General features: G+C 61.5%; 53 protein-coding genes and 1 tRNA gene (1 of these 54 cut by a window edge). 21 read left to right on the top strand and 33 right to left on the bottom strand.

The features are described 5' to 3' along the window. Positions 1 to 300: the 3' portion of a bifunctional methylenetetrahydrofolate dehydrogenase/methenyltetrahydrofolate cyclohydrolase FolD gene (gene folD / locus AC07T0_RS13575; protein WP_495001658.1), read on the top strand. The gene continues 579 nt to the left of window position 1, outside the view; only the last 300 of its 879 coding nucleotides appear in the window; its start codon lies off the left edge, out of view; it ends in the stop codon at positions 298 to 300. A gap of 186 nt (positions 301 to 486) precedes the next feature. On the opposite strand, the gene AC07T0_RS13570 is transcribed toward folD (AC07T0_RS13575), so the two are convergent. The 5 genes from AC07T0_RS13570 to glnT all read right to left on the bottom strand — a co-directional run bounded on the left by AC07T0_RS13570 (position 487) and on the right by glnT (position 6464). Continuing rightward, complete coding sequence (locus AC07T0_RS13570) at positions 487 to 1812, bottom strand: ammonium transporter (RefSeq protein ID WP_495001657.1); 1326 nt, start codon at positions 1810 to 1812, stop codon at positions 487 to 489. A gap of 289 nt (positions 1813 to 2101) precedes the next feature. Next, a complete protein-coding gene (locus tag AC07T0_RS13565; protein ID WP_495001656.1) occupies positions 2102 to 3436 on the bottom strand; it encodes an FMN-binding glutamate synthase family protein in 1335 nt (444 codons plus the stop codon). A gap of 20 nt (positions 3437 to 3456) precedes the next feature. Further along, positions 3457 to 4140 carry a protein glxC gene (locus AC07T0_RS13560; protein WP_495001655.1) on the bottom strand — a complete coding sequence of 228 codons (684 nt, stop codon included), beginning with the start codon at positions 4138 to 4140 and terminating at the stop codon, positions 3457 to 3459. An 11-nt stretch (positions 4141 to 4151) separates the two neighbouring features. After that, positions 4152 to 5057 (bottom strand): class II glutamine amidotransferase, encoded by a 906-nt coding sequence (locus tag AC07T0_RS13555; protein WP_495001654.1) that lies wholly within the window; start codon positions 5055 to 5057, stop codon positions 4152 to 4154. 72 nt (positions 5058 to 5129) lie between these two features. Further along, a complete protein-coding gene (gene glnT, locus AC07T0_RS13550) occupies positions 5130 to 6464 on the bottom strand; it encodes a type III glutamate--ammonia ligase (RefSeq protein ID WP_495001653.1) in 1335 nt (444 codons plus the stop codon). Positions 6465 to 6748: 284 nt separating this feature from the next. Between glnT and AC07T0_RS13545 the strand changes: the two genes are divergently transcribed. The 7 genes from AC07T0_RS13545 (at position 6749) to AC07T0_RS13515 (ending at position 14676) form a co-directional block, all read left to right on the top strand. Beyond that, on the top strand, positions 6749 to 7354 hold the full coding sequence (locus AC07T0_RS13545) for a helix-turn-helix domain-containing protein (protein WP_103495377.1): 606 nt from the start codon (positions 6749 to 6751) through the stop codon (positions 7352 to 7354). Positions 7355 to 7895: 541 nt separating this feature from the next. Then, positions 7896 to 8762 (top strand): formyltetrahydrofolate deformylase, encoded by an 867-nt coding sequence (gene purU, locus AC07T0_RS13540; RefSeq protein ID WP_495001652.1) that lies wholly within the window; start codon positions 7896 to 7898, stop codon positions 8760 to 8762. Then, on the top strand, positions 8759 to 9664 hold the full coding sequence (folD, locus tag AC07T0_RS13535) for a bifunctional methylenetetrahydrofolate dehydrogenase/methenyltetrahydrofolate cyclohydrolase FolD (protein ID WP_495001651.1): 906 nt from the start codon (positions 8759 to 8761) through the stop codon (positions 9662 to 9664). Before purU ends, folD (AC07T0_RS13535) begins: the two co-directional genes overlap by 4 nt. Next, on the top strand, positions 9646 to 10887 hold the full coding sequence (locus AC07T0_RS13530; RefSeq protein ID WP_495001650.1) for an FAD-dependent oxidoreductase: 1242 nt from the start codon (positions 9646 to 9648) through the stop codon (positions 10885 to 10887). Before folD (AC07T0_RS13535) ends, AC07T0_RS13530 begins: the two co-directional genes overlap by 19 nt. 13 nt (positions 10888 to 10900) lie before the next feature. After that, positions 10901 to 11206: a sarcosine oxidase subunit delta gene (locus AC07T0_RS13525; RefSeq protein ID WP_495001649.1), complete on the top strand. Its 306-nt coding sequence runs from the start codon at positions 10901 to 10903 to the stop codon at positions 11204 to 11206. Then, on the top strand, positions 11203 to 14106 hold the full coding sequence (locus tag AC07T0_RS13520) for a 2Fe-2S iron-sulfur cluster-binding protein (RefSeq protein ID WP_495001648.1): 2904 nt from the start codon (positions 11203 to 11205) through the stop codon (positions 14104 to 14106). The genes AC07T0_RS13525 and AC07T0_RS13520 overlap by 4 nt, the downstream gene beginning before the upstream one ends. A gap of 3 nt (positions 14107 to 14109) precedes the next feature. After that, positions 14110 to 14676 (top strand): sarcosine oxidase subunit gamma, encoded by a 567-nt coding sequence (locus AC07T0_RS13515; protein WP_495001647.1) that lies wholly within the window; start codon positions 14110 to 14112, stop codon positions 14674 to 14676. 64 nt (positions 14677 to 14740) lie between these two features. Here AC07T0_RS13515 and AC07T0_RS13510 read toward each other — a convergent pair whose 3' ends face one another. Further along, a complete protein-coding gene (locus AC07T0_RS13510) occupies positions 14741 to 16654 on the bottom strand; it encodes a sensor domain-containing diguanylate cyclase (protein WP_495001646.1) in 1914 nt (637 codons plus the stop codon). Positions 16655 to 16876: 222 nt separating this feature from the next. Between AC07T0_RS13510 and AC07T0_RS13505 the strand changes: the two genes are divergently transcribed. Then, positions 16877 to 17419, top strand: a complete 543-nt coding sequence (locus AC07T0_RS13505) for a DinB family protein (RefSeq protein ID WP_495001645.1) — start codon at positions 16877 to 16879, stop codon at positions 17417 to 17419. Positions 17420 to 17430: 11 nt separating this feature from the next. Here AC07T0_RS13505 and AC07T0_RS13500 read toward each other — a convergent pair whose 3' ends face one another. The 5 genes from AC07T0_RS13500 to gabT all read right to left on the bottom strand — a co-directional run bounded on the left by AC07T0_RS13500 (position 17431) and on the right by gabT (position 21299). Further along, positions 17431 to 17952 carry a hypothetical protein gene (locus AC07T0_RS13500; protein WP_495001786.1) on the bottom strand — a complete coding sequence of 174 codons (522 nt, stop codon included), beginning with the start codon at positions 17950 to 17952 and terminating at the stop codon, positions 17431 to 17433. Between the two features lie 177 nt (positions 17953 to 18129). Beyond that, positions 18130 to 18609, bottom strand: coding sequence for an anti-virulence regulator CigR family protein (locus AC07T0_RS13495; RefSeq protein ID WP_495001785.1), 480 nt, complete (start codon positions 18607 to 18609; stop codon positions 18130 to 18132). Between the two features lie 111 nt (positions 18610 to 18720). After that, the gene (locus tag AC07T0_RS13490) at positions 18721 to 19209 is read right to left on the bottom strand and encodes an Lrp/AsnC family transcriptional regulator (protein ID WP_100943735.1); all 489 of its coding nucleotides are present in this window, start codon (positions 19207 to 19209) and stop codon (positions 18721 to 18723) included. A gap of 45 nt (positions 19210 to 19254) precedes the next feature. Further along, on the bottom strand, positions 19255 to 19911 hold the full coding sequence (locus tag AC07T0_RS13485; RefSeq protein WP_495001644.1) for an HAD family hydrolase: 657 nt from the start codon (positions 19909 to 19911) through the stop codon (positions 19255 to 19257). A 95-nt stretch (positions 19912 to 20006) separates the two neighbouring features. Then, positions 20007 to 21299, bottom strand: a complete 1293-nt coding sequence (gabT, locus tag AC07T0_RS13480; protein ID WP_495001643.1) for a 4-aminobutyrate--2-oxoglutarate transaminase — start codon at positions 21297 to 21299, stop codon at positions 20007 to 20009. 273 nt (positions 21300 to 21572) lie between these two features. Here gabT and AC07T0_RS13475 point away from each other — a divergent pair, with 273 nt between their 5' ends. Both AC07T0_RS13475 and AC07T0_RS13470 read left to right on the top strand, forming a co-directional pair. Beyond that, positions 21573 to 22499 (top strand): 2-hydroxyacid dehydrogenase, encoded by a 927-nt coding sequence (locus AC07T0_RS13475; protein WP_495001642.1) that lies wholly within the window; start codon positions 21573 to 21575, stop codon positions 22497 to 22499. 191 nt (positions 22500 to 22690) lie between these two features. Then, positions 22691 to 24178, top strand: a complete 1488-nt coding sequence (locus AC07T0_RS13470; RefSeq protein ID WP_495001641.1) for an aldehyde dehydrogenase family protein — start codon at positions 22691 to 22693, stop codon at positions 24176 to 24178. A gap of 57 nt (positions 24179 to 24235) precedes the next feature. Here the strand turns inward: AC07T0_RS13470 and AC07T0_RS13465 are convergent, their stop codons facing one another. The 12 genes from AC07T0_RS13465 to AC07T0_RS13410 form a co-directional block, all read right to left on the bottom strand. Next, on the bottom strand, positions 24236 to 25315 hold the full coding sequence (locus tag AC07T0_RS13465) for a tartrate dehydrogenase (RefSeq protein ID WP_495001640.1): 1080 nt from the start codon (positions 25313 to 25315) through the stop codon (positions 24236 to 24238). Positions 25316 to 25356: 41 nt separating this feature from the next. Next, complete coding sequence (locus AC07T0_RS13460) at positions 25357 to 26814, bottom strand: NAD-dependent succinate-semialdehyde dehydrogenase (RefSeq protein ID WP_495001639.1); 1458 nt, start codon at positions 26812 to 26814, stop codon at positions 25357 to 25359. A gap of 214 nt (positions 26815 to 27028) precedes the next feature. Beyond that, entirely contained in the window at positions 27029 to 28213 is a 1185-nt protein-coding gene (gene argE, locus AC07T0_RS13455) for an acetylornithine deacetylase (RefSeq protein WP_495001638.1), read from the bottom strand. Further along, positions 28210 to 29364, bottom strand: coding sequence for an NAD(P)/FAD-dependent oxidoreductase (locus AC07T0_RS13450; RefSeq protein WP_495001637.1), 1155 nt, complete (start codon positions 29362 to 29364; stop codon positions 28210 to 28212). The genes argE and AC07T0_RS13450 overlap by 4 nt, the downstream gene beginning before the upstream one ends. Further along, positions 29361 to 30737, bottom strand: coding sequence for an FAD/NAD(P)-dependent oxidoreductase (locus AC07T0_RS13445; RefSeq protein ID WP_495001636.1), 1377 nt, complete (start codon positions 30735 to 30737; stop codon positions 29361 to 29363). Before AC07T0_RS13445 ends, AC07T0_RS13450 begins: the two co-directional genes overlap by 4 nt. Further along, the gene (locus AC07T0_RS13440) at positions 30719 to 31027 is read right to left on the bottom strand and encodes a (2Fe-2S)-binding protein (protein ID WP_495001635.1); all 309 of its coding nucleotides are present in this window, start codon (positions 31025 to 31027) and stop codon (positions 30719 to 30721) included. The genes AC07T0_RS13445 and AC07T0_RS13440 overlap by 19 nt, the downstream gene beginning before the upstream one ends. Next, on the bottom strand, positions 31024 to 32865 hold the full coding sequence (locus AC07T0_RS13435; protein WP_495001634.1) for an ABC transporter ATP-binding protein: 1842 nt from the start codon (positions 32863 to 32865) through the stop codon (positions 31024 to 31026). Before AC07T0_RS13435 ends, AC07T0_RS13440 begins: the two co-directional genes overlap by 4 nt. 1 nt (position 32866) lies before the next feature. Next, positions 32867 to 33742, bottom strand: coding sequence for an ABC transporter permease (locus AC07T0_RS13430; RefSeq protein WP_495001633.1), 876 nt, complete (start codon positions 33740 to 33742; stop codon positions 32867 to 32869). After that, a complete protein-coding gene (locus AC07T0_RS13425) occupies positions 33739 to 34695 on the bottom strand; it encodes an ABC transporter permease (RefSeq protein ID WP_495001632.1) in 957 nt (318 codons plus the stop codon). Before AC07T0_RS13425 ends, AC07T0_RS13430 begins: the two co-directional genes overlap by 4 nt. A gap of 49 nt (positions 34696 to 34744) precedes the next feature. Beyond that, positions 34745 to 36382, bottom strand: coding sequence for an ABC transporter substrate-binding protein (locus AC07T0_RS13420; RefSeq protein WP_495001631.1), 1638 nt, complete (start codon positions 36380 to 36382; stop codon positions 34745 to 34747). A gap of 92 nt (positions 36383 to 36474) precedes the next feature. Further along, on the bottom strand, positions 36475 to 37749 hold the full coding sequence (locus AC07T0_RS13415) for an NAD(P)/FAD-dependent oxidoreductase (protein ID WP_495001630.1): 1275 nt from the start codon (positions 37747 to 37749) through the stop codon (positions 36475 to 36477). A 53-nt stretch (positions 37750 to 37802) separates the two neighbouring features. Beyond that, positions 37803 to 38471 (bottom strand): haloacid dehalogenase type II, encoded by a 669-nt coding sequence (locus AC07T0_RS13410; RefSeq protein ID WP_495001629.1) that lies wholly within the window; start codon positions 38469 to 38471, stop codon positions 37803 to 37805. A gap of 620 nt (positions 38472 to 39091) precedes the next feature. Between AC07T0_RS13410 and AC07T0_RS13405 the strand changes: the two genes are divergently transcribed. Together AC07T0_RS13405 and AC07T0_RS13400 are read left to right on the top strand one after the other, a co-directional pair. After that, positions 39092 to 39949, top strand: a complete 858-nt coding sequence (locus tag AC07T0_RS13405; RefSeq protein WP_495001628.1) for a GNAT family N-acetyltransferase — start codon at positions 39092 to 39094, stop codon at positions 39947 to 39949. A 68-nt stretch (positions 39950 to 40017) separates the two neighbouring features. Next, positions 40018 to 40731, top strand: coding sequence for a cupin domain-containing protein (locus AC07T0_RS13400; RefSeq protein WP_495001627.1), 714 nt, complete (start codon positions 40018 to 40020; stop codon positions 40729 to 40731). Positions 40732 to 40773: 42 nt separating this feature from the next. Here AC07T0_RS13400 and AC07T0_RS13395 read toward each other — a convergent pair whose 3' ends face one another. The 4 genes from AC07T0_RS13395 to AC07T0_RS13380 form a co-directional block, all read right to left on the bottom strand. After that, positions 40774 to 41604, bottom strand: coding sequence for a quaternary amine ABC transporter ATP-binding protein (locus AC07T0_RS13395; protein ID WP_495001626.1), 831 nt, complete (start codon positions 41602 to 41604; stop codon positions 40774 to 40776). Then, a complete protein-coding gene (locus tag AC07T0_RS13390) occupies positions 41601 to 42452 on the bottom strand; it encodes an ABC transporter permease (protein WP_495001625.1) in 852 nt (283 codons plus the stop codon). Before AC07T0_RS13390 ends, AC07T0_RS13395 begins: the two co-directional genes overlap by 4 nt. A 155-nt stretch (positions 42453 to 42607) precedes the next feature. Then, the gene (locus tag AC07T0_RS13385; RefSeq protein WP_495001624.1) at positions 42608 to 43576 is read right to left on the bottom strand and encodes an ABC transporter substrate-binding protein; all 969 of its coding nucleotides are present in this window, start codon (positions 43574 to 43576) and stop codon (positions 42608 to 42610) included. 87 nt (positions 43577 to 43663) lie between these two features. Further along, positions 43664 to 44476 (bottom strand): phytanoyl-CoA dioxygenase family protein, encoded by an 813-nt coding sequence (locus AC07T0_RS13380; RefSeq protein WP_495001623.1) that lies wholly within the window; start codon positions 44474 to 44476, stop codon positions 43664 to 43666. Between the two features lie 109 nt (positions 44477 to 44585). Between AC07T0_RS13380 and AC07T0_RS13375 the strand changes: the two genes are divergently transcribed. Then, positions 44586 to 45500 carry a LysR family transcriptional regulator gene (locus tag AC07T0_RS13375; protein WP_495001622.1) on the top strand — a complete coding sequence of 305 codons (915 nt, stop codon included), beginning with the start codon at positions 44586 to 44588 and terminating at the stop codon, positions 45498 to 45500. A 60-nt stretch (positions 45501 to 45560) separates the two neighbouring features. Here the strand turns inward: AC07T0_RS13375 and AC07T0_RS13370 are convergent, their stop codons facing one another. Genes AC07T0_RS13370 through AC07T0_RS13355 form a run of 4 tightly spaced genes read right to left on the bottom strand, consistent with a single transcriptional unit; the run spans position 45561 to position 48684 of the window. Then, positions 45561 to 46208, bottom strand: coding sequence for an amino acid ABC transporter permease (locus tag AC07T0_RS13370; RefSeq protein WP_495001621.1), 648 nt, complete (start codon positions 46206 to 46208; stop codon positions 45561 to 45563). 1 nt (position 46209) lies between these two features. Then, on the bottom strand, positions 46210 to 46890 hold the full coding sequence (locus tag AC07T0_RS13365) for an amino acid ABC transporter permease (protein WP_495001620.1): 681 nt from the start codon (positions 46888 to 46890) through the stop codon (positions 46210 to 46212). A gap of 3 nt (positions 46891 to 46893) precedes the next feature. Further along, positions 46894 to 47670, bottom strand: coding sequence for an amino acid ABC transporter ATP-binding protein (locus AC07T0_RS13360; RefSeq protein WP_495001619.1), 777 nt, complete (start codon positions 47668 to 47670; stop codon positions 46894 to 46896). Between the two features lie 48 nt (positions 47671 to 47718). Beyond that, positions 47719 to 48684 carry an ABC transporter substrate-binding protein gene (locus tag AC07T0_RS13355; protein ID WP_495001618.1) on the bottom strand — a complete coding sequence of 322 codons (966 nt, stop codon included), beginning with the start codon at positions 48682 to 48684 and terminating at the stop codon, positions 47719 to 47721. A gap of 443 nt (positions 48685 to 49127) precedes the next feature. Between AC07T0_RS13355 and AC07T0_RS13350 the strand changes: the two genes are divergently transcribed. Genes AC07T0_RS13350 through AC07T0_RS13340 form a run of 3 tightly spaced genes read left to right on the top strand, consistent with a single transcriptional unit; the run spans position 49128 to position 52174 of the window. Further along, positions 49128 to 50546, top strand: coding sequence for an aminotransferase-like domain-containing protein (locus AC07T0_RS13350; protein WP_495001617.1), 1419 nt, complete (start codon positions 49128 to 49130; stop codon positions 50544 to 50546). A gap of 4 nt (positions 50547 to 50550) precedes the next feature. Next, the gene (locus AC07T0_RS13345) at positions 50551 to 51795 is read left to right on the top strand and encodes an NAD(P)/FAD-dependent oxidoreductase (RefSeq protein ID WP_495001616.1); all 1245 of its coding nucleotides are present in this window, start codon (positions 50551 to 50553) and stop codon (positions 51793 to 51795) included. A 28-nt stretch (positions 51796 to 51823) separates the two neighbouring features. Beyond that, a complete protein-coding gene (locus tag AC07T0_RS13340; RefSeq protein WP_495001615.1) occupies positions 51824 to 52174 on the top strand; it encodes a RidA family protein in 351 nt (116 codons plus the stop codon). Between the two features lie 126 nt (positions 52175 to 52300). Here the strand turns inward: AC07T0_RS13340 and AC07T0_RS13335 are convergent, their stop codons facing one another. Beyond that, a complete protein-coding gene (locus AC07T0_RS13335; protein ID WP_495001784.1) occupies positions 52301 to 52408 on the bottom strand; it encodes a hypothetical protein in 108 nt (35 codons plus the stop codon). A gap of 113 nt (positions 52409 to 52521) precedes the next feature. On the opposite strand from AC07T0_RS13335, the gene AC07T0_RS13330 reads away from it, so the two are divergent. The 3 genes from AC07T0_RS13330 to AC07T0_RS13320 are packed head-to-tail and all read left to right on the top strand — an operon-like array spanning position 52522 to position 55602. Continuing rightward, positions 52522 to 53343 (top strand): transporter substrate-binding domain-containing protein, encoded by an 822-nt coding sequence (locus tag AC07T0_RS13330; protein ID WP_495001614.1) that lies wholly within the window; start codon positions 52522 to 52524, stop codon positions 53341 to 53343. Then, positions 53340 to 54185 carry an amino acid ABC transporter permease gene (locus AC07T0_RS13325; protein WP_495001613.1) on the top strand — a complete coding sequence of 282 codons (846 nt, stop codon included), beginning with the start codon at positions 53340 to 53342 and terminating at the stop codon, positions 54183 to 54185. Before AC07T0_RS13330 ends, AC07T0_RS13325 begins: the two co-directional genes overlap by 4 nt. 34 nt (positions 54186 to 54219) lie before the next feature. Further along, entirely contained in the window at positions 54220 to 55602 is a 1383-nt protein-coding gene (locus tag AC07T0_RS13320; RefSeq protein WP_495001612.1) for an LLM class flavin-dependent oxidoreductase, read from the top strand. Between the two features lie 187 nt (positions 55603 to 55789). On the opposite strand, the gene AC07T0_RS13315 is transcribed toward AC07T0_RS13320, so the two are convergent. After that, positions 55790 to 55876, bottom strand: a tRNA-Leu gene (locus AC07T0_RS13315). Between the two features lie 525 nt (positions 55877 to 56401). Here AC07T0_RS13315 and AC07T0_RS13310 point away from each other — a divergent pair. Next, on the top strand, positions 56402 to 57181 hold the full coding sequence (locus AC07T0_RS13310) for a lactonase family protein (protein WP_495001611.1): 780 nt from the start codon (positions 56402 to 56404) through the stop codon (positions 57179 to 57181). Positions 57182 to 57241 lie beyond the last annotated feature (60 nt).

Below are 57241 nucleotides of genomic sequence, written 5' to 3'. Positions count from 1 at the left end.
CACTCGCGCAGCGTCGATGCGCCGGCCTTGTGCCGGTTGGCGGATATCGTGGTCGCCGCCGTGGGGCGCCCGCAGTTGATCGATGCCAGTTGGCTCAAGCCGGGGGCGGTGGTGATCGACGTGGGGATCAATCGGATTGAAACCGAGACCGGCACCCGCCTGGTGGGGGATGTCGACTATGCCAGCGCCCGGATGGTGGCCAGCGCCATCACCCCGGTGCCGGGCGGAGTCGGGCCGATGACCATTGCCTATCTTTTGAAAAACACCGTGATCGCCACGCAGTTGCAGCGATCCCGGTAAGCGCTTGCTGTTGTGCTGTCCTCGCAGACGCCATCGCCAGCAAGCCGGCTCCCACAGGATTTGTGTCGTACGCAAATCGGTAGTCGACACTGATCCCCTGTAGGAGCCGGCTTGCTGGCGATGCGATGTCAGCCGTTACACCGTTTCACGGGCAGCCAGCCATCGACCGGCACAGCGGATCCAGGCTCAATGGTTGTAAGCCCGCTCATTGTGCTCGGCCAGGTCCAGCCCCATCTCCTCCACCGACTCATCGGCACGCAAGCCGATCAACGCCTTGATCACCTTGAGAATCACCCAGCTGACGACAAAGCAGTAGACCGTGGTCAGCGCCACGCCCTTGATCTGCGCCAGGACCTGCCCGCCGAGGGTCACGCCTTCCACCAGGCCGCCCATCGACGGTACGCAGAACACCCCGGTCAACACCGCGCCGATCATCCCGCCGATACCATGCAGGCCAAACACATCGAGGCTGTCGTCATAACCGAAGCGCCTTTTCAACACGGTCACGCTCAGATAGCAGAACACCCCGCACAGCAGACCAATGGCCAGGGCACCACCGACGCCGACATAAGCACAGGCCGGGGTGATCCCAACCAACCCGGCCAAGGCACCGCTGGCCAGACCCAGCGCACTGGGTTTACCAACCTTGAACCACTCGGTGAACATCCAGCCGAGAATGCCGGCGCAGGCGCCCAGCTGGGTATTGAGCATAACGATCCCCGAGAGCCCGTTGAGACCGCCGCCGGAGCCGATATTGAAACCGAACCAGCCAACCCAGAGCATCGCCGCGCCGGCCATGGTCAAGCTCAGGTTGTGTGCCGGCATCGGCTCGTTCTGGTAACCCTTGCGCTTGCCGAGGATCAGGCACGCGGCCAGGGCGGCGACGCCGGCGTTGATATGCACTGCGGTGCCGCCGGCAAAGTCGAGCACGCCCCAGTTGTGCATCAAGGCTCCGGAACCGCCCCAGACCATATGCGCGACCGGCGCGTAGACCAGGGTGAACCAGACCGCCATGAACAACAGCGCCGCCGAGAACTTCATGCGTTCGGCGAAGGCCCCGGCAATCAGCGCCGGAGTGATGATGGCGAAGGTCATCTGGAAGGTCACGAACACCCCTTCCGGAATATCGCCCACCAGGCTGTCGGGCTTCATCCCGGCCAGAAAGGCCCGGCTCAGGCCGCCGACGAAACTGTTGAAGGTCACCTGGCCGTCGACCATGCCGCTGGTGTCGACCACCATGCTGTAGCCATAGATCACCCACAACACACCGACCAGACCGGCCACGCCGAAGCATTGGGTGAACAGCGAGAGCATGTTTTTCGCCCGGACCAGGCCGCCGTAGAACAGCGCCAGGCCCGGCAGGCACATGAACAGCACCAGCACCGCCGCGGTGATCATCCAGGCAGTGCTGCCGGTATTGAGGGTCGGGGCGTCGGCTGCTTGCGCCACGGGTGCCAAGACACCGAGGGCGAGCAGCAGTAACAGGGACTTGCCAGGTAGACGATTGACCATTGTTGAATCTCCTGCAAAGGGAATGGAAAGTGTCTGGCAGCGAGCAATGTGAGAGTGGGCGGGCCTTGAGGCCTCTTCGAATGTTGAACGAACACACACCGCCCTATCCGCGGGCGTCTGGCCGAACGTGGTCCTTGTAGGCGCCAGCTTGCTGGCGATAGCGGCCTTTCAGGCGATGCAAGGCTGACTGGCCTCATCGCCAGCAAGCGGGTTCCTACAGGTTTTTGCGGCGTGTTCAAGATCCCAACAGGACAATCCCGGCGTGTTCGAGTCGCCCTGTCGGAACAACTCAGTACCCCGAACCCGGAATCCACGAGGTACCGGCCAACGGCACCCGGGCCATGGCCGCCGATTCCACGGTCAAGGCCACCAGGTCCTCCGGATCGAGGTTATGCAGGTGCGACTTGCCACAGGCCCGCGCCATGGTCTGGGCCTCCAGCACCAACACCCGCAGGTAGTTGGCCAGGCGCCGCCCGCCCTCCACCGGATCAAGGCGTTTGGACAGCTCCGGGTCCTGGGTGGTGATCCCCGCCGGGTCGCGGCCGTTCTGCCAGTCGTCGTAGAAGCCGGCCGCCGAGCCGATCTTCTTCAACTCCTCATCCAGCCGCGGGTGGTTGTCGCCCAGGGCAATCAACGCCGCCGTGCCGATCGCCACCGCATCGGCGCCCAGCGCCATGGCCTTGGCCACATCGGCACCGTTGCGAATCCCGCCCGAGACGATCAACTGCACCTTGCGATGCATGCCCATCTCCTGCAACGCCTGGACCGCCTGGGGAATCGCCGGCAGGATGGGAATCCCCACGTGTTCGATAAACACTTCCTGGGTCGCCGCCGTGCCGCCCTGCATACCGTCGAGGACGATCACATCGGCGCCGGCCTTGACCGCCAGCTTGACGTCGTAATACGGCCGGCTGGCGCCGATCTTCACGTAAATCGGTTTTTCCCAATCGGTGATTTCGCGCAGCTCGGCAATCTTGATCGCCAGGTCGTCCGGGCCGGTCCAGTCCGGGTGCCGGCAGGCACTGCGCTGGTCGACGCCGATCGGCAGCGTGCGCATGCCGGCCACACGCTCGGTGACTTTCATCCCCAGCAGCATGCCACCACCACCCGGCTTGGCGCCCTGGCCAAGGACGATCTCGATGGCGTCAGCCTTGCGCAGGTCGTCCGGGTTCATGCCATAACGCGACGGCAGGTATTGATAGACCAGGTGCTGCGATTGCCCGCGTTCTTCCGGGGTCATGCCGCCGTCGCCGGTGGTGGTGCTGGTACCGGCAATGGTCGCGCCACGGCCAAGGGCCTCCTTGGCATTGGCCGACAGCGCGCCGAAGCTCATGCCGGCGATGGTCACCGGAATCTTCAGGTGGATCGGCTTCTTGGCGAAGCGGTTGCCGAGAATCACGTCGGTCCCGCATTTCTCCCGATAGCCTTCCAGCGGGTAGCGCGACACGCTGGCACCGAGCAGCAGCAAGTCATCGAAGTGCGGCAGCTTGCGCTTGGTGCCGCCACCCCGGATGTCATAGATGCCGGTTTCGGCGGCACGCTGGATTTCCTGGATGGTCAGGCGGTCGAAGGTGGCGGACTCACGCAGCACCGGAGGGGCTTTTGGGTTAACAGGGTCGCTCATGGCAGTTCTCCTCGCGTGGATCAGTACGCGGACGCGTTATCGACTTTGAAGTTGTACAGCTGACGGGCCGAGCCATAGCGTTTGAAGCTTGCGGGCGACTCATCGAAACCGGCGCGATTGAGCAGTTCCTGCAGCTCCTCCAGGTGCTCGGCGCGCATCTCTTTCTCGACGCAGTCCGAACCCAGCGACTGCACGCTACCTTTGACGTAGATGCGGGTTTCGTAGAGCGAATCGCCCAGGGCATCACCGGCATCGCCGCACACCACCAGGCGCCCGGCCTGGCCCATGAAGCAGCTCATATGGCCGATACTGCCGCCGACCACAATGTCGATGCCCTTCATCGAGATCCCGCAGCGGGCCCCGGCATCGCCCTCGATCACCAGCAAGCCGCCATGGGCGGTGGCACCCGCCGCCTGGGAGGCGCTGCCCTTGATCCGGACCATGCCGGACATCATGTTCTCGGCAACCCCGACACCGGCATTGCCATGCACGGTGATGCTCGCCTTCTGGTTCATGCCGGCGCAGTAGTAACCGGCATGGCCCTGGATATCGATGGACACGGCCTGGCTCACACCCACCGCGAGGTTGTGCTTGCCGTTGGAATGGGTCACTACCCATTCGCGGTCTTCTACCTGATGGACCTGGTCATGCAGCGCCTGGTTGAGGTCGCGCACCGAGGCCGTGGAAAGATCGATGGTTTTCATGGAGGCACTCCTTAAGCTGATTCGCGTTCCCAGAGGTACAGGGTGGCCGGCGCCGGCTCCCAGACCTTGGCCTGTTCGATACCCGGCAGGCTCGACAGCGCCTGGTATTCCGAGGCCATGGCCACGTAGTCGGCGGTTTCGGCGATGATCGCCGGCTTGCAGGCCACCGGGTCACGGATCACCGCGAAGCCGTTGCGGGTGCCGATGGCGAAGGTGAAGAAGCCGTCCAGGTCGCGCAGCGAATGGTCCAGCGCCTGTTTCAGCGAATCGCCCTGTTGCAGGCGCCAGGTCAGGTATCCGGCGGCCACTTCGGTGTCGTTGTCGGTCTCGAAGTGAATGCCTTCGCGCTTGAGCTCCTGGCGCAGGCGGAAGTGATTGGACAGCGAGCCGTTGTGCACCAGGCACAGGTCGGCGCCCGTGGAGAACGGGTGGCTGCCCTCCATGGTCACCGCGCTTTCGGTGGCCATCCGGGTGTGGCCGATGATATGGCTGCCTTTCATGCTGGCCAGGCCGAAGCGCTGGGAAATCTCCAGCGGCAGGCCCATGCCCTTGAGGATTTCGATGCTCTGCCCGGCACTCATGATCCGCACCGACGGCGCCAGTTCATTGAGCAGGGCGCGCACCGGGGCTTCGCCGGCGTGGATTTTCAGCACCACGGCACTGGCATTCTGAAACCAGTCCAGGGAACAACCCAGGCGCCCTTCCAGCGCGGCCATCAGCGGCTGCCAGTCGAAGCCCTCGCCGGTCGCCTGCAAGGTCAGCTTGAGCCAGCCGTCGGCCACTTCATCGCCGTAGATGGCAAAGCCGGCGCTGTCCGGGCCACGGTCGGTCATGGCCAGCAACATCGGCTCGAACAACTCGCCGAGCCGGGCTTCCAGCTGCGGATTTTTCAGGTAAAGCCCTACGATCCCACACATATCAAGTCTCCCTCGAAGACACAGGACGCCCGGCTTGATCCCGACCGCCCGAATGGTTGTTGAAGCGCTCGTTCAGAAGAATTCGGTGTAGCGCTGGATTTCCCAGTCGGAGACATGGCGGCTGTATTCCACCCACTCCATACGTTTGAGCTTGATGAATTCGCCAACGATTTGCGGGCCCATGACCTCGGCGAACAACGGGTCGGCTTCCAGGGCGTCGGTGGCCTCCTTGAGCGATTGCGGCAAGGTCTTGATGCCCCGCGCGGCAATCTGCTCCAGGCTCAGGCTGTAGAGGTTTTCGTTGCAGACATGCTCGACCTCCAGTTGCCGGTCGATGCCGTCCAGGCCCGCGGCGATGATCGCGGCGCTGACCAGATAGGGGTTGCAGCCGGCATCCGGCAGGCGGAATTCGAGGCGCCCGTAGGGCACGCGGACCATCGCCGAGCGGTTGTTGGCGCCGAAGGCGATAAAGGCTGGGGCCCAGGTCGCGCCGGACAGCGAGTTGCCCACCACCAGACGCTTGTAGGAGTTGACCGTTGGCGCGGCGAAGGCGCACAGCGCCGGGCCATGGGCGAGCAGGCCGGCGGCGAAGTGATAGGCCAGTTTCGACAGGCCCATGCCGCTCGGGTCGCTGGCGTCATGGAACAGGTTCTTGTTTTCGGCGCTGGCGATCGACAGGTGAAAGTGCATGCCGTTGCCGGCGCGCTTCGGATCGGGCTTGGGCATAAACGAGCAGATCATGCCCAGGTCGTTGGCGATCTCCCCGGCGGCCATGCGAAAAAAGGTGAAGCGGTCGGCCGAGGTCAGGGCATCGCTGTAGGTGTAGTTGATCTCGAACTGGCCGTTGGCGTCTTCGTGGTCGATCTGATAGACCTCGAAGTCCACCGCTTGCAGCGCTTCGGTCAGCTGCTCGAGAAACACCCGCGAACGTGACAGGCCCTTGTAGTCGTAGCAGGGTTTGTCGAGGTTATCGCTGGCGTCGACCGCTTGCAGCTTGCCCCCTGCATCACGGCGAAACAGGCTGAACTCCGGTTCCAGGCCGGTGTTGAGGGTCCAGCCCTTGTCCTGCAGGCGCTGGACTTGTTGTTGCAGGACGTAGCGGCTGTCATAGGGATGCGGCTGGCCGTCGACATGCCCGACACAGACCACGCGACCGTACCCCGGTTGCCAGGGCACCGGCGTCAGCGTCGACAGATCGCCGCGGGCCATGAAGTCCGGGCCGTGGGGCTCCATGCCCATGCCGCAGATGGCGAAACCGGCAAATCCGGCCCCTTCTTCCGCCACCGTCTTGAGCCCGCACACGGGCACCGATTTGGTTTTCGCCGCGCCATGGATATCGACAAACTGCGCAAGCACGTACTTGATCCCGTGCTTGTCGATGAGGCGCTGGGTTTCTGCTGGCAACATGGGGTCTTCACTCCTCGTGAAAAGGCAAAGTGCTAGGGATGGAGTTGACGCTCTCAACCTTCTTTATTCCGCAGAAGAAAGTTAATTTCCCTTCAGGAATGCAAAGCCCTTGCCAAGTTCAGTCATGCCGAGGTGCGGCATCAGTAACCGCGCATTTGCGCTGTATATATGGGAAAATTGTTTTCCTTGTGGGAATACACCCCATTGGCGAGCCACGCAGGTGGCTGCCTTGCACTTTCCTAGTGCGAAACTAATATTATTGAACAGAAAGCGTGCAGGTCCCGATGAATATGCCGAACGAGCTCGAACCGCGTCTCAAGCTGGAGCAGTACCTGGGCATGCAGATCAAGCGCCAGCGCCTGGCGCAGGACCTGAAACTGTCCGATGTGGCGAAGATCGCCGGCATCAGCCAGGGTATGTTGAGCAAGATCGAAAACGCCCAGGTGTCCACCAGCCTCGATACCCTGAGCCGCCTGTGCGACGTGCTCGGGCTGCCGATGTCCAAGCTGTTCAGCCAGTACGACCAGCAAGGTGGCAGTGCCCTGCTGGTCAAGGCCGACCAGGGCATGGAGGTGGTGCGCCGGGGCACGGAGAAAGGCCACACCTATCATCTGCTCAACCATACCCGTGGGCCGAAGAAGAGCTTCGAGGCGTATATGGTCAGCATGGATGACGCCAGCGAGGAGTTTCCGACCTTCTCCCATCCCGGCACCGAATTCCTCCACCTGCTTGAAGGCGAGCTGATCTACCGCCACGGTAATCAGCTGTACCGCATGGAAGCCGGCGACAGCCTGACCTTCGAAGGCGAAGTGCCCCACGGTCCCGAGCAATTGGTGCAGGTGCCGATCCGCCTGCTGTCGATCATGAACTACGGCAACGGCAACGAATAAACCCCTGAGGTCCTTGAGCCTTGCGGGTGCCTGTGCGGGTGCTATCGCCGGCAAGCCGGCTCCCACAAAGCCGGGTTGCGCCACATCAATATCGTCCTGCGCAAAACCTGTAGGAGCTGGCTTGCCGGCGATGAGGCCAGTAAGCCTTCCACAAAGCCGGGTTGCGCCACATCAATATCGTCCTGCGCAAAACCTGTAGGAGCTGGCTTGCCGGCGATGGGGCCAGTGAGCCTTGCATCGCCTGATCGGCCGCCATCGCTGGCAAGCCAGCTCAACAAGGGCCCGTTGCGGCTCCAAAACCGCCCTCTCTTGACTTCCCCCGCGCACGATCGCCTGAAACGGCGTCGTATCCTGCGCTATTTCCTGCCAGTTAAAAAACTTTCAGAAACCTCTGGACGTCCCCTGCGCATTTCCCCTATAAAGCCGCTATTGGGAATATTTTATTCCCCATAAGAAAAAAACGCTTCAAGAATGAAGCTCGCTTCAACGTTGTTTTTTATCGCCCTGCGATGAGCTGCCGCCACCCTCCCGAGGACGCGTCATGCAACACGACAAAAACCATTTCATCATCAAGATAAGCTGTCCGGCGGTGTCCGGGATCGTCGCCGCCGTCACCACTTACCTGGCGGACAACGGTTGCTACATCGGGGAGATGGCGCAATTCGACGACGAGTTCAGCGGCCAGTTTTTCATGCGCGCGGTGTTCCGCTTCAACGACGGCCTGGCCGCCGCCATCGAGCCGCTCAAGGCCGGCTTCGCCGACGTGGCCAAGGCCTTCGACATGGCCTGGGAGCTGCACGATACGCGCCAGCCGATGCGCGTACTGCTGATGGTCAGCAAGTTCGACCATTGCCTCACCGACCTGCTCTACCGCTACCACAAGGGCGAGATGGACATGACCATCACCGCCATCGTCTCCAATCACCTGGACCTGCGGCCGATGGCCGAACGCGAAGGCATCCGCTTCATCTACCTGCCGGTAACCCAGGACAGCAAGGCCCGCCAGGAAGCCGAACTGATGACGATCATCGACGACACCCAGACCGAGCTGGTGGTCCTGGCGCGCTACATGCAAATCCTCTCCGACGACCTGTGCCGGCAGCTCTCGGGCCGGGCGATCAATATCCACCATTCGTTCCTGCCCGGCTTCAAGGGTGCCAAGCCCTATCACCAGGCCTACCAGCGCGGGGTGAAACTGATCGGTGCCACCGCCCACTACGTCACCAGCGACCTGGACGAAGGGCCGATCATCGAGCAGGAAGTGCAACGGGTCGACCACGTGTATCGCCCCGATGACCTGGTGGCGACCGGTCGCGATACCGAAACCGTGGCCCTGTCCAAGGCGGTCAAGTACCACCTGGAACACCGGGTTTTCCTCAACCAGGACAGAACGGTGATCTTCCGGTGAACAGCCCCAGACTGATAGATGGCAAGGCCGCTTCGGCGCGGGTCCTGGAACAGGTACGCCGCGAGGTCGGCGAGTTGCTGGAACAGGCGGTCCGACCGGCGTTGGCGGTGATCCTGGTGGGCAGCGACCCGGCCAGCCAGGTCTATGTGCGCAACAAGATCCTGCGCGCCGACGAGGTCGGCATTCGCTCCCAGGAGCATCGCCTGCCCAGCGACACCAGCACCGAACAACTGCTGAACCTGATCAAGAGCCTGAACGACGATCCCTCGATCAACGGCATCCTCCTGCAACTCCCGCTGCCGGCGCCGATCGATGAACTGCGCGCCCTGGAAGCCATCGACCCGCGCAAGGACGTGGATGGTTTTCACAGTGAAAACGTCGGCGGCCTGAGCCAGGGCCGCGATGTACTCGCCCCGTGTACCCCCAGCGGTTGCCTGCACCTGCTGGAAGAAACCTGCGGCGAGCTGCGCGGCAAGCATGCGGTGGTGGTCGGCCGCTCGAATATCGTCGGCAAACCCATGGCGGCCCTGCTGCTCAAGGCCGACTGCTCGGTCACCATGCTCCACTCGCGCAGTCGCGATGCCCAGGCGCTGTGTCGCCAGGCCGATATCGTGATTGCCGCCGTCGGCCGCGCCGGATTGATCGACGCCAGCTGGCTGAAATCGGGGGCGGTGGTGATTGATGTGGGGATCAATCGGATTGAAACCGAGAACGGCAGCCGCCTGGTCGGCGATGTCGATTTCGCCAGCGCCCTGCCCCTGGTCTCGGCGATTACCCCAGTGCCGGGGGGCGTCGGCCCGATGACCATCGCCTTCCTGATGAAAAACACCGTGATCGCCGCCCGCCAGCAACAGCAGGCGCAACGCAGCCAATCGGAGGCCGTATGCCATTCAATCTATTGAAATACGGACTGAGCGCCGAATACCCGGTGGACGTCGATCTGCCGCCACCGCGGGAGCTAAAACCGTCCTATGACGTGGTAATCATCGGTGCCGGCGGCCATGGCCTGGCTACCGCCTACTACCTGTCGCGCTACCACGGCATCAGCAATATCGCCGTGCTGGAGAAGGCCTACCTGGGCGGCGGCAATACCGCGCGCAATACCGCGGTGATCCGCTCCAACTACCTGACCAGCGAGGGCGTGCGCTTCTATGCCGAGTCGGTAAAGCTGTTCCAGAGCCTCTCCAACGAATTCGACTTCAACATCATGTATTCGGAGCGCGGCCAACTGACCCTGGCCCACACCGATGCGACGGTGCGCTCGTTCCGCCAACGCGCCGAGGTCAACAAGCACTTCGGCGGCCGCACGGAAATGATCGACCGCCAGCAGATTCGCGAACTGGTGCCCAGTCTCAATCTCGACCCCGGCCACCTGCCGGTGATCGCCGGGCTCTGGCATATCGACGGCGCCACCGCGCGCCATGACGCCGTGGCCTGGGGCTACGCCAAGCAGGCGGCCAAGCGCGGGGTGGAAATCCATCAGCTCACCGAGGTCCAGGACCTGGTGATCGAGAACGGTCGGATCCGCGCGGTAAAAACCAATCGCGGCACCGTGCAGTGCGGCTGCGTGGTCCAGGCCATCGCCGGGCACAGCTCGCTGCTGATGGCCAAGGCCGGGATCCGCTCGCCGATCCAGACCTTTCCCTTGCAGGCCATGGTGACCCAGCCGTTCAAGCCATTCCTCGACCCACTGGTGAGTTCCTCGGCGCTGCATTGCTACGTGCAGCAGACCAGTCGCGGTGAAGTGGTGTTCGGTGGCGGTTCCGACCCCTACCCGCTGTTCAACAGCCGCTCGACCCTGGACCTGAAGGAAAGCCTGCTGGCCCATGCCATCGAGATGTTCCCGTTCCTGGCCAACGCCAAGCTGATGCGCCAATGGGCCGGGATCACCGACATGACCCCGGACTACAGCCCGATCATGGGCCTGTCGCCGGTGGAGAATTATTACCTGGATGCCGGCTGGGGCACCTGGGGCTTCAAGGCCACGCCGATCTGCGGCAAGACCATGGCCGAGCTGGTGGCCAGCGGCGGCCGGGTGCCCGAGTTGATCAAGCCGTTCGGCCTCGAGCGCTTCAGTACCTTCCAGCAAGTCAACGAAATGGGCGCCACGGCGGCCAGCCACTAACGGAGCGCTGACAATGAAAATCCTCGATTGCCCGCTCAACGGGCCGCGCAATATCAGTGAGTTCACCTACGGCGGCGAGTTCAAGCCGATGCCGGACCCGGGCAGCTGCAGCGATGCCGAGTGGGCGGACTATGTCTTCAACAGCGACAACCGCGCCGGAGTGGTCCGCGAGTGGTGGATGCACACACCTTCCAGCTACTGGTTCCTGGCCGAGCGCCACACCGTCAGCGACGAGATCATCCGCACCTTCGACGCCAGGGAACTGTTCAGTTCACGGCTCGACTTCAGCCCCCCTCAGTCCCGGGAGATCGCCGGATGAATAGTTCCAACCGCTTGCCCGCCCCCATGGGGCTGCTGATCGACCGCGACCAGCCGCTGGACTTCAGCTTTGACGGCAAGGCCTACCAGGGCTTGAAGGGCGACAGCATCGCCAGCGCCCTGCTCGCCAATGGCCGCTTCCTGCTCTCGCGCTCCTTCAAGTACCACCGCCCCCGTGGCCCGTTGACCATGGCCGGCCAGGACGCCAACAGCCTGGTGCAATTGCCCCGCGAACCCAATGTACTGGCCGACGCCCATCCCCTGGAAGCCGGCCTTGAAGTCCAGGGCCAGAACTTCAATGGCTCCCTGGACAACGACCGCGATGCCTACCTCGGCAAGTTCTCCAGGTTCATGCCGGTGGGCTTCTATTACCGCTCTTTCTACAAGCCCAAGGGTATGTGGAAAGTCTGGGAGCCGATCATTCGCAAGAAGGCCGGCCTCGGCGTGCTCGACCTGACGTTCCAGCCCGAGTACTACGACAAGGCCTACCTGTTCACCGACCTGGCGGTGATTGGCGCCGGTCCCGCCGGGCTGCAAGCGGCACTGAGCGCCGCCAACTGCGGAGCCCAGGTGCTGTTGATCGAACAACAGCCGGTGCTGGGCGGCGCCCTCGCCTATGCGCGTTTCGATATCGCCGGCAAGCGTGCCGAACACCTGCGCCGGGAACTGCTGGCCGCAGTGCTTGGCCACGCCAATATCCGCGTGCTGAGCGAAGCCACCTGCAACGCCTGGTTCACCGACAACTACCTGCCGGTGATCCAGGGCAAGCGCATGTACAAGGTCCGCGCCCGCCAGTGCCTGGTGTGCAGCGGTGCCTTCGACCAGCCGGTGATTTTCCGTAACAACGACCTGCCCGGCGTGATGCTGTGCAGCGCCGCGCAACGTCTGATGAAGCTGTACGCGGTGAAACCGGGCCAGCGCGCGGTGGTGTTGACCGGCAACGATGACGGCTACTACACCGCCCTTGACCTGCACGACCAGGGCGTCGAGTTGGCGGCTCTGGTAGACCTGCGCAACGACGCCGACCCAGCCCTGTGTCGCGCCCTGGAACAACGCAAAATCCCCCACCTGACCGGCAGCACGGTCTATGAAGCGCTGCATGAAAAGGGCCTGCGCCACATCAACGGCGTCGAGGTGCGCAGCATCACCGGCCAGGGCCTGGTCAGCGACAGCGGCCTGCGCCTGGACTGCGACCTGCTGTGCATGTCCGCCGGCTATATGCCGGTTTACCAGCTGCTCTGCCAAGCCGGTGGCAAACTGGCCTACGACGACCAGAAGGCCGAATTCAACCTCAGCGGCCTACCGGCCAACCTCGGTGTCGCCGGTTCCGCCAATGGTCGCCATGGCCTCGACAACGTCCTGGCCGACGGTGCCAACGCCGGGCTCGAAGCGGCCAGGGCCCTGGGGTTGGGCGTCGGCGCCGAGCGGGCCACCTATCAGCGGGAAACCCCGGTGAATTTCGACTGGCCGATTTTCCCGCACCCCAAGGGCAAGGACTTCGTCGACTTCGACGAGGACCTGCAGGTGCGCGATATCCTCAACGCGACCAAAATCGGCTACCGCGATGTGCAACTGGTCAAACGTTATTCGACCGTGGGCATGGGGCCGTCCCAGGGCCGCCATTCGGCCTTGCCGACCGCCCGCCTGGTCGCCGCCTCGACCCAACGCAATATCAGCGAAACCGGGGTAACCACCGCCCGCCCGCCGTTCGTTGCGGAGAAGCTGGCCCATGTCGCCGGCCGCGCCTTCGATCCTTACCGGCAGACGCCAATGCACCGCCGTCACCTGGAGGCCGGCGCGAAAATGATGCCGGCCGGCATCTGGCAACGCCCGGCGTTCTACGGCAAGGCCGAAGACCGCGAGCGCTGCATGCAGGAGGAAGCCCGGCACGTGCGCAGCAAGGTCGGCCTGATCGACGTCTCGACCCTCGGTGGCCTGGATATCCGTGGACCGGATGCCGCCGAGTTGCTGAACCGGATGTACACCTTCACTTTTCTCAAGCAACCGGTGGGCCGCTCGCGTTATGCGCTGATGACCAACGAACAGGGTGCGGTGATCGACGACGGCGTCTGCGCGCGTTTCGCCGAACAGCACTTCTACGTCACCGCCACCACCAGCGGCGTCGACCGGATCTACCAACAGATGCTCAAGTGGAATGCCCAGTGGCGCCTGGACGTGGATATCGCCAATGTCACCGCGGCCCTCTGTGCGGTCAACGTGGCCGGGCCCGACTCACGTAAGGTCCTGGAGCAGCTCTGCCCGGACCTTGACCTGAGCGCCGACGGTTTCCCCTACCTGGCGGTGCGCCAGGGCACGGTCGCGGGGATCAAGGCACGGTTGCTGCGGGTCGGTTTCGTCGGCGAACTGGGCTATGAAATCCACGTGCCGGCGCGCCATGGCCTGGCGCTATGGGATGCCCTGGTCAGCGCCGGCCAGGCCCACGACATTCGCCCCTTCGGCGTCGAGACCCAGCGTTTGCTGCGCCTGGAAAAAGGCCACGTGATCATCAGCCAGGACACCGACGGCATGACCCACCCGGCGGAGATCGACATGGGCTGGGCAGTCAGCCGCAGCAAGCCGTTCTTCGTCGGTCGGCGCTCGCTGGATATCCTCGAAGCCCAGCCGCTCAAGCGCAAGCTGGTGGGTTTCACCCTGCCCAAGGGCAGCCCGCAACCGTTGGAAGGCCACCTGGTCCTCGACGGCGCGGACATCAGCGGCAACGTCACCTCCTGCGAGTACTCCGCAAGCCTTGGCCGGATCATCGGCCTGGCCTATGCCGGGGTCCACCAGAGCGAGCCGGGGCAACAGCTTCCGATCCGCGTCGAAGGCGCGATCGTGGTCATGGCCACGGTGGTGAAACTGCCTTTCTTCGATCCCGAAAACCTGCGCCAGGGGCTTTGACTCATGTCCATTTTCGCCGCACACGAGCGCATCGTGACCACCTTGCCCAGCCATACGCTGAGCGACCTGACCGACTTGCCGCGGGTCGGCTTTCGCGGTCGCGACAGTGCCCAGTTTCTACAGGCGCGCGGCTTCAGCCTGCCGGACCGGCCCAACCGCTGCGTCACCCAGGAGGATGGCAGCCAGGTCGTCAGCCTCTCGGCCAGCGAGTACCTGCTGTTGGGCAGTCCCGGGGACCAAGGCCAGCGTATTTCCGATGAGGAAGCCCGCTGGGAACTCGACCATCACGCCAACTACCTGCTGCCACGCCAGGACAGCCATGCCTGGCTGCAACTCAGTGGCGAGCGGATACCCGAGGTGATGGCAAAAATCTGCGGGGTCGACCTGCGTCCACAGGCCTTCGGACCGGGGGCCGTGGCGCAGACCTCGGCGGCGCGGATCAACGTGATCGTGATCAATCCTCCGGCGGCCGAGTTGGCGACCTTCCATATCCTCTTCGACCGGGCGTCACTCGACTATTTCCGGGATGCGCTGCTCGATGCCCTGGCGGAATTCGGGGTACAGGGCTAGGCAAGGGCCTCGCTTCAACTGGGGGGACGACCCTTCCCCGCGACACGCCTCACGGCAGCGCGTTTCAGCGCTGCTGCGAGGCAAAGCGGCCCTTGCCCGCCTGCTTCGCTTCGTACATTCGGCTATCGGCCTCGCGCAACAACTGCGTCGCGGTTCTCGGATCATCGCGCCGGAACACCGCAATCCCGATGCTCACCCCCACCTGCACGCTGGCCGCACCGATCAGCACCGGCTCATTGATCAATTGAATCAGTTTGTAGGCCAATTGCTCCGCGTCCTGGGTGCCACCGAACTGGCCCTCGACCACGGCGGTAAATTCATCGCCCGCCAACCGAAACACCGCATCCGTCTCGCGCAGGCAGGTCTTCAGTTTCTCGGCCACGACCTGCAGCAACCGGTCGCCGATTTCATGGCCGAAGGTATCGTTCACCGCCTTGAAGCCATCCAGGTCAAGAAACAGCACCCCCAGGGGCACGGCGGTTCTGCGTGCCCTGGCCATCGCATTGGGCAGGTATTCGAGCAAGGAGCGGCGGTTTGGCAAGCCGGTCAGGGTATCGGTCAAGGCCTCTTTCTCGCGGCGTTCGGCCATGGCCTTGCGTTCACTGATGTCATGCAGGAAAACACTGAAAAAGCGCTGCCCATCGATTTCGACAGGACTGATCCGCACCTCGACGGGAAACACCATACCGTCACGCCGTAGCGCCGATATCTCCAGGCGCTGGCGCAGCGCCTCATCATCGCCGGTGAGGAGATACTGCCGCCACGCGGTCAGACGAGCCTCGTGCATGGCCGTGGGGATGACCAGCTTCTCCAATGACTGGCCCAGTGCTTCGTCACGGGACCAACCGAAGGTCGTTTCGGCCATGCGGTTCCAGGCCCGTATCGCCCCCGACTCATCGATACTCACGTAGGCATCGCTGGCGTGCTCCAACACCGCCGACAGCTCCGCCTCGCGCTGCCTGAGCTCACGATCGGCGTGCAGCCGCTGGAGCATCGTATGAGAGAGCATTTCATTGGCCCGCAGCAGTTCCGCGGTACGTTCCTCGACGCGCTGTTCCAGGCTGTGCCGCAACGCCTGCAGGGACGCCTCGGTTTCCTTGCGTCGCTGGATGTTCTGGACCGTCGCGATGTAGTACTCCAGGTCACCGTTCACCGACAACAGCTTGGCCACATGCAGGTCGACCCAGACAGAGGTGCCGTCCTTGTGCCGGTACCTTTTCTCCAACTGGTAACGATCGATTTCGCCGCAGGTCAGCTGGCGCAACAGCTTCAAGTCACTGTCCAGGTCGTCAGGGTGAGTGATGTCCTGGAAACTCAGGTTCATGAGTTCGTCGGCTTCGTAGCCGACGATGGAGCAGAACGCACTGTTGAGACTGAGAAAACGCCCATTGCCCGCGACCGCCGCGATGCCCGTGGGCGCCAGGGCAAAGGCGGTTTTCAGGCGTGCCTCGCTGGCCGCGAAGGCCGCCGCGGAGCGGGTGATATGCGAGCGGGACAGCAGCGCGGCCTCGCGCATCTGGAATTCCCGGCTGACCAAACCGGCAAAATCCTCGAGGATCTGACGCGACTCATCGTTGAACGTCCGGGCCTTGCAATCCATCGCACAGAGCGTACCCAGCGCATAACCCTCGATGGAGCGGATCGGCGTTCCCGCGTAGAAACGGATACGCGGATGGCTGGTCACCAGCGAACTGGACGAAAAGCGTGGATCACTCAGCGCGTCGAGGACCACCATCGTCCGCTCTTGCTCTATGGCAATGGTGCAGAAGGAGATATCCCGGGGGGTTTGCCTGACGTCCATACCGACCCGGGACTTGAACCACTGACGGTCGCTGTCGACCAGCGAGATCAGCGCAATCGGCACCTCAAGCGTAGTGGCCAGCAACCGCGTGAGGCGATCAAAAACCGGCTCCGCCGCGGTGTCGAGCACCTCCAGGGCATGCAACAGCTTTAAACGTCCAGCTTCGGTGTGGTGCAAAATGGACGACCTCTCTCAGCTGATTCGCCTGCCTTCTCTCTTCCATGTCGAGCATAGTGCAGTGATTCGCTCTGGGCGTGTATCGGAGCCGTTGGCCACGGTCAGCACGGCTGGATGCTGACAGCATATGCCATTCTGGGTGGGCTTCAAGAAGGGGATCGTATTAGACTGGCCCTGGTGATAAGTGTGGGCCGCTTGTCAAATGATCAAAGGATGCGCGCGGTGAGTCGTACCAACCCTATCTGCCTGATGGCGAGCTATAACCAGTGGATGAACGCCAAGGTCTATGAGTCGGCCAGGGGCTTGCCCGAAGAGGAACTCGGCGCCGACAGAAAAGCCTTTTTCGGCTCGATTCTCGGGACGTTGAACCACCTGACGGCCGGGGACACGGTTTGGCTGCAGCGATTCGCCCAACACCCGGCGCAGTACCTGGCCCTGGAGCCGATTCGACAATTGCCCACGCCCGAGCGCCTTGACTCGTTGCTGTTCTCCAGCTTTCAGGCGCTTGCGGCGCATCGAATCTGGCTCGACCAAATCATTATTGAATGGGCGCAGTCAGTGACCGAGTCGGACCTGGATCATCCCCTGCATTACACCAGCATGCAGGGGGTAGCGGCTGACAGGAACTTTTACAGCCTGATCATGCATTTCTTCAACCACCAGACCCATCACTGCGGCCAAGTCACCACCCTGCTTTCACAAGCGGGTGTCGACGTGGGCGCCACGGATCTGGTGGTGCTCATTCCTGACGAGCCCCTGCTGTAATCCAAACACCTTTATTTGCTGGTTGAGCTAGCGGCCTGGCTCAAGCCTTTGTCGTTGTGATCTCCCGGCGTAGTGTCCGAGATCGCCGTGGCCTTCGACAGCCCCCGCGTTGTCTTGGAGTGGGCGACACTCGACGTTGCGACTCCGTGACCACGATCGGTTTTGTGGGCGCGGCCAAGGTGCGTGCCACTCACACCATGATCACGAACAGCCTTGCCGTCATGATCGGTTTTGTGGGCGCGGCCAAGATGCGTGCCACTCACACCATGATCACGAACAGCCTTGCCGTCATGATCGGTTTCCTGGCCTTCAGCCAGGCCTTGCCCGCGGCCATCGCTCTTGGCACCGGCCGAGTGACCACCGCTCTCTCCGCCATGCCCGCCGTTGCCATTACCATTACCGCCGGCACCACCACCACCCTCCTTGGCATAGGCAGACGCCATGATGGACAGCTCGGCTGGCAACAAAGGCGCGGCCGCCAGCATCATGGCGCAAGACAGGGCGGCAAACAGGGTTTTCTTTTTAATACGCATAATGGCTTCCATAAAAGTGGGTCTTTGCGTTAATTCAGACACACTTGGTTACACGTCGTTCAAAACCCAGCGACAAACGGAAGCCCCTATGCGTTCTTATAACGTGGATGAGAAGCCCTCTCTTTAGCCAATCCTGCAAGGCAGCGCAGTGCCAGCATGGCCCCATGCAAAAGCAGACTAATTCAAAGCGCCACTAAGCACTTCGTAGATGATCCCGCTGGCGATCGACACCAGAATCAAGTCTGTCCCCGCCTGCTGCCACTCATAGCCTTCATAGTAAGGAAGCTGCCCTAACAGTCGACCGTCCAGTTTTTTCGCGATGCCAGGCGGCAGAGGTTTTCCGCGAGCCAGTTTTTTCTGGATACCCGGCGGCAGTGCTGGCCCAGGACGCCAGTAATCGCGGTATCCGCCAATAACGCCGAGGACACCGCCGCGATCGACGCTCGGACCGTGAGCCCACTCACCGCCAGCGGATTTTTTGCCTTTGCCATGGCCATGACCATGACCGTCTTGATTGTCCTGGTCCTGGAAGTCTTGCGAAAAACCCTTGCCGTTTCCCTGGCCGTTGCCGTTACCCGGATCAGCCAAAGCGGTAGCAGAGCCGGCTACCAGGGCGAAACAAGTCAGTACCGCCATGAACGAGCGAGATTTGAACATATCTGTTTTCCCAGAAAGGGGAACATCCCCCACTGCAATGTAGACGGCATTGGACAAGGAAGTTCCACTGAAACAGCCGCCATGGGCCGTGAAGGTGTGCGCAAATTCAGCTCAATGACGCAGCAATTTGCGCAGCGGCACACCGTCCTTGAGCACGGGAGACTTGATGACGATGTAACTGAAGTATTTGGAGATGCCGATGTTCTTGTCCAACAGGCTCTCTATCACCTCCTGGTAATGCTGGATACTGCGGGTCATGAAGCGCACCAGGTAATCATAACCACCGCTGATCAAATGGCACTCGAGCACTTCGTCCACCAGGCGGATATTGGACTCGAACTTGGCGAAATCCTCGCGCTTGTGGTCGCTCAGGGTGACTTCGGTGAAGACCGTGACCGAATCGGTGATCTTCGCCAGGTTCAGGTGTGCCTTGTAGCTGGAAATGTACCCGGCCGACTCCAGCCGTTTGACCCGTTGCAGGCAGGGGCTGGCCGACAACCCCACGGCATCGGCCAGGCTCACGTTGGTCATGCGCCCATCTTTTTGCAGTTCAACCAAAATGCTGATGTCGATCCGGTCCAGTTTCACTAAACCTTCCATTGCCTACCTCTTGACTGCCATTTGTAAGACAATCTTCTAGCAAAATCAGCGCCGTAAAGACAGCTGATGCTGCGCTACCAGATCCGCCATGCTGTTGATGCAGTAATCCGCGGCGCAGGGCGAGGGGTGTTTTACCTGGCCGCGACAGATCAGGCACACGTCGCGGGTCGCCGGACGGCCGGCCGCCGGCCGGGTCACTTGCAGGATGTGCCGGACCTCAAGCTCGTGGGTCTTCAACCATTCTGGATCGAGCAAAGGATCGCAGGCCAATGAAATGAAATCATCGGGCGTGATCCCCAGCCGCTCACAGAGCAGCCCTCGGTCTTCTGTATCGCGGTCGCCCCGCACCAGCAAGCGATAGAATTTGCGCAGGTACAACATCGCCCCCGGCGCGTCCTCGAACAGCGACCAGCTGGCAGCCGAACGGGCAAAACTCATACCCTCCTCCCAACTGGCTTTCAGCCCCCAGCGTTCGGCCAGCTGGCGATGGGCGAAACACAGCAAGCCACTAAAGCCCAGTTCACCGAACCGAGGATAAAGCGCACGCACGACCTCGGCGTACTCAGCCAACACCTGTTCCTTGTCGGAGTGACCGCCCCGGCTGTCGAGCAACGGTTGCAATGCCGCCCAGACTCCCGAATCGCGATCGACCAGGACCTCGTCGCAATCAATGAGCAGCGCCCGATATTCAGTCAGTCCCATGGTGTGCAAAGCCTCCGATGATGCATTTCATCTATCCATGCTCCATAAACGCTCACGGCCGATGCCTGGCGGCACCGCCCCGAGCGGGCACCAGCTCAGTTCAAGACGCGTGCCAATGCGCCGTCGAGAATCCGCAACGCTTCGTCGACCTGTGCTTCAGTGGTCACCAACGGCGCGAGGAAACGTAGAACGTTACGGTAGACACCACATTTGATCACCAGCAAACCGCCATTGCGGGCCTCATCGATCAACCGCTGGTTCAACTCGGCGTCCGGAGTACGAGCCTCGTCATCCTTGATCAGCTCGAGCGCCAACATGAAGCCGCTGCCGCGCACGTCGCCGATTTGCGCGTGACGCGCCTGCAAACTTAGCAGTCCCTGGCGCAAACGCTCGCCCAGTGCTTCGCCGCGGGCCAGCAAGTGCTCCTGCTCATAGGCGTCGATCACCGCCAGTGCCGCAGCGCAGGACAACGCATTACCGCCGTAGGTGCCACCCAGGCCGCCTGGCAACGGCGCGTCCATGATCGCCGCCTTACCGACCACACCCGATAGCGGCAAGCCACCCGCCAGGCTCTTGGCGACCGTCACCAGATCCGGCTGGATCCCGGCATGCTGGAAACCGAACCACTTGCCGGTACGGCCGAAACCGGTCTGGATTTCATCGAGGATCAACACGATGCCGTGCTTTTCAGTCAGGGCACGCAGTGCCTGAAGAAACTCCACCGGTGCCGAAAGGAACCCGCCGTCACCCTGCACGGGCTCGATGATGATGGCGGCGACCCGCTCCGCTGCCACCTGAGTGGCCAACAACTCGTCGAGCGCCTTGAGCGCCATATCGCTACTGATGCCGCGATAGGCATTCGGGTACGGGGTATGGAACACCTCCGGCGCGAACGGTCCGAAGTTCTGCTTGTAAGGCTGGCTCATGCCGGTCAGGGTAGTACCGAGCAAGGTGCGACCGTGGAAGCCGCCGCGAAAGGCGATAACGGCCGAACGGTTGGTGTGGGCACGGGCGATCTTGATCGCGTTTTCCACGGCTTCGGCGCCCGAGGTGAAGAACGCCGCTTTATACGCTTCCTGGCCACCAATCATTTCGCACAGGCGTTGGGCCAAGTCGAGATAGGGCTTGTAGGCAACCACCTGGAAACAGGCGTGGGAGACTTTTTGCAATTGGGCCTGCACGGCAGCGACCACCTTGGGGTGATTGTGACCGATATTGAGCACGCCAATACCGCCGACGAAGTCCAGGTAGCGCTTGCCGTCCACGTCCCACAGTTCGGCACCCTGGGCGCGATCGATCACCAACGGGTGAGCGGTAACCAGGCCACGTGGCACGAATTGATCGCGCTGACGGAGCAAATGAGGGGTTGGGTCGACTTGGCTATTCATGGCAGTTCCCATCGTGAGTCCGGCAACCGGGGGGTGGTTGCGATGGTGTTCAGGTTAAGCCTTGCGCGAAACGATCTACGCCGAACTTGCGCCCTGAGAAATTCGGATCAACTGTTTTCACCCTGCCAAACGGCAGATTCCTTCAGCACGTCGAATCTGCCGGAGCATCGCCAATAGAACATCGTGCAAGCTGTTTAACCCGGTGCTTTCGACAGATCCTGCGCTGGCACTACGCGATGATGGAGAGCCCCTTCAGCCGTTCAGGAAATGCCCATGGCCCTGCTGTATAAAGCTGACCCCGTACGCGGCGAACAGTGGAAAGCGCTGTTTGCCGAACACGCCCCGGATATCGAATGGCGCGCCTGGCCGGACATCGGCGACCCCGCGGACATCGAGTACCTGGCCGCCTGGCAGGCGCCCGACGATCTCGAGGCTTTGCTGCCCAATCTTAAAGTGCTGTTCGCCCTGTCCGCCGGGGTCGATCAACTGGACCTCGGTCGCTTGCCGATCAGTTTGCCGCTGGTGCGCCTGCTGGATCCGGGCATCACCCGTGGCATGTGCGAGTACGCCAGTTTTGCCGTGCTGAGCCTGCATCGAGACATGCTCCATTATCGCCAGCAGCAAACGGCTCGCCGCTGGCAGGCGCACTTGCTGCAACCGGCGAGCAAGCGTCGGATCGGTATCATGGGGCTCGGGACTCAGGCCCGGCAGATTCTGGCGACCTTGCAGCCCCTGGGGTTTGCGTTGTCGGGGTGGGCCCGCAATGTCCATCAGGTGCCTGGCGTGGAGTGCTACGCCGGCAACGAGCAACTGCCAGCGTTCCTGAGCCAGTGCGATATTTTATTGTGCGTGCTACCGCTGACCGAACAGACCCGGGGCATTCTCGACGGCAACCTATTCCGGCAACTGCCTCAGGGCGCGGCGCTGATCAACATGGGCCGCGGCGGGCATCTGGTGGAAAGCGATCTGCTGGCGGCCCTGGACAGCGGACAACTCAGCGGCGCGGTCATCGACGTGCTGCAGCAAGAGCCGGCCCCCGTGGATCATCCGTTCTGGCACCATCCAAAGATTCTGCTGACCCCGCACATCGCGGCCATGACCCAGCCGGAAAGTGCGTTCGGGGTATTGCTGGAGAATATTCGGCGACACCAGCGTGGAGAACCGATGGTCGGTGAGATCGATCGCAGCCAGGGTTATTGAATGGTGTACCACAACGCCCTCTGCGTACATCTGAAATGACCTCACCGCGAATGGTAGATACGGCAGATTATCCCTTGCCGACTTGAATAACGGCATATTCCGTCTGGGACGTTTTGTTAACTTAATCAGATGACAGTACCTCCCCGCCCTGCTATTCGCAGCGCCTATTACCGCCCCAGGGAGCCCGTTGGATGACAACACAATCTTCGAATAGCTTCAGCGTTGATCCGCAAACAACTCACAAGTTTTATATCAACGGCTGTTGGTCTTCCCCCGCAAGCCCGGCCAGTTTGCCGGTGGTCAATCCGGCAAGTGAAGAGATTGTCGCCGAGGTCGCGCGCGGCTCAGCCGAGGATGTTGATCGGGCAGTAGCCGCAGCGCGCGCGGCATTTGCCGGTTGGTCCAGGTCCTCGGCAGAGTCGCGCGGGCTTGTCCTTGGAAAGATCTACGATCTCATCCTTGAGCGAAAAGAGCTGTTCGCGCAGGCACTGTCTCTCGAAATGGGTGCAGCGATTGGTTTCGCTCGGGCAATGCAAGTGCCGCTCGCGGCCGAACACGTTCGGGTCGCACGCGATCTGCTGTCCAGCTATCGTTTCCAGACGGTTGAGGGCGGCACCGCGATTGAACGCGAACCCATCGGCGTCTGCGCGCTGATCACTCCGTGGAACTGGCCGCTTTATCAAATCACCGCGAAAGTCGCCCCGGCTATTGCCGCCGGGTGCACCGTGGTTTTGAAACCCAGTGAGCTTTCGCCGCTGAGCGCCCTTCTTTTTGCACAACTGGTCCATGACGCGGGCCTGCCACCGGGTGTCTTCAACCTGGTCAACGGCAGTGGACCGGAGGTCGGCGCAGCCATGGCGGCGCATCCCGATATCGATATGATTTCAATTACCGGTTCAAATCGCGCCGGCGCCCTGGTTGCACAGGCGGCGGCCGACACGGTGAAACGTGTCACACAGGAGCTGGGAGGCAAGTCCCCGAATCTTCTGCTTCCCGACGCCGACTTCGGTAAAGCCGTGCCGCTGGGCGTGATGTCCGCGTTTCGCAACGTTGGACAATCCTGTAGCGCTCCGACAAGAATGATCGTTCCAAGGGACCGGCTGGCCGAGGTCGAAGCCCTCGCTGCGGCAACCGCCAATGCAATCATCGTCGGTGACCCACAATCGGAAGAAACGGTATTGGGGCCCATTGCCAACGAGGCCCAGTTCAATCGCGTGCAAAGCATGATCAAGGTGGGCCTTGATGAAGGTGCGAAACTCGTTTGCGGTGGCCCAGGGCGTGTGCCGGGCTTTGCAAAGGGTTTTTACACCCGACCGACTGTTTTCTCCGAGGTGGACAGCGCAATGCGAATCGCCCAAGAGGAAATTTTTGGTCCCGTGTTGTGCATCATTGCCTATGAGACGGTCGATGAGGCGGTCGCTATCGCAAACGACACGGTATATGGGCTGGGCGCCCATGTTCAGGCCCAGGACCTTGATCTTGCACGTGCGGTGGCCTCTCGTATTCGCGCGGGACAAGTGCATCTGAACTACCCCGCCTGGAATCCATTGGCTCCGTTCGGCGGGTATAAGCGATCGGGTAATGGTCGTGAATACGGTGTCTACGGCTTTGAAGAGTACCTGGAAACCAAAGCCATCATCGGCTTTGGCACAGCACCAGATCGCCCTTCGCGGACATAGAACGCTTGATCGAGCCAATCGGGCGGCTCCTCGCAGCCGCCCTCTGGTGACCTCGGCTCAAAGCGCGGCGACGATGGCCATACCGACATCCTGGGTCGAACCCTGCCCTCCCAGGTCGGGGGTCATCGGACCCTCGGCGATAACCCGCTCGATGGCCTTGAGAATACCGTCATGTGCCGCGCGATAATGCTCATCGCCGTTACCCAGGAAATCCAGCATCAACGCCCCGGACCAGATCATCGCAATCGGGTTGGCGATGTTCTGCCCGTAGATGTCCGGCGCCGAGCCATGCACCGGTTCGAACAGCGACGGAAAGCGTCGCTCGGGATCAAGGTTGGCCGACGGCGCGATGCCGATGGTACCGGCGCAGGCCGGGCCGAGATCGGAAAGAATGTCGCCGAACAGGTTCGACGCCACTACCACATCAAAACGGTCCGGTTGCAGCACGAAGCGTGCGCACAGAATGTCGATGTGCTGTTTGTCCCAGCTGACGTCCGGGTACTGCTTGGCCATCAAGGCGGTCCTCTCGTCCCAATAGGGCATGCTGATGGAAATGCCGTTGGACTTGGTCGCCGCCGTCAGGCGTTTGCGCGGCCGGCTCTGGGCCAGGTCGAAGGCGAACTTGAGAATCCGGTCCACACCACGCCGGGTGAACACCGACTCCTGCAACACGAACTCATGCTCGGTGCCCTCGAACATCTTGCCGCCGATCGAGGAGTACTCGCCCTCGGTGTTCTCGCGGATCACCACGAAGTCGATGTCCCCCGGCTTGCGCCCGGCCAGGGGGCACGGCACACCTGGAAACAGGCGCACCGGGCGGATGTTCACGTACTGGTCGAAGTCCCGACGGAACTTGAGCAGCGACCCCCACAGGGAAATATGGTCCGGCACCTTGTCCGGCCAACCCACGGCACCGAAATAGATCGCGTCAAAGCCCTTGAGTTGTTCGAACCAGTCGTCGGGCATCATCTGCCCGTGCTCCAGGTAGTAATCGCAGTGGGCCCAGTCGAGCACTTCGATGCTCAAGTCCAGCTGCCATTTCTTCGCGGCCTGCTCCAGTACCCGCAGCCCTTCCGGCAGGACTTCCTTGCCGATGCCATCGCCGGCAATCGCGGCGATTCTGAATGCCTTGCTCATCAATCCTGCCTCGCAAAATGTCTGTGCCTTTGTCGGGCGGGTTACAGCCCACCGATGTGGAAGGCTTTGACTTCCAGGTATTCGTCCAGGCCGTACTTGCTGCCTTCACGGCCCAAGCCCGACTGTTTGATGCCGCCAAACGGGGCGACTTCCATGGAAATGATCCCGGTGTTGAGACCGACCATGCCGAACTCCAGCGCCTCGCCGAAACGCCAGGAGCGACGCAGGTCCTGGGTAAAATAATAGGCGCCCAGACCGTAAGGCGTGGCATTGGCCAGCGCGAGCGCTTCGGCCTCAAAGGTAAAACGCATCAGCGGCGCCACCGGACCGAAGGTTTCTTCGTTGGCCAGCAGCATGCCCGCGTGGGCTTCGCCGAGCACCGTCGGCTGGACAAACTGACTGTCACCCGCGGGAATCTCGCCGCAGAGCAAACGCGCGCCCTGGCTCAAGGCATCATCGATATGTCGAGCGACTTTGCTGACGGCGGCGGCATTGATCAGCGGGCCGATCGTGACATCGGCATCCAGGCCGTTACCAACTTTGAGCTTGCCCACCTCCTCCACCAGCCGCTGGGCAAAACGCTCGTAAATGCCGTCCTGCACCAGAATGCGATTGGCGCAGACGCAGGTCTGGCCGGCGTTGCGAAACTTGCTGAGCATGATGCCGCTCACCGCCTGCTCCAGGTCGGCGTCGTCGAACACAATGAACGGCGCGTTGCCGCCCAGTTCCAGGCTCAAGCGCTTGATGTGTTCGGCACTCTGGCGCATCAGCAGCCGGCCGACGGCGGTGGAGCCGGTGAAGGAGATCTTCCGTACGCTCGGGTTGGCGGTCAGCTCTTCGCCGATCCCCGCGGGCATCCCGGTCAGCACATTGAACACCCCGGGCGGAATCCCGACCCGCTCGGCCAGCACCGCCAGGGCCAGGGCTGACAGGGGTGTCAGGTCCGAGGGTTTGACGATGATCGGGCAACCCGCTGCCAGCGCGGGGGCGCATTTGCGGGTGATCATCGCGTTGGGAAAGTTCCATGGGGTGATCGCGGCGCACACGCCCACGGGTTGCTTGAGGGTCAGCAGCCGACGATCGCCGCTGGGAGCCGGCATGGTTTCACCATAAACCCGCCGGGCTTCCTCGGCGAACCATTTGACGAAACCGGCGCCGTAGCGAATTTCGCCCTTGGCTTCGTTCAACGGTTTGCCCTGCTCGCAGGTCATGATCAGCGCCAGGTCGTCGAGGTTGTCGAGCATGGCCTGATACCAGCGCTCCAGCAGCGCCGCTCGCTCGGCCGCCGGGCGGGCGCGCCACGCCGGCCAGGCGCGTTCGGCCGCTTCGATGGCGCGACGGGTTTCCGGGCCTTGCATCGCCGGTACGCGGGCGAGCAACTGGCCACTGGCCGGGTCGCTGACGTCCAGGGTCGCGGCGTTGTCGGCGCCGATCCACTGCCCATCAACGTAGGCCAGTTCTGCCAAAAGGCTGGGGTCTTTCAAACGATTCTTGAGCATGGTCGAGGTCCTGATCCGAGACACACTCCAGTCTAGGGAGGTGCCACGGACGAGGATGCTGAAAGCGTCTTGAGGGCAGTGTCGGATGCTGAAATTGGTAGCAGAACGGCAGATTTGTGATCTACCCCCTGTAGGAGCAAGCTTGCTCGCGATGGCGGTGTGTCAGGCAACATCAATATCGACCGGCAGTACGCTATCGCGAGCAAGCTCGCTCCTACAGGGTTTGGTGTTTACCTGGCAGACCACTTTTCAAAGAGCCCAGCAGCCCCTCCAGAAACCGCTCCCCGGCCTCCATCTGGCTGATCTCGATAAATTCGTCCGGCTTGTGCGCCTGTTCGATCGAGCCCGGCCCGCACACCACCACCGGGACATCCAGACGTTGCTTGAACAACCCGCCTTCGGTGCCAAAGGAAACCTTGGTGGTACCGGTGTCCGGCGCGGCAAAATTCTTCAAAAAGCGCACCGCTTCGACGCTCGGGTGAGTGTCAAGACCGGGATAGGCGTTAAGGGTTTCGATTTCAATGTCGGCAACGCTCGACAGGCGTTTGGCTTCACGCACGATCACTTGCGCCCGCTCGCGCATCTGCTCCAGGAACTGATCCAGATCGTCGGCGGGCAGGTTGCGCACTTCGAAATCGAGGGTACAGAGGTTCGGCACGATATTCAGCGCCTTGCCGCCGACGATCTGCCCGACATGCACGGTGCTGTAAGGTACATCGTAGTCCGTATCCCGGGCTCCCTGCTCTTGCAGCAACTGCTGGCTCTGGCGCAGCGCCGCGATGAAATCGCACGCCACGTGAATGGCATTAACCGAACGCGGCGCCAGCGACGAATGCGCCTCCTGGCCCCGACAGTAGGCACGATACGAGCCCTTGCCCTTGTGTCCGAGCACGAACTGCATATTGGTCGGCTCACCGATCAGACACAGGAAAGGCCGCACCGGCGCCAGGTGCAACACGTCCAGCAAGCGTCGCACGCCGACGCAACCGATCTCTTCATCATGGGACAGTGCCAGTTGCAAGGGTCGATTCAACTCATGATCGGCCGCGTCGAGCATCGCGTCGATGGCCAGGGCGACAAAGCCCTTCATGTCGCAACTGCCACGACCATAAATCCGCCCGTCCCGCAGCGTCGCCTGAAACGCCGGGAAGGTCCAGGCCTGCCCCGCCGCAGGCACCACGTCGGTGTGCCCGGACAGCAGAATCCCCGGTAGCTCCCGAGGGCCGGTGCTGGCGAACAGGTTGGCCTTGCGGCCGCTTGCATCCTTGACGATCAGCGACTCGATGCCCTTGCTCAGCAACAAGTCGCGGACATACTCGATCAAGGCCATGTTCGACTCCGAAGACACGGTGTCGAAGGCCATCAGGCGTTTGAGAATATCCAATACACGGGGTTTCATGAGGCCTTGCTCCGTTGCTCGGCTGAAAGGGCGAACCGGCGGATGGAGAACGGCTCAATCGAAGTGCTGGTGCTGCCGGTGCTGATCAGTTCGGCCATCACATCGCCGACGCCCGGCCCGAGCTGGAAACCGTGACCACAGAAGCCGAAGGCATAGAACAACCCGTCGACGGCGCCGCTCGGACCGATGACCGGCAGAGAGTCCGGCGTATAGCTCTCGATGCCGCTCCAGACCCGGATGATGTTCAGCTTCTCGGCCCCCGGCAGCAGGCGGCGCATCTGCCGCATCTGGATAAGCAGGCTTTCCGGCTTGAAGTAGGCCCGCCGGTTGAGCATGTCCGGTTTGCAACGACTGCCGCCGCCGATGATGATGTTGCCGCGGGGGATCTGCCGGAAGTAAATCACTTCTTCGGGAATCTTGGTGTACACACCGATCACCGTCGGCAGGGCGTAGGGCACCGGCTCGGTCACCGACATCTGCGGACCATTGGCTTCCAGCGGCACCGCTTCGCCGAACTGTTCGGACAGCTTGGCGGCCCAGGCGCCTGCGGTGATCAGCAGTTGCTGGGCGACGAACCGTTGGCCATCGGCGGTTGTGACATGGAATTCATCCTGGACTTTCTGCACCTCGGCGACCTCGGTGCGCTCTTCGATCCGCGCGCCGAGGCGCCGGGCCGCCCGGGCAAAGGCCGGCGCCGCCAGGCGCGGGTTGGCATGTCCGTCGTGGGGGGCGTAGGAGCCGCCCTTCACATCCGGCCCAAGGAACGGGAAACGCTGGCGCAGGTCGGCGCCGCGGTAGATCTTCAAGTCCAGTTGCGCGGCCTCCGGGGCCGCGGCATAGGCCTCAAGCTCGGCGATCTCATCCTCGCGGTAACACACGCGCAGGTGGCCGCTGGCGATGAATTCCAGATCGTCGTCGATCAGCTCCGGCAGGCGTTTCCACAACGCCCAGGAACGGTTGGCCAATGCCAGTTGCCCAAGGTAACGCCCCTGGCGCCGCACGTTGCCGAAGTTCACGCCGCTGGCATACTGACCGATCTGGTCACGCTCCAACAGGGTGACCGAGTGCCCACGCTGGCGCAGGAAAAACGCCGACGTCGAGCCCATGATGCCGCCGCCGATAATCAGGACATCGCTTTTTTGCGGTTTCATGAACGTTCCTCGATAATCATCATCGGCAAGGGCTTGACCGGGGCTTGACTGCGTTGCCGACCGACCTGTTGCACACTGACGCCAGCGGCCGCGGCAATCACTTCGGCCCCGGCCTGGGAGCAGTAACGCCCTTGGCAACGGCCCATGCCAACCCGGCTGAACGCCTTGGCCCGGTTGACCTCACAAGCACCTTTGTCGCGGACCACGGCCCGCAACTGGCCGGCGCTGATCATTTCACAACGGCAGACAATCGCGGTGTCCGGCAAGGCCTCGGCTTGCGCCGCCGGCCAGGGAAACGCCTGGGCCAAGCCCAAACGAAACCGATCCATCAGCGCCAGGGCCTGACGTTGTTCGTCGCGCAACCCGGCATCCACCGGCTGCTGCAGATCCTCCAGCAGCGCCATGGCCACCAGGCGGCCGGCATGTTCGGCGGCATCCGCGCCACGAATTTTCGAACCATCACCGGCCGCATAGATCCCGCCAACCGAGGTTCGGCCCGCTTCATCGACGGCCAGCCACCATTGGCTGGATGCCTCGTCGAACCGCAGTTGGCACCCGGCCAGATCCGCCAGTTGGGTCTCCGGTCGCAGGTGATAACCCAGGGCCAGCGCATCGCAATCTACTGACAAGGTCTCGCCTTTGCCCGTACGCACCCGCACGCCACTGACACCGCTGGCGGCGTCACCCAGCACTTGCAACGGTTGAACCCCCAGGTGCAGCGCAATCTTCGCCCGATACAACTGAGCCAACAGTTTCATGCCGCTGAACAACAAACCCGGGCGCGCCAGAAGCTTCGGCAAGGCCAGCAGACGTTGGCGCAGCGGTGAGGTGTCGAGCACCGCCGCCACATTCGCACCGGCTTTAAGGTATTGGCTGGCGACCAGATAGAGCAACGGACCGCTGCCCAAGAACACGACGCGGTGGCCGATGGAAACGGCCTGGGCCTTGAGCGCGATCTGCGCCCCGCCAAGGCTGTAAGTACCCGCCAACTGCCAGCCTTCAATCGGCATCAAACGGTCAGTGGCTCCGGTGCACAGGATCAGCGCGTCGTACTCCACCATCGAGTGGTGGCCCTGGCTGACGCAGTGCAGTTGCCCCGGCGTGAGGTTCCACACCAAGGTCTCCGGACGGTAGTCGATGCGCTCGCGCAAGCGCTCGAAGCTTTGGTGCAGGTCCCGGGCCTTGCTGGCTTCGCTGCCATACAGCGTGGCGTAATCGCGGGTAAAGCCTTCCGGCTGACGCCGGTAGATCTGCCCACCATCGCGGCGATTTTCATCGATCAGGGTCGTCTTGAAACCGGCGGCCAACAGCGTTTCGGCACAGCGAATACCGGCCGGCCCGGCGCCGACGATGACTATCCGTGCAGTGGCCATATTGCCTCCGGTTGGGTGGTGACAATATCCAGCCCTTCGCGGACTTCGTTGGAACAAGCACGCAGGCGTTCGCCACTGCGGGTCCAGACCCAACAATCCTGACAAGCGCCCATCAGGCAGAATCCGGCGCGACACCCCGGATCGAACTCCGACTGACGCAGCGCAGTGCCCTGGGTCAGCAATGCGACCATCAGGGTGTCGCCGCGCATAGCCTCGATGGGTGTGCCGTCCACCTTCAGTTTGACGGTCGCCCGGCCCTGCTCGGCCAACCTTACAAAACGCCCCTTCATGCATAGGCTCCCTGAGTCATGATGTTCAAATCCAGCTGAGTCTTGAGCAACTCGGCGCTGTCGTGATGGCAAAGGATTTCACTACCGCCGTCGATGATCCGACGATTCGGCGCTGTGTGATTGCACAGGCCGTCGACCCGTACCGGGCAGCGATTGAGGAACGTGCACAGTTCCGGCACGTTGGCCTTCGCGCCAATGGGCGGCAGTTTGCCGCAGGTGGTGCCGCAGTTCTCCAGCCAGCCCTGTCGCAGTTCCGGCACCGAATGGATCAACAGATCGGTGTACGGATGGAACGGTGCCTGGGCAAATGACTGTCGGCTGCCAGCCTGGACCTTGTGACCGCTGTACATCACCACGATGTCGTCGCACAGCGCCCGCACGGTGGAAATATCGTGGCTGATGAACAGATACGAAACCCCCAGCTCCTGACGCAGGTCGCGCAGCAGTTCGAGAATCGCCGCGCCGACCACCGTGTCGAGTGCCGAGGTCACCTCGTCGCACAAAATCAGGTCCGGCTTGGCCGCCAGCGCCCGGGCCAGGTTGATCCGTTGCTTTTGCCCGCCGGACAGTTCATCGGGACGCCGTTCGGCCATGGTTCGCGGCAGGCGTACCAGGTCCAGCAGTTCGCCGATACGCTCGCGCAATGCGGCCCCCTTGAGACCGAAGTACATTTTCAGCGGACGACTCAGAATGGTGCTGACGCTGTGCATCGGGTTGAGTGCCGTGTCGGCGTTCTGGAAAACCATTTGAATGCGCCGGAACTGCTCTGGGCTGCGTTCGCGCAGACTCCCACCCAGAGGCTGGCCATCAAACGTCAGCCTCCCCAACGCGGGAGTCAGCAACCCGGCCACCACCCGCGCCAGGGTCGACTTGCCGGAACCCGACTCGCCGATCACACCGATGGCCTGCCCTCTGCGCACCGTCAGGTCGATGTCTTCCAGCACACGGATCAATGGCATGCCTTGCGTGTTGTTGTTGCCGTAGCCGGCCGTCAAGCCTTTGATGGTCAACAGCGGCTGGTCTTCGGCGATACCGCTGGGCGGACGGATTGTCGCATCTGGCCGCGCCGCCGCCAGCAGGCTGCGGGTGTACTCATGGGCAGGACCTTTGAGCAGTGGCGCGGTGGCGCTCTGCTCAAAGACCTGGCCGCCGTTGAGCACCACAATCTGGTCGGCCATCTGCGCCACCACGGCGAGGTCGTGGGAGACGTAGACCGCTGTTGCCCCACGCTCGCGGACCACCCGTTTGAAGGCGCGCAGCACGTCGATCTGGGTGGTCACGTCAAGGGCGGTGGTCGGCTCGTCGAGCACCACCAGCAACGGATCGCTGATCAACGCCATGGCCGCCATCACCCGTTGCAATTGCCCGCCTGACACCTGGTGCGGGTAGCGCTGGCCGATGTGCTCCGGGTCCGGCAGCGCCAGGTCGCGAAACAACTCGATAGCCTTGGCCTCCAGCACGGCCCGGCCGCCAAGGCCATGAATCAAGGCGCCCTCCACCACTTGCTCGATCAGCTTCTTCGCCGGGTTGAACGCCGCTGCCGCGCTTTGCGCGATATACGACACTCGATTGCCACGCAGACCTTGCAGTTCGCGCTCGCTCAACGCCAGCATGTCGTGCTCGCCGACCTGCACCACACCGCCCGACAACCGGCAGCCGCGCCGGGCATACCCGAGCAGCGCCAGGGCGATGGTGGTCTTGCCGGAGCCGGACTCACCGATCAACGCCAACACTTCGCCTTTTTCCAGGGAGAAGCTCACGCCCTTGACGATTTCCACCTCGCCGCGCTCGCCACAGGCGACTACGCGCAGGTCTTCGACTCGAATCAATTCACTCATTTCAATGACCTCCCGTACGGCGACTACGTCGGGACGACAGTCTGTCGATAAACAGATTCACGCCAATGGTCAGGGTGCCGATGGCCAGGGCCGGAATCACGATGGCCGGCGCGCCCTGGTTGAGGCCGCCGATGTTTTCCCGCACCAGGGATCCGAGGTCTGCATCCGGCGGTTGCACACCCAGCCCCAGGAAGCTCATGCCACTGAGCAACAACACGATGTAACCGAAACGCAGCCCCAGGTCGGTCAGCACCGGGTTGAGCATGTTCGGCAGGATTTCCACGCAAGCGATGTACAGTCGGCGCTCGCCACGGGTACGGGCGACCTGCACGTACTCCAACGCTTCAATGTTCACCGCCATGCTGCGGGCGATGCGGAAGGCGCCGGGACAGAAACTCAGCACCGCGGTGCAGATCAGCAACGTGACCGAGGAGCCGAACGCTGACACCATGATCAGCGCCAGCATCTTGCTCGGGATCGAGATAAAGGCGTCCATCAAGCGACTGATCACTTCGTCCAGCCACTTGGGCGACACCACCGACAGCAACGCGCAACCGGTGCCCAGGCCACTGGCCAATACCGCGGCAATCAACGCCAGGCCGACAGTGAAACGCGCGCCGACCAGAACACGGCTGAGCATGTCGCGGCCCAGGTAGTCGGTGCCGAACGGGTAAACAGCGCTGATGCTGTCAAAGACATTATCGGAGACCACTTCACCCACCGGGTGCGGCGCCAGCCACGGGCCGAAAATCGCCACCAGCAACCAGATAACGCACATCGCGGCGCCAATCAAACCCAGCCAGGCCGGACCATGAGACACCTTGCCAGCCGACAGGTCGGGGGTACCCGGCGTCGATTTAACAATGAAATTGTTCATTGGTTTCTCAGCCTCGGATTGGACAGAATCGCGCACAGATCGGCAATCAGCACCAACCCCAGGTACGCCGTACAAAACAGCATGGTGCAGGCCTGGACCAGCGCCATGTCACGGTTGGTCACGGCATCGACCATCAGGCTGGCGATGCCGGGGTAGTTGAAAATCGTCTCGACAATCACCACCCCGCCCAACAGATAGGACAGGCTCAGGGCGATGGCATTGGCAATCGGCCCGATGGCATTGGGCAAGGCATGCCACAGCACAATGCGCATCGGACTCACGCCTTTGAGCCGGGCCATTTCCACATAAGGACTATCCAGTTGATCGATCACCGCGGCTCGGGTCATGCGTGCCATTTGCGCGACGATCACGCAGCACAGCGTCATCACCGGCAAGGCGTAAGTGCGCAGGAATTGCAGGGGTGAGGTGATGTCACTGGCATAGGACAGTGCCGACAGCCAGCCCAGGTTCACCGCGAAAATCAGCACCGCCAGGGTCGCCACCAGAAACTCCGGCACGGCCACCATCGCCAGGGTGACAAAGCTGAGGGCGCTGTCGATGCGGCCGCCCCGGCCCATGGCCGAACCGATGCCCAGAACCAGGGCCACCGGCACGGACACCAGCGCCGTGGCGGCCGCCAGCATCAAGGTGTTGGGAACCCGCCCGGCCATCAAGTCGCTGACCGGCATGGCGTTGGAAACGGACTGCCCCATGTCGCCGCTGAGCAGGCTTATCAACCAGTGCAGGTAACGCAACACACCCGGCTGATCCAGCCCCAGTTTCAGGCGCAAGGCCGCCACCTGTTCCGGCGTGGCAAACTGCCCCAGCGCCTGTTGCGCCGCGTCTCCCGGCAGTACCGCCGTGATGGCGAACACCACCATGGAGACGATCAACAAGGTCACGATCGCGGCGCCCAGACGCCGGCCGATCAGCCACAGTGTGTTGCTATTCATCGCCCTCTCCTCCTGCAATGCAACGCGGGCAAAACCCCGGGGCAGCCCATCAAGCGTCCAGCCAGACCTGCTCGGCGAACATGTAGCCCATGAAACCGCCCAACGGGTTACTGCCATAGCCTTTGACACGCTGGTCGACGGCATCGATGTTGCTGATGAACACCGGAATGCCGATACCGCAGTGGTCGTGCGCCAGGGTCTGCATGTCGGCGTACATCTTGCTGCGCTTGGCATCGTCGGTTTCAGCGCGGGCGAGCATCAGCAACTGGTCGAACTGCTCGTTCTTCCAGGCGGATTCGTTCCACGGCGCGCTCGACTGGAAGAACTGCGAAAACATCACGTCAGCGTTCGGCCGCGGGTTGATGTTGCCGAAGCTCAACGGGTGTTTCATCCAGTGGTTGGACCAGTAGCCATCACTCGGCAGACGGTTGACGTCGAGCTTGAGTCCGGCCTGTTTCGCCGATTGCTGCAACAGTACGGCGATGTCCACCGAACCGGTCGCCGCCGGCGAGGCCACCAGGGGCATGCTGATGCTGTCCATACCGGCCTTCTTCAACAGAAACTTGGCTTTTTCCGGGTCGTAGACGGTCTGCGGCAGGTCAGCGTTGTAGTAGCGCGAACCGGGGGCAATCGGATGGTCGTTACCGACCACTGCAAAGCCACGGAACACGGCGGATTTGATCTGCTCGCGGTCCATCAGGTACTTCATCGCCTGGGTGAATTCCGCGCTTTTGCCGGGCATCTGGTCCTGGCGGATGATCAAGTCAGTGTAGTTGCCCGACGGCGCATCCACGACACGGTGGGTGGCGCTGGCCTTGATTCGCGTGGTGGATCGCGGGTTGACCTCGTTGATCATGTGCACGTCACCCGACAGCAGCGCGTTGACCCGCGACGGCTCGTCGGCAATGGCGATGAACTCGATCTCGTCCAGGTAAGGCAGGCCCGGTTTCCAGTAGCCGGTATTGCGCGCCGCCACCGAACGTACGCCCGGTTTGAACTCCTTGACCTTGAACGGCCCGGTACCAATGCCTTGATTGAAGTCGGTGGTGCCCTCCGGAACGATCAGCAGATGCGACACCGCCAGAATCGACGGCAGCTCGGCGTTGGGCGCGCTCAGACGGATCTGTACTTCGTTGGCGCCGGTAGCCTTGATCTCGGCGAACTGTTCCATCAGCGGCATGACCTTGGAGCCGGTCAACGGATCCTTGTGCCGCGACAGCGAGAACACCACGTCGGCGGCACTCAGGGTTTTGCCGTTATGGAAGGTCACGTCCTTGCGCAGGGTGATGGTCCACAGCGTGGCATCGACGTTGTCGATGCGTTCTGCCAGCTCCAGTTGCGGCACCAGATGGCTGTCGAAACGGGTCAGGCCGTTGTAGAACATATAGTGGCGCGCGTAGTCGGTGGACAGCGCCCCCTTGGCCGGGTCCAGGGTATCGGCGGTGGAACTGGACATACCGGCGACGCGAATCCGACCGCCCGGCTTACCTTTGCCGGGGCTCGCGGCGTCATCGGCAAACAGCTTGCCGGCGGCGCTGAACAGGCTGCCGGTGCCGACGGCGGCCACCCCGGCCACACCGAGCATCTGCAAGGCACTGCGGCGCGACATGCCGCGATTGAGGCCTTCGAATACCCTCAGGCTTTCCTGGCCGGAGATGAGGTTGGAGTCGATCTTTTTGTCAGTCATTTAAGCTGTACCTGTCGATAATGAGAAGGCTCATGCTCGCGGTTGTCCGGAGCGTCTTGAAACGCAAACGACGGTGACGCCACAACTTCAACTCAATGCAAATAGTCCTGGAGCCGGTAATAAGCACCTACCAGCGGCAGGAACCAGGGTTTGCCGAAATGCCCGGGAATCGCCGGCCAGTCGAGTTCGCGCCAGGGATTGGCCTCGACCTTGCCGGCCATCACCTCGGCCATGACCTGGCCCATGTGCACCGACATCTGCACCCCATGGCCGCTGTAGCCCATGGAGTGATAAACCCCGCCATGCTGGCCGGCACGCGGCAGCCGGTCGGACGTCATATCGACCAACCCGCCCCAGCAGTAGTCGATCTTGACGTTGGCCAACGACGGGAACATCTGCACCATCGCGGCTCGCAACACCTTGCCGCTCTTGGCATCGGAGACACTGTCGGACATCGCAAACCGCGCACGGCCGCCAAACAGCAGGCGGTTGTCCGGGGTCAGGCGGAAGTAGTTACCGATCATGCGACTGGTCACATACGCTCGCCGACCGGGCAGCAACTGCTCGATCAGGGCCTGGGGCAGGACCTCGGTGGCGATCACGAAACTGCCCACCGGCACGATCCGCCGCCGATACCAGCCCAACCCGCCGTGCTGACAGGCGCCAGTCGCCAGCAGCACTTGCCCGGCGTGCAGCGAGCCCTTGGCGGTGTTGACCTGATAGCCGCCGGCCCGGGCGTTCCAATCCGTCACCGGCGTGTCCTGATAGACCAACGCGCCATGGCGTACGGCGGCCTCGGCCAGACCGACACCAAAGCGCCCGACATGCATCTGCACGCCGTTGCGCTGCAGCAAGCCACCGTGGAACTGGGCCGAGTCGACTTCAGCGCGAATCTGCTCGGCAGACAGCAGCTCGACATCGGCATCGACTTCCCGACGAATCAGCTCACAGGTCCGTGCCAGGCCCTCGTAATGCATCGGCTTGGCGGCCAACTTGAGCTTGCCGTTACGCTTGAGGTCGCAGGCAATCTGCTCCTGCTCCACCAGCGCAACCACGCTTTGCACGGCACTCTCGTAGGCTTTGTAATAGGCCCGCGCCCGGTCGGCCCCGAGACTGGCGCTCAGGCTCGCGTAATCCTGGGCCACGCCGGTATTGCACTGACCACCGTTGCGACCCGAGGCTTCACCGATCACCCGACCGGCTTCCAGCACCACCACACTGGCGCCCTGCAAGGCCAGCGCCCGAGCCGCCGCCAGGCCGGTGAAACCGCCACCGATAATGGCCACGTCGACCTGCCCGGGCAACGCGCCGAGCTGTGCACCGGTAAACGCCGGTGCGGTGTCGAGCCAGTAGGATTCACTGCCCATGTCTGATCCGCCTATGCCAAAACCGCCTGTGCCAAAAAGAATGCCGTTACGACTCAGAGACCGACCAGCGCGGCCAGCCCACCGATGTCGCTGATCTGCTGGTAGCCGTAGAAGGCATTGGCCGGCACTTCGTGGCCACGGGCGACGAAGGCCTTGTTCCTGATCTTCATGTCGTGGGCCGGCATCAGGTCGTAGCGGAAGCTCGACGACACATGCAAGATGTCCTCCGGGCCGCAGTTGAGGTGGTCGAGCATGTACTCGAACGCCGCCAGACGCGGCTTGTAGGCCTGTGCCTGTTCGGCGGTAAAGACTTTATGAAACGGTGCGCCGAGCTTGTCGACGTTGGACATGATCTGGCTGTCGCTGGCGTTGGAGAAAATCACCAGGGGGATTTTATCGGCGATTTTCGACAGGCCGGCCGGTACATCCGGGTGCGGACCCCAGGTCGGCACCGCGTCGTAATACAGCTGACCTTCGTCCCGGTATTCGATGCCCCAACGCTTGCAGGTCCGCGCCAGGGCGGTCTTGAGGATTTCGTCATACGGCATCCAGTCACCCATGACCTGGTCCAGACGATAGGCGGAGAAGTCCTTGACGAACTGATCCATCTGCTCGGGCACGACACGATCGGCGAACAGCTCGCGAGTCATCGTTCCCATGTGGAAATTGGTCAGCGTACCGTAGCAGTCGAACGTAATGAATTTGGGACGAAGAAAGCTCATTGAGTGCGGTCCTGAAGTTCGTTGAGGTCATGGCGTGACAAGCATTCGCTCCGTTTCAGGAGCCGTGGTGCAACGCTGCAGCACACCGTCATTACAACACCGTGAAATCAGCAGATGGCGTTAAAAGTGACCTCTGCTCGATACAAACCACCGTTTTAGCGCCTCCCCTCAGCAGACTTTGCGGGCCGCTCCAGCCTTGGGCAAACCCCGTATTTATGCGCGCTTATGGACCTTTATAGCCCTATGAAGCTTCAATGCGCACTGAACCACCGCAGAACCTGCGCCGAGCCGAACGAAAACGGGCGCCTCCCTGGGGAAGCGCCCGTTCAAGGGTGCATTTGAGCGTTTTTGAGGCGAGCCGATTAGCCGGCAATCCACGGAGCACTCCACAAAATGGACGGCGAGTTGTAAACCCAGGCCTGCATCGTAGAAAAAAAGCGCAAGCATTTGCTGCCGACCTTGCGCGGCAATTAAGTAGTAAGTGTGGTCTGTGAGCCTTGGGCGTTCGCAATCTGCCGAATGTTCCAGCCCCCCTTGTCAGGCCTTCACGCAGATGGGATACAGGCACCCTCGCGCCGTGATTCCGGGCGCTCGTGCACACGGCTTAACGGAGACTCGCCATGTCCGCCCCGCAACCAACTGCTTATGTCTATCGGCCGATGACGGCTGCCGATCTGCCCTCGGCCCATGCCTTGTCCGTGCAACTGAAGTGGCCCCATCGCCTGGATGACTGGGCCATGTTGCAACGCATCAGCGACGGCTTCGTGGTCCTGGATGGCGAGCGTCTGATCGGCACGGCATTCGCCTGTCCGCAAGGCGAGTTCGCCACCATCGGCCTGGTGATCGTCAGCGACGACTACCAGGGCCAGGGTATCGGTCGTCAGTTGATGGAGCGGATGCTCAACGCCTGTCAGTCACGCACCCCGATGCTGAACGCCACCTTGGCCGGCGCGCCGCTTTACACAAGTCAGGGCTTTATCGAGTTCGGCCGGATTCAGCAGCATCAAGGTCAAGCCCATGCGCCCGCCCCCGAGCCATTGGCCGATGGTGAAGTCTGTCGCCCGCTACACGAGGCCGACCGGACTCGTCAACTGGCTCTGGCCAACGCAGCCAGCGGGCTGGAGCGCAAAACCGTACTCATGGACCTACAGGATGTGGTCGAGCATTCAGTGGGTATCGAGCGCGACGGCCAGTTGCACGCTTTCGCCCTGCTACGCCCATTTGGTCGTGGTCGTTGCATCGGCCCGGTAGTCGCAGAAAATCCCGAACAAGCCAAACACCTGATCGCCGCGTTACTGGCCCAAGTGCCGGACGCATTCGTACGCATCGACATTCCAGCGGACAGTGGCTTGAGCGAGTGGCTGGTATCGGCCGGTCTCAAGCAGGTCGACACCGTGGCACAAATGGCGCGGGGCACACCGCCGCAAGCAGCCGATGGCTTCCGACAGTTCGCACTGGTCACCCAAGCCATTGGTTGAGCACCGCGCACGAAGAAGAAGTGCCATCCAATCCCCTCAAAGGCCCATTCCCAGGGAGCGTCACCCACATGTCTCAAGCTACTGTTCTGCTCTTGGCTCGCGCCGACGGCAGCCGTGTCACCACGTCTTTCAATGCGACCCGCTTGAGCGCCGCCGATCCATTCGGGGAACATCGTCAGGTTGCCTATACCGGGACCGACGGTATCTGCGCGGGGATTGTGAGCACTGGCCAGGCACTCGATATCGATGTGTTCCCGCACACTGAAATGATCGTGGTCCACGCCGGCAACGTCGTGCTGCAATCCCAAGGCCAGACGCTGAAACTGGGTATCGGCGCGAGCGCCGTGATCGGACGCGGTACAACACTCCGGCTCCTGGCACAGCCCGATACTCGCTGGGCATTCTGTGCCGTCATCGACCCCACGGCCGAACCGACACCAGGACTGACAGCGCTGGACCCGCAAGCGCTGCTCTCCCCCTCGGCCGCCCCGGAACCGCACATACTGATCGGGCCCACCCCGCAGTGTCGGTCAGCTAATGCCTTCGAAGACGCCAGCAGCGACCTGCGCGTCGGCGTCTGGGACTCGACACCTTACGAACGCCAGGGTCGAGCGCACAAACTCAATGAGCTGATGCACCTGATTGAAGGCAGCGTCATCCTGCTGGGACCCGAAGGTACACGCCTGACGGTCAACACCGGTGACACGGTGTTCGTACCACAAGGCGCGTCATGCGCCTGGAAAAGCACCGGCTACGTGCGCAAGTTCTACGCGGTGAAATAAACCCGTGGCGCAACGCCGATTCCGCTGCGCCTGGCCAGCCCCTTACAAAGTGACCACGCGCCGCTGGACAAACCGATCCACATACTCATCCGCCGGCGCATGCAAAATCTCCTTCGGCGTGCCGACCTGGATCAACTTGCCATCCTTGAGAATCGCGATGCGATTGCCGATCCGTACCGCTTCATCCAGGTCATGGGTGATAAACACGATGGTCTTGTGCAGCGTCTTCTGCAGCTCCAGCAACTGATCCTGCATCTCGGCGCGGATCAGCGGATCAAGGGCGCTGAAGGCTTCATCCATCAGGATGATGTCGGTGTCCGCCGCCAAGGCCCGGGCCAGACCGACTCGCTGGCGCATACCGCCCGACAGCTGGTGTGGGTACTTGTCCTCGTAACCCTTCAGGCCCACGGTATTGATCCAGTGCAAGGCGCGCTCGGCGCAGACTTCCTTGCTTTCGCCACGGACCTTGAGAGCGTAGGCGACGTTTTCCTGCACGCTCTTGTGGGGCAACAGGCCAAAGCTCTGGAACACCATGCTGATCTTGTGCCGACGAAACTCGCGCAACGCCTCCATGTCGTACTGGAGGATGTCCACGCCATCCACCAGGATCGCGCCGCTGGTCGGGTCGATCAGGCGGTTGAAATGCCGCACCAGGGTCGACTTGCCGGACCCCGACAGACCCATGATCACGAAGATCTCGCCGGTACCAACGCTCAGTGACAGGTCGTTGACCCCGATCACGCAGCTGGTTTCGGCCAGGACCTGATCCTTGGTCTTGCCCTGGCGAATCAGGTTCAGTGCATCTTCAGTGCGGGCACCATAGATCTTGAAGACGTTCTTGACTTCGATCTTGTTCATCGGTGTCATGCTCATTTGCTCACCTCATGCCGTGATCGACCATAGGCCTGGGTGATGCGGTCGATCACCACCGCGAGAATCACGATCGCCAGGCCGGCTTCCAGGCCGCGTCCGACGTTGAGGGTTTGAATCCCAACCAGCACGTCTTCGCCCAAGCCACGGGCACCGATCATCGAGGCAACCACCACCATCGACAGCGCCATCATGGTGGTCTGGTTGATCCCGGCCATGATGCTCGGCAGGGCCAGCGGCAGTTGCACGCCGAACAGTTGCTGCCAGCGGTTGGCGCCAAAGGCGTTGATCGCTTCCATCACCTCGCCGTCGACCTGGCGAATGCCCAGGTCGGTCAGACGGATCAACGGCGGCGCCGCGTAGATCACCGTGGCGAAGATCGCCGGGACCTTGCCCAGGCCGAACAGCATCAGCACCGGAATCAGGTACACGAAGCTGGGCATGGTCTGCATGATGTCCAGCAGCGGCATCAGCACCGAACGCAGGCGATTGCTGCGCGCCGAAAGAATGCCCAGCGGAATCCCGATCAGCACCGAGATCAGGGTCGCCACCAGCATCAGCGCCAGGGTCTGCATCAGCTTGTCCCACAGGCCGACCGCGCCGACCAGGAACAACAGGCCGACGATCACCAGGGTGGTCACCCACTTGCGAGTGGCGTGCCAGGCGATACCGCCGACAATAGCCAGCATCAGCCACCAGGGCGCCAGACGCAGCAGGCCTTCCAGATTGACGATGGCCCATAGCAGGGTGTCGGAGATCTGGCGGAACACATCACCGTAATGGGTCACCAGTGCATCGACCCAACTGTTGACCCAGTCGGCGATGGAAAATGTGAAACGCTCGGGAAACATTGGAACCCTCGATCAAGTGGTTGTAGGGTCCGAGCGAAAACGAGCCGAGCGGCGATCAGCCAGTTTTTAACGCTGCATGATCGTCGCGCAGGCCGTTTACGCCGGCGCCGGCGAACTTCCCGGCCAGCCTCTCGGATAGCCGGGAGGTCGTCGAGCTACAGAGCCGCGTTGATTTTCTTCGCAGCGTCAGCGCTGACCCAGGCCTGCCAGACCTCAGGGTGCTCCTTGAAGAAGATCCTCGCCAGTTTGGGAGAGTCGATATGCTCCTTGGTCATCCGGGCCAGGTTCTGGTTCAGCAGGTCGATCGGCAGATTGACCTTCTCCAGCACCGCAACCAGTTCTGGCGCCTGCTCATGGAAAGCCTTGGAAAGCCCCACCTGGATACTGATCTTTTTATCGATACCCGGCTTCTCTTCCAGCTTGACCAGATCGACTTGCCCCATCAACGGCGTCGGCGACCAGTAGTAGAAGAGGATCGGCTCGCCACGCTTGTAGCTCGACAGTACGGCGGCATCCAGTGCCGGGCCGGTACCCGGACGGAAATTCGTGTAGCTCGCTTCGAGCCCGTAACTTTTCAGCATCTCGCTATTTTCCAGCTCGCAGGTCCAGCCGGCCGGGCAGTTATAGAAACGGCCCTTGCTCGGCTCCTCCGGATCCTTGAACAGTCCGGCGTAGCGGCTCAGATCGGCGATGTTCTTCAGCTCGGGGGCCTTGGACTTGAGGTTGCGCTTGGCATCGCCTTCGACCACATAACGCGGCACGTACCAACCTTCGGTGGCGCCAACGATCGGGGCGCCGACACCCAGGACCTTGCCGCTTTTCGCCGCTTTGTTCCAGACGTCGCTGCGACCGACCCATTCCTCGGCCAGGACTTGAATATCGTTGCTGCTCAGGGCGTTTTCCATGGTGATGGAGTTACCCGGCAAGGTGTCGATTGCACAGCCATAACCGTCCTTGAGCACGATCTGCAGCACCTCGGTGAGCAACATGCCGCTCTCCCAATTGAGCCCGGCGAATTTCACCGGTTTACCCGACTCGCACCAACTGGCGGCCTGGCTCGCAGCACTACCGGCCAACAGGCCGAGGGAAATCAGTGTGGCGGTAAGGTTTTTTTTGATTTTCACAAGCGCACGCTCCAACACAGTGAACAAGGTTATGGCAGTGCAAGTGTTCGCCACCTCAGTGGCGAACGGCTGTCATCAAGGTGAAGCTCAAACTCCTTGATGTATCGTCGGGAACCAATCTTCGCGCAGTCTCTGACCGGTCTGCATCGCATGCCCTGGATACGGTGGAGAGGTCCGTCCTGGACGCTCGAAGTAACGTATATCGTCGCCCAACCAGCGCAGCGACAGCACCCGTCGGCGCTGCGCCGAGGCATTGCCCCTGGCGCCATGCACGGTGCGAAAATCGAACAACACCGCATCGCCGGGCTGCATCTCCCACTCGAGGACCTGCAGGCCCTCTTCCTTATCTGGATCGGGCGCATCGCGGTATCCGTCCGCATCCCGGTAAAAATCGCTTTGATCGGCCCAGTGGACGGGTTTTATCCCTTTCTCCCAACGGTGTGAGCCGGCAAGCAGACGCAGTGTCGACTCGCGTACCGGGTCCACGGGGATCCAGAAACTGACGCTCTGCTGTCCTTCGACAAAGTAATAGGGGATGTCTTGATGCCAGGGCGTGGCTTTCTGCGCCCCCGGTTCCTTGACCAGCACATGATCATGGAAGAACTGCGCCGAACGCGAACGCATGACGGCCGCGGCAACGGCGGCGGCAGGTGACTGTTCCACCGTTGCACGAAACTCTGGAATCCGCTGCCAGTTGCAATAGTCATCAAAAAAACCGCCCGGCTTGTCATCCTTCTCCACGTAGCGGCTGGCATAAACGCCTGGCTCCGTCAGGTTGCGCTCAATACCGGCGGCAATCGTCTCGATCCAATCAGTGAAAATACCGCGTAGACAAATCGCTCCATCGCGCTGGAACGCCTCGATATCTGTTTCGCCAAGGGTGAATGCGCTGTGTGCCATGACCTGAAACTCCTTGAAGGAGGAAATAAATGTGGGCGCTGGACAAATATTTCACGACACACAACAATGATAAAATAATAAGTATTGATGTATCACCAAAGAAAAACTTATGAAGTTCACCCTACGGCAACTCCGTTACGCGCTCGCCGCGGCCAAGCACAACAATCTCACTCAGGCTGCCGAAGAGTTGCACGTTTCCCAGCCCTCGATCTCCACGGCCATTACCGAACTGGAGGTCCTTTTCGGCCAGCCCCTGTTTGTTCGCCAGCGCGGTCTCGGCGTGTCCCTTACCCCGTTTGGGCGCACGGTGATGACCCAGGCAAAACGCGTCCTGGCCGAAGCGCGGAGCTTTTCGGATATCGGGAGCGATAGCAGTGACTTTGCCGGGGAACTGGTGCTGGGTTGTTACGCGGACCTGGCTCCGTACTGCCTGCCGCAGATCCTGAGACACCTCCAGCGCGACTATCCCCGGGTCACCGTCGATATGCGCGAAGGCGGCTTCGAATATCTGGGCAAGCGCCTTGCCGAAGGCGCCCTGGAGTTGGCGCTGACGTACGACCTCGGGTTGCCGGCCAACATGGAATGCGTGGAGCTGTGCCAGTTGACCGCCCATGCCCTGCTGCCGGCCGATCACCCGCTGGCGAACGAGCCTCGTGTCAGTCTGGCGGCACTGAGCGAATGCAACCTGGTGGTGACGGATCAGATCCATAGCTGGCAGCACGTGCTGGATCTATTCAGCTTCCACGGTCTCGCCCCCGCAAGCGTACAACGGACCCACAGCTTCGAATTTCAACGCAGCCTGGTGGCCAACGGGTTCGGTGTGGCGCTGACCTATACCCGCCCCTATGGCGACCGTAGCTACGATGGTCAGCCCCTGGTCTGTCGCCCCATACGCGAAGAGCTACCGGCCCAGCGCATCGTCCTGGCCTATGATCAGCGCTACCCTTTAACGCCACCTGCCGAGGCGTTCAAGATGCAAGCGCTGGCCTGGTTCGCGGAACGACTACCGTTTGCGTCAAATTGACGATTGCGCGGGGCGCATCCAGCGCTGCTCGTGCGGGTAAAACCCGGACGAGCCATGGGTTCAATGCCGGGTCTTGCGCTCCAGTAAGCGCACCCCCAGCGAGAGCGGATAACACAGCGCAAAATAAATCGCCCCCACGAGGATGTAGATCTCCAGCGGCATGAAGTACACGCTACTCAAGTCCTGAGCCCGCAGCATCAAATCCGGCGCCGCGATCAGCGATGCCACGGACGTGTCCTTCAACAACGAGATCGCCACGTTGCCGATGGGCGCCAGCACGATACGAATGGCCTGGGGCAACACGACCCAGCGCAACACCTTGAGATGAGGCATACCAATCGCCTTCGCCGCTTCCACCTGCCCCTTGGGCACCGCCTCCAGACCCGAACGGTAAATCTCCGACAGATAAGCCGCCGCATTCAGCCCCAGGCCGATCATGGCCGCCTGGAAAGAGCTGAATTGAACGCCGACTTCGGTCAGGCTGAAGTAGACGATGAACAGTTGCACCAGCGCCGGGGTGCCGCGAAACACCTCGATGTAGATCAGCGCCGCACGGCGCAATGGCCGATTGCCCGAGAGTCGCGCCAGCGCCACCAGCAGCCCGACGATCAAACCAATGACCAGCGCGCCGAACGCCAACTGCAGCGTGGCCCAGGCCGCAGCCAATAACTCGACATGGGTTGCTTCCCACAACTCGCCATAACCCATATCAATTCTCCTTCACGACTTTGAGTCGCCGTTCGGTCCGCGCCGCCCAGTGGGAAAGCACCAGGCTCAACACCAGGTAGATGATCGCCAGCAGAAAGTAGATCTGATTGGTCTGGTAGGTTTCACTGACCAGCATCCGTGCCTTGAACGTCAGCTCCGGCACCGCCGCCGCCGATGCCAGGGACGTGTCCTTGAGCAGGCCGATGGCGAAGTTGGCCATCCCCGGAATGGCCACCTTGAACGCCTGGGGCAACACGATGATGCGCATCGCCAGGGAGCGGGTCATACCGATGGAAAACGCCGCCTCGCTTTGCCCGCGGTCGATCGTGCGGATGCTTGAACGGAACACTTCCGACAGGATCGCCGCACCGTTCAGACCAAAGCCGATGATTGCCGCACCGATCGCCGGCAGCGTGATGCCGATATACGTCAGCCCGAAGTAGAGGATGAACAGCTGGGTCAGGATCGGTATGTTGCGAAACACCTCCAGATACACGCTCGCAATCAAACTCAACACACGGCTGCGCGAGAGCCGCATCAACGCCAGGCAAAACCCCAGCAACGTCGCCACGACGAACGCAGCGGTAGTCAAGCCAACAGTGGTCAGCGCGCCGATGCCCAGCACATTCAAAAAGTACGGCAGCATCTCGATGGCTTTGTGCAGTGCAGTCGAATCGAACATCGATCAGTGCTCCTGCACGGCACGGATAAAGGAACGGGTGCGTTCGACCTGGCTCTCACGAAAGATCTGTCGGGGCGGCCCCTGCTCGACAATGTTACCGTCGGCCATGAAGATCACCTGATCGGAGACACTTTCGGCGAAATGCATTTCGTGGGTCACGATAATCATCGTCATGCCCTCCTCCGCCAGCTTGCGCATGACGGTCAGCACTTCACCCACCAGTTCCGGGTCCAGCGCCGAAGTCGCCTCGTCGAACAGCATCAGCTTGGGGCGCATCGCCAGCGCCCGGGCGATAGCGATGCGCTGCTGTTGCCCACCCGAGAGCTGTTCCGGGTAGACGTCACGCTTGGCGAACATGCCCACCTTGTTCAGCAGGTCTTCGGCCAGCTCCACCGCTTCCGCGCGACTGCGCTGTTGCACCTTGAGCGGGCCGAGGATGATGTTTTCCAGTACCGAGAGGTGCGGAAACAGGTTGAAGCGCTGGAACACCATACCGATCTCGGTGCGCATCCGCGCCAGCTCCTTATCACTCATGGGCACTTTCCGTGTGCCCACCAGCCGCTGGCCGATCAGTTCGTTATCGATGTAAATATCACCTTTGGTCGGCTCTTCGAGGTAGTTGACGCAGCGCAGCAAGGTGGTCTTGCCCGACCCGCTGGGTCCGATCAGCGAGATCTTCTGACCCTGCTGTACATCGAGGTCGATACCTTTGAGAACGTCCAGGCTACCGAAGGACTTGTAGAGTCCCTCGATCCGCACCAGTGGGGTTGATTCAGCCATGTGCAATGTCCGTGAGTGGATGAGGCCAAGCGTGATCGCGACGTCGATTCAGGCGAAGGACTGGCTGAAATCCCGCGGCGGGTGTTCGAACGGCCCGATGAGGTTGCCCTTTTCGTCCCGATCCACACCGATGCGCGGATCCTTGGCCGGAGGCGCGAGGTAGTCCGGGTTCTTGATCCCGTACTTGGCGAGGATCGGCTGGATCTGATCGGTACTCTTGAGCCAGCGCAGGCCCTGGTTCACGCCATCGAACAAATCCTGGTTCTGCGGATGAACGCCCCAGATCGCCTCGAACTTGGCGGTCAGGCTGGGGAATTTTTCATCGTAGGACATGGGGATCTGTTTGAGCTTGAGGCTGGGGTCCTGAAGGATCATATAGTCGATGGTCGGAGCATCCAGCACGGCAAAATCCAGGCGCCCGGCCCGCACGTCACGCAGGCAGGAGTCGGTGTTGTCGTAGAGTTTGACCTCTTTCACACCGTCGATTTTCTTCATGTCCGGGATGGTGAAATAGCCAGTAATGGCACCGATGGTGCGACCTTTGACATCGTTCACCGTGATGGACGTCTCGAACGGCTCGCTGTCACGCATGATCACGTAGGCACCGGTGTAGAACACCGGGTCGGTCAATAGCAGGATCTTCGAGCGCATCGGGTTCCAGGCGAAGTTGCCGCCGAACCAGTCGGCACGTCCCGACCTGACGGCTTCGACCACCGCCGGGAAGCCCATGGTCAGTACGTCGAGCTTGAGTTCCAGGCGATCGGCAATGATCTTCAGCAACTCCAGGTCGGTGCCGACCGGAACACCTTCGCGCAACGCGCCCAAGGGCATATCACCGAGGCAGGCCGCCGTCAGGTAGCCAGGGCGCACGGTCTTGATCGGTTTGCCGGCGGCGAAGGCGAAGGACATCGGGCCCATCGCAGTGCCCACCAACGCCGCCAGCGAACCATAGCCAGTGGCTTTGAGCAGCCCACGCCGAGAGAGTCCCCGGGTGTCGAATTTGAAGTCGGACATAGATCACCTATTGGTTAATGATTGTTCTGGACCATTACAAGCCGTACAACTCAGGCGCCGTCCATGGCTCGATCATCCTGGGTCTCATCACCCAAAACACCCGCGATCACTCTCACCACAGCATAGGGCAGCCGTGCCAACCGCCACATTTCGCGACTCAGTCGCGCCGCGCCCCGGCCTCCGGCATACTCTGTGCCGCCCACGAACGAGCTGAACAGCCGGTGGCTGCCGGGACGAGTCCGGTTAGAACGTGTCGATTGCCATGTGCGTACCCCGCAGAGCTGGGATGACAGCCATCTTTTTTATTGTGATGCATGACAAGCATTACAACTCACACACTAATCACGGTTTTTTCGCTTGTCAACAGGACTTGTATCAGATAAAAAGCAATACAAATTTGCTTATTGTCTTGCAGCAAGCATGACAAGCAGGGATAAAGCACCATGAGTCAATTCGAACAACTGCTGGACGAACTCAAGGCAAGCGCTGCCTTGCAGCGTGACAAAGCGGAAACCCTTTACGCCCAACTGGCCGACTCACTGGCTGAAGCGATCGGCAACGGCAAGCTCAAGCCGGGCGAGCGCCTGCCGCCGCATCGCGAGTTCGCCAGCGCACTGGGGGTGAACATCACCACGGTGACCAAGGCCATGGCCGTGCTGCAGCAGAAAGGCCTGGTCGAAAGCCGACCGGGGCGCGGCACACAAGTTGCCCTGCCACGGCATCCGGCCGCGCAGTTCCAGTCGGCACCGAGCAACGACCCGGGCACCGTGGACCTCAGCGTCAACCGGCCGGCCACCGATGGTTTCAACCGGGTGCTGGCGCAGTTACTGCCGCGTCTCTCCAGCGACCCGCGCTTTACCGACATGAAGGACTATCACCCGTCCGAAGGCCCGCTCTGGGCCCGTGAAGCCGCGGCGCAGTGGTTGCGCCACACCGGCGTACACGCCGAAGCCGGGCAGATGCTGATCGTCGAGGGGGCCCAACATGGCATCGCCAATACCTTGCGCAGCCTGACCAACAGCGGTGACACCGTGCTGGCTGACAGCGTGACCTATCAAGGCATCAACGCCCTGTGCCGTTCCTTGGGGCTGATTCTGGTCGGGGTCGACGCCGACGCCCGCGGCATGTCACCCGAAGCCTTGCGCCTGGCCTGCGCCGAACATCAACCACGGCTGCTGTTTCTGGTGCCGTCGATCCATAACCCGACCGCCATTACCCTTGATGCCGAGCGCCGCGAGGCTCTGGCCGCAGTGATTCGCGAAACCAACCTGCTGGTGATCGAGGACGATGTCTATCGGCCTCTGCTGGATCAATCGCCGCCCTCATTCGCCTCACTGATGCCGGAGCGGACGATTTATATTTCAGCCCTGTCCAAATGCATCGCCCCCGGGTTACGCATGGGGTTTGTCATGGCGCCCCAACCGCTGGTGCAAGACATTGCCGCCATGCAACGCATCGATTGCTGGAGCACCTCGCCACTGACGGCACTGATCGCGACTCAGTTGATCGAGGATGGCCACGCCGAACACCTGGTCTCGGAACAACGCGAAGAATTGCGGATCCGCCAAGCACTGCTGGCCACTCATCTTGAAGGCCTGGAATTCCAGCACAGCGCCACCGGTACCCATGCCTGGCTGGTGCTGCCGGAACCCTGGACCGGCTCGCGTTTCGCCCGCCTGTGCCAGGACCGCGGCGTGGTGCTGCTGGCCGGCGGGGCCTTCACCCTGCGTCCGGAACTGTCGCCGCAAGCCGTGCGCATCAATATCTCCGCCGCCCTGTCGCGCGAGCATCTGGTCAAAGCCCTGGGGGTTATCAGCCAACTGGCGCGCCAGGGTCATCTCTACATGCACAACCGGATCTGAGGATATGACACAGCCAGTTCGTTGCGAAATTGCCGTTATCGGTGCGGGGGTTGTCGGGGTTGCGACCGCACTCTGGCTACGCCGCCAGGGTTACCAGGTATTGTTGCTGGAACGCGACGCGGTTGCCTGCGGGGCGTCTTACGGTAATGCCGGCACCCTTGCGCCCTACGGCGTGATGCCCATTGCCCAGCCAGCGTTGCTGAAGGCCATTCCGTCGCTGCTGTTTTCGCCGGACTCACCCTTCGTCATCAACTGGGCCCGCCTGCCCCGGTTGATGCCCTGGCTGTTGCGGTTTCTCAATGAATGTCGTGCCTCGCGCTGTGAAGCCAACACCCTGGCCCTGAGCAAAATACTGCAACACACCTACAGCGGTTATGCGCCGTTGCTGGCTGACTGCCCCGAGGCCGATCAGCACCTGCGTCACAACGGCTGCCTCTATGCCTACGGCACTGCGCAAGGTTTTGCCGGCGCTCAGGCCGCCATCGAATTACGTCGCTCCCTGGGTATCGCACAGCAGGTACTGAACGCCACAGAGGTCGAACAACTGGAACCGGCGCTGGCGGGTAAATCGGTGGCCGGCATTCTGTTTCCCGAGTCGTCCCATATGGATGACCCGCGCGCCTTCATCGAAGCGCTGGCGGCACCGCTGGTGGCGGAAGGAGCGTTGCACCAGGCAACGATTACTGGCCTGCAAAGGCACAGCGATGGCCTGCATCTGCTCAGCGCCGAAGGCCAGTCTTATCGCGCCGACCGGGTGGTGCTGTGTGGCGGCGCCTGGTCCGCGGCGCTGGCACGCCAGGTCGGCGATCACATTCCGCTGGATACCGAGCGCGGTTATCACATCGAATTTGACCTGCAAGACACCTTGCTCAACCGTCCCTGCTGCCCGGTGGAAAGTGCGTTCTATATGACCCCAATGGCCGGACGGCTGAGGGTAGCGGGCACGGTGGAGCTCGGCTCGATCGAAGACCCGGCCAACCCAAGGCGTTTTGACTATCTGGAACGCCACGTGCGCCAAGTCCTGGGCCTGAGCCAACCGGTCGCGCGCAAATGGCTCGGCTTCCGGCCGTCCTTGCCCGATTCGTTACCGGTCATTGGCCCATCACCGAACGAACCCCGGCTGATTTACGCCTTCGGCCATCAGCACCTGGGTCTGACCCTGGCCGGTGCGACCGGTCAATTGGTCGCCGACTGCATCGCCGGCAAGACGCCCCAATGGCTGGACAGTTTTTCCGTGCAACGTTTCTGAGCCACACCCTTTCACAGGAGATCAATTGATGCGAACAATCGAACGCAAACACACCAACCCACGCATGAGCCAGATCGTTATCCACGGCAACACCCTGTACCTGGCCGGACAAGTCGGCGACCCCCTGCACACTGTCGCCGAGCAGACCCGCGTGGCGCTGGCGCGGGTAGATGCCCTGCTGGAGGAAGCCGGCTCGAGCAGGGAACAGCTACTGCAGACAACCATTTGGCTGGCCGACATGGCCGACTTCGAAGCGATGAACGCCGTGTGGGATGCCTGGGTACCGGCAGGCCACGCCCCAGCGCGCGCCTGTGGCGAGGCGAAACTGGCGGATCCGCGGCTGTTGGTGGAAATTATCGTCTGCGCCGCCCGGGCCTGATCAATCTGCGATCCCGGTGCATAACCCGATAGGATTGCCCCCCAGTTCGCCTCGTCCCTAATCTGCTGGTTATTGCATGAGCACGGCGATGAACTGCGGCGCGAGGAGTTTGCGATGCCCGTCCATTCACACCTTCAGCCCTTCAAGGTCTTTCAGGTAACGGGCATGGCGCAGCTGATTCAACTTGTCCGGCCTCACACTTCTGACCGAAACGTGACGCAGCCACCATTCGATTTCACGATATAGCCCGACACAAGCCTGTTATTCCATTTGTGCAGTTTTAATTTATTTAATAGTACGTTTAAATCTATAAACGTCTTTTTAAATAACTGCCGGAGTACTCGCCTTTGAAAAAAACAGTCCTTCTACCACTGGGTCTCGCTCTGCTTGCGACCTGCTCCGTAGCACTCGCCGGTTCCACCCTCGATCGAGTGACAAAAAAAGGCGAACTCGTCGGTGTGTTGATGGAAAGCTACCCGCCCTTCTCCTTCCTGAACGATCAAAACCAACTGGATGGTTTTGACGTCGATGTCGCCAAGGCCGTGGCACAGCGCCTTGGGGTGAAGCTGCATCTGGAAACACCCTCCTGGGATGTGATCGCGGCAGGCCACTGGAGCGGACGCTATGACATCTGCGTCTGCTCGATGACCCCGAGCAAGGCCCGCGCCGAAGTGTTTGATTTCCCGGTGGAGTATTACCAGTCGCCAGCGGTCATTGTGGTGAACGCCAAGAACAATGGCATCGCCTCAGGCAAGGACCTCTCAGGCAAGAAAGTCGGCGTCATCAGCGCCTCCACCTACGAGGCCTATTTGAACAAGGATCTGGTGATCGAGGGGGCCGAGGACAAACCCCTGAAGTATCCATTCGATCAGGTCCAGGTGGCGCCCTACGACAATGAAACAGTGGCCTTCCAGGACCTTGCACTGGGGACCGGCGTGCGCCTTGACGCCATGGTCACCAACCTCATCACTGCCCGCGAACGGATTGCCCAGGACCCTCGCTTTAAAATTGCCGGCGACACCTTGTATGCGGAGCCCAACGTCGTGGCCGTGGAAAAAGGCGATGCGCAATGGAATGCCAAGGTCACGCAGATTGTTGCCCAGCTTAAAGCCGACGGGACACTCAGCAAGATCTCGCAGAAGTGGATCGGCGCCGATATCAGCCAATGACAGCCTTTGAGCCAAACCCGACAAGCGTGACTTCGGCAACCGACAGCAAGCCGCGTCGCTGGCACCCTCTATTGAGTTTCCGGGCCCGGCTGTATCTGACCTGGGCGATCATGCTTGGGTTGTGCGTGCTGTTTTTCATGAGCTTCGATCTGAAGTTCTCGATCATTCTGGATAAATGGCCGAACCTGGTCGGCCTGCGCCTGGGACCGAACGGCTTTCTGCAGGGGGCCGCACTGACGCTGTTCCTGTGCTTCTGTTCGATCTGGCTATCGCTACTGCTGGGCTTCGTGACGGCGTTGGCACGCTTGTCATCCAGCGCGGTAGCCTTCGGTGTGGCCAGTTTCTACGCCTCGTTTTTCCGCGGGACACCCCTGCTGATCCAGATACTGCTGATCTACCTGGGCCTGCCACAACTGGGTGTGGTGCCCGGGGCAATCAGCGCGGGCATCATTGCCCTCTCGCTGAACTACGGCGCCTACCTCAGCGAGATCTTTCGCGCGGGCATCATGGCCGTGGCACCCGGTCAGCGAGAGGCCGCAGCCGCCCTGGGCTTGCGCCCCACTGCGACCTTTGTGCACGTCGTCCTACCGCAAGCGATGCGCACAATCATTCCGCCGACCACCAGCCAGTTCATTTCCATGCTCAAGGACTCCTCACTGATTTCGGTCATGGGTGTCTGGGAAGTGATGTTCCTGGCGCAGTCGTATGGCCGCTCTTCCTATCGCTATATCGAAATGCTCACCACCGCCGCCGTCATCTATTGGCTGCTCTCCATCGGCCTGGAGCTGATACAGGTACGCCTTGAGCGGTATTACGGCAAAGGGTTCAAGAACCAGCGCTGAGCCCGCCCCTTCAACGACTTTTTCAGGAACGAAGATGTCCGATCAAAAACCTCTATTGTTTGCCCTCTACGAACAAGCCAGTGTCGGCTGCGGCGGTGCGCCAAGCCTCTGGACCCACCCGGCCGACGAGCGCCTGGCCATCAACTCCCTGGGCTACTGGACCAACCTGGCGCGCATTGCCGACCAGGCCAACCTCGACATGTTGTTCTTCGGCGATGTGCTGGGTTTCTACGATGTCTTTGGCGGCAATGCCGACGCCGCGATGAAGTGGGCTGTGGAAGCGCCGGCCAACGATCCGCTGATGATCATTCCCGCCCTGGCGGCGGTCACCGAGCATCTGGCCTTCGGTGTGACGGTCACCACCAGCTACGAACACCCCTTCACCCATGCCCGGCGCTTCAGCACCTTGGATCACCTGACCAATGGCCGTGTGGGCTGGAACATCGTGACCTCCTACCTGTCCAGCGCCGCCCGTAATTTCGGCCTGGAACAGATGATCAAACACGATGACCGCTATGAACGCGCCGAAGAGTTTCTCGATGTGGCGTACAAACTCTGGGAAGGCAGTTGGGCCAACGACGCCGTGGTGGCTGACAAGGTTCGTCAGGTGTATGCCCGGGGTGACCGGGTACGGCCGATCAATCACGCTGGCGAGCACTATCGCGTGGCCGGCCCGCATCTGACCTCACCGTCGCCACAACGCACACCGCTGTTGATCCAGGCCGGCTGGTCGGGTCGTGGTCGTGAATTCGCGGCCAAACATGCCGAGCTGATTTTCATCGCCAAATCCAACCCCCATGAGATTCGTCAGGGCCTGGAGGACATTTGGGCCAAGGCTCAGGCGCGCGGCCGTCAGCGCGAGGATGTGAAGTCCCTGACCGTGCTGCGGATTGTCACCGCCAAAACCGAGATTGAAGCCAAGCGCAAGTATGACGTTTTGCAAAGCAACTACCATCTTCAGGCGCAACTGGTCAGTTACGCGGGCGACACCGGCATCGATATCAGCCGCTATGCCGACAGTGATGCGTTGTCGACGCATACCGAAGGGTTGACGTCCTACGTCATGCACCCCGATGGCAGTGGCAAACCCTTGACCGCAGGCGACGTAAAACAGCGTTTTGCCAAGGTCACCCGCGGCAGCGACCTGATCCTGGTCGGCACCCCGCGACAAGTTGCTGAGCGGATCGAGGAGCATGCACGCCTCTGCGGTACCAGCGGCTACATGATCAATCCGCTGATCAGTCCCGGCTCACTCGAGGATTTCGTGGAGTTGATCATTCCCGAATTGCACAAGCGTGGCCTTTACAGAACCCAGCCACCCAGTGGGACCTTCAGGTCCAGGCTCAGGGAGGATGGCGGCAGTCACTTGCCTGATTCGGCTTATGGTGCTTCGTTCCGCTTCGACAGAGCTCTCTAGCGGAGCAGTGGCGTGCGACATAGGGGTACATCGAACGGATTACTGTACCCCTAATTTCCCTCTTAAAACGACTGGGTTCCAGCAGAACTGACTAGAGCCCAACGGAACGCCAAAACGAAAAAACCCGCCAGAAGGCAGGTTTTTTGGGAGTTCCAGAGAACCTGTAAGCGCTCTATGGAATGCAAGATGGTGCCCGAAGCCGGAATCGAACCGGCACGTCCTTACGAACGGGGGATTTTAAGTCCCATGCGTCTACCAGTTTCGCCATTCGGGCGGTAGCGCGGTGAAGCGGTCTACGCAGTGGCTTATTTTGCGAGCCAGAGGGCTTCAAAACCTGCCAGCCAACCTGGCGCCTGCGCGACAAGGGGACGAATATATACATCCCCATCCGGCGAAGCAAGTTTGCTGACGCCAATTCCCCACGCCACACACATTTCGCAACCATCTGATTTTCAAAGCATTGCCAGGTAGCACCTCTGACCTGGCATACCTCGAACCAAGCCCCCCCCCCCTCAAGAACCCTCCCGCCTGGCCAAGTCATTGGATTTCCGGGAGATATGCATCAAATTGATATCAGCGTGTAATTATTCCATCATAAACGGTCGACATAATAGATCCCAGCCGAAGGATCCGGCCCCATCCCAAGAAGCCCGCACATGCGGGCTTTTTGCTGTCTGCCCAGAAAGCATGTTGCTTGCCCCTGTCAACTTCGGGATTGACAAGGCAAGAACCGTCGCCTGACAATCGAGCCTCGTTGTACGACAACAGACAATGAAAACAACAATAAAGAGTCGCCTCAATGAACCGAGCCAAAACCCTGCAAGGCTTCCTCAGCGCCGCACTGTTGGCGAGCGCGCCACTGACCTGGGCCAACACCTATGTCTACGTTTCCAATGCCAACGACGGCACGCTCAGCAGTTATGAGCTGTCGGCAAAGGGGCAATTGCAGCCTCTGACCACCACCGAGGCCGGAGCGGGCGTCATGCCCCTGGCGCTGAGCCCCGACCACAGCAAGCTATACGCCTCCATCCGGGCCAAACCCTATTCGGTGGCGACCTACAGCATCAACCCCGCCAACGGTGCCCTCAATCACCTGAAGAACGCCAACGTTGCCGACAGCCTGGCCTACATCTCCACGGACAAGGCCGGTCACTACCTGTTCGGTGCGTCTTACGGCGAGGATCTGATCAGTGTCAATGCGATCGATGCCAAGGGTGTCGTGACCGATGATGTACGACAAGTCATCAAGACCGGCCCGAACGCTCACTCGATCATTGTCGATAAGACCAACCGCTTCGTGTACGCCGCCAACCTGGGTTCCGATCAGTACCTGGAGTTCAAATTCGACGCCGCCAGCGGCAAGCTCACGCCACTGGGCCATATCGATATGCCCAAGGGCAGTGGCCCGCGCCACCCGGTGATTTCTTCTGACAACCGCTTCCTCTACCTGCTCAGCGAAATGGCGGGCACCGTGACCACCTTTGCCATCGACCCGAAGGGCGGACGCCTGAGCGCGATCTCTGAAGTCAATGCAATTCCCGCCGACTCAGGGCTGGTCCGCGGTGTAGTGGTCAACTAATTCCGGACACCTCGATAGGTAATTTTGACACCATCGCCCGCTCGTAAACGGTCGGTGGCA

The sequence above is a fragment of the Pseudomonas sp. GW821-FHT04D07 genome (assembly GCF_059420225.1).
Note: the sequence above shows the minus strand (reverse complement) of the source record. Positions and strands in the feature narration are given on the sequence as shown.

Bases quoted from the DNA above. Each gene is read 5' to 3' on its own strand.
- AC07T0_RS13320 (WP_495001612.1), top strand. From the start codon at position 54,220: ATGTCCGATCAAAAACCTCTATTGTTTGCCCTCTACGAACAAGCCAGT.
- AC07T0_RS13395 (WP_495001626.1), bottom strand. From the start codon at position 41,604: ATGAGCATGACACCGATGAACAAGATCGAAGTCAAGAACGTCTTCAAG.
- AC07T0_RS13515 (WP_495001647.1), top strand. From the start codon at position 14,110: ATGTCCATTTTCGCCGCACACGAGCGCATCGTGACCACCTTGCCCAGC.
- AC07T0_RS13570 (WP_495001657.1), bottom strand. From the start codon at position 1,812: ATGGTCAATCGTCTACCTGGCAAGTCCCTGTTACTGCTGCTCGCCCTC.
- AC07T0_RS13450 (WP_495001637.1), bottom strand. From the start codon at position 29,364: ATGAAACCGCAAAAAAGCGATGTCCTGATTATCGGCGGCGGCATCATG.
- AC07T0_RS13355 (WP_495001618.1), bottom strand. From the start codon at position 48,684: ATGTCCGACTTCAAATTCGACACCCGGGGACTCTCTCGGCGTGGGCTG.
- AC07T0_RS13460 (WP_495001639.1), bottom strand. From the start codon at position 26,814: ATGCTCAAGAATCGTTTGAAAGACCCCAGCCTTTTGGCAGAACTGGCC.
- AC07T0_RS13415 (WP_495001630.1), bottom strand. From the start codon at position 37,749: ATGGGCAGTGAATCCTACTGGCTCGACACCGCACCGGCGTTTACCGGT.
- AC07T0_RS13495 (WP_495001785.1), bottom strand. From the start codon at position 18,609: ATGTTCAAATCTCGCTCGTTCATGGCGGTACTGACTTGTTTCGCCCTG.
- AC07T0_RS13545 (WP_103495377.1), top strand. From the start codon at position 6,749: ATGAATATGCCGAACGAGCTCGAACCGCGTCTCAAGCTGGAGCAGTAC.
- AC07T0_RS13465 (WP_495001640.1), bottom strand. From the start codon at position 25,315: ATGAGCAAGGCATTCAGAATCGCCGCGATTGCCGGCGATGGCATCGGC.
- AC07T0_RS13310 (WP_495001611.1), top strand. From the start codon at position 56,402: ATGAACCGAGCCAAAACCCTGCAAGGCTTCCTCAGCGCCGCACTGTTG.
- AC07T0_RS13530 (WP_495001650.1), top strand. From the start codon at position 9,646: ATGCCATTCAATCTATTGAAATACGGACTGAGCGCCGAATACCCGGTG.
- AC07T0_RS13325 (WP_495001613.1), top strand. From the start codon at position 53,340: ATGACAGCCTTTGAGCCAAACCCGACAAGCGTGACTTCGGCAACCGAC.
- AC07T0_RS13375 (WP_495001622.1), top strand. From the start codon at position 44,586: ATGAAGTTCACCCTACGGCAACTCCGTTACGCGCTCGCCGCGGCCAAG.
- AC07T0_RS13340 (WP_495001615.1), top strand. From the start codon at position 51,824: ATGCGAACAATCGAACGCAAACACACCAACCCACGCATGAGCCAGATC.
- AC07T0_RS13470 (WP_495001641.1), top strand. From the start codon at position 22,691: ATGACAACACAATCTTCGAATAGCTTCAGCGTTGATCCGCAAACAACT.
- AC07T0_RS13555 (WP_495001654.1), bottom strand. From the start codon at position 5,057: ATGTGTGGGATCGTAGGGCTTTACCTGAAAAATCCGCAGCTGGAAGCC.
- AC07T0_RS13400 (WP_495001627.1), top strand. From the start codon at position 40,018: ATGTCTCAAGCTACTGTTCTGCTCTTGGCTCGCGCCGACGGCAGCCGT.
- AC07T0_RS13420 (WP_495001631.1), bottom strand. From the start codon at position 36,382: ATGACTGACAAAAAGATCGACTCCAACCTCATCTCCGGCCAGGAAAGC.
- AC07T0_RS13520 (WP_495001648.1), top strand. From the start codon at position 11,203: ATGAATAGTTCCAACCGCTTGCCCGCCCCCATGGGGCTGCTGATCGAC.
- AC07T0_RS13350 (WP_495001617.1), top strand. From the start codon at position 49,128: ATGAGTCAATTCGAACAACTGCTGGACGAACTCAAGGCAAGCGCTGCC.
- argE (WP_495001638.1), bottom strand. From the start codon at position 28,213: ATGAAACCCCGTGTATTGGATATTCTCAAACGCCTGATGGCCTTCGAC.
- AC07T0_RS13525 (WP_495001649.1), top strand. From the start codon at position 10,901: ATGAAAATCCTCGATTGCCCGCTCAACGGGCCGCGCAATATCAGTGAG.
- AC07T0_RS13560 (WP_495001655.1), bottom strand. From the start codon at position 4,140: ATGAAAACCATCGATCTTTCCACGGCCTCGGTGCGCGACCTCAACCAG.
- AC07T0_RS13490 (WP_100943735.1), bottom strand. From the start codon at position 19,209: ATGGAAGGTTTAGTGAAACTGGACCGGATCGACATCAGCATTTTGGTT.
- AC07T0_RS13500 (WP_495001786.1), bottom strand. From the start codon at position 17,952: ATGCGTATTAAAAAGAAAACCCTGTTTGCCGCCCTGTCTTGCGCCATG.
- purU (WP_495001652.1), top strand. From the start codon at position 7,896: ATGCAACACGACAAAAACCATTTCATCATCAAGATAAGCTGTCCGGCG.
- AC07T0_RS13485 (WP_495001644.1), bottom strand. From the start codon at position 19,911: ATGGGACTGACTGAATATCGGGCGCTGCTCATTGATTGCGACGAGGTC.
- AC07T0_RS13370 (WP_495001621.1), bottom strand. From the start codon at position 46,208: ATGGGTTATGGCGAGTTGTGGGAAGCAACCCATGTCGAGTTATTGGCT.
- AC07T0_RS13345 (WP_495001616.1), top strand. From the start codon at position 50,551: ATGACACAGCCAGTTCGTTGCGAAATTGCCGTTATCGGTGCGGGGGTT.
- AC07T0_RS13380 (WP_495001623.1), bottom strand. From the start codon at position 44,476: ATGGCACACAGCGCATTCACCCTTGGCGAAACAGATATCGAGGCGTTC.
- AC07T0_RS13430 (WP_495001633.1), bottom strand. From the start codon at position 33,742: ATGAACAATTTCATTGTTAAATCGACGCCGGGTACCCCCGACCTGTCG.
- AC07T0_RS13425 (WP_495001632.1), bottom strand. From the start codon at position 34,695: ATGAATAGCAACACACTGTGGCTGATCGGCCGGCGTCTGGGCGCCGCG.
- AC07T0_RS13390 (WP_495001625.1), bottom strand. From the start codon at position 42,452: ATGTTTCCCGAGCGTTTCACATTTTCCATCGCCGACTGGGTCAACAGT.
- AC07T0_RS13440 (WP_495001635.1), bottom strand. From the start codon at position 31,027: ATGAAGGGGCGTTTTGTAAGGTTGGCCGAGCAGGGCCGGGCGACCGTC.
- AC07T0_RS13410 (WP_495001629.1), bottom strand. From the start codon at position 38,471: ATGAGCTTTCTTCGTCCCAAATTCATTACGTTCGACTGCTACGGTACG.
- AC07T0_RS13435 (WP_495001634.1), bottom strand. From the start codon at position 32,865: ATGAGTGAATTGATTCGAGTCGAAGACCTGCGCGTAGTCGCCTGTGGC.
- AC07T0_RS13360 (WP_495001619.1), bottom strand. From the start codon at position 47,670: ATGGCTGAATCAACCCCACTGGTGCGGATCGAGGGACTCTACAAGTCC.
- AC07T0_RS13365 (WP_495001620.1), bottom strand. From the start codon at position 46,890: ATGTTCGATTCGACTGCACTGCACAAAGCCATCGAGATGCTGCCGTAC.
- glnT (WP_495001653.1), bottom strand. From the start codon at position 6,464: ATGTTGCCAGCAGAAACCCAGCGCCTCATCGACAAGCACGGGATCAAG.
- gabT (WP_495001643.1), bottom strand. From the start codon at position 21,299: ATGAATAGCCAAGTCGACCCAACCCCTCATTTGCTCCGTCAGCGCGAT.
- AC07T0_RS13445 (WP_495001636.1), bottom strand. From the start codon at position 30,737: ATGGCCACTGCACGGATAGTCATCGTCGGCGCCGGGCCGGCCGGTATT.
- AC07T0_RS13565 (WP_495001656.1), bottom strand. From the start codon at position 3,436: ATGAGCGACCCTGTTAACCCAAAAGCCCCTCCGGTGCTGCGTGAGTCC.
- AC07T0_RS13475 (WP_495001642.1), top strand. From the start codon at position 21,573: ATGGCCCTGCTGTATAAAGCTGACCCCGTACGCGGCGAACAGTGGAAA.
- AC07T0_RS13405 (WP_495001628.1), top strand. From the start codon at position 39,092: ATGTCCGCCCCGCAACCAACTGCTTATGTCTATCGGCCGATGACGGCT.